The following is a 56,650-nucleotide window of genomic DNA, read 5'->3' as shown; positions in this document are numbered from 1 at the left end:
GGTGACCACGAGGATCTTCGTGCCGACCCGCGGCGCGAGCACCCCTCCGATGATCGAGGCGACCGCGATCGCCCCCGCGACGGGAAGGATGCGCGCCCCCGTCGAGAGCGGCCCGTAGTCGCGGATCACCTGGAAGTACTGGGTGATCAGGAAGATGAAGCCGGACAGCGCGAAGAACACGATGGTCACGGCGCCGGCCGCAGCGCTGAACCGGCGGTCGGCGAAGAGCGTGACGTCGAGCATCGGGTGCTCCACGGAACGCTCCACGGCGACGAAGGTGGCGACGAGGACCGCCGCACCGGCGAACCCGAGCAGCGTCGCGGTGCTTCCCCATCCCCGCTCGGGCGCCTCGATCACCGTGTGCACCAACAGGGCGAGCATCGCGACGGAGACCGTCAGCCCCCGCAGATCCAGCCCGGGCACGGCGGGATCGCGCGACTCCGGGACCAGCAGGTAGGCGAGCGCGGCGGCGAACAGCGCGAGCGGCACGAGCGCCCAGAAGATGCTGCCCCAGTAGAAGTGCTCTAGGAACGCGCCACCGGTCACCGGCCCGGCCGCGACACCGACGCCGACGACGGCACCCCACCCGCCCAGCGCCGCGGAGCGCTGCCTGCGGTCGGTGAAGGTGTTGGAGATGATCGACAGCGTCGTCGGGAAGATCAGCGCCGCGAAGGCACCCATCCCGAACCGCGCGGCGATCAGCGCCCCCGTGGTGTCGACCATGGCGCCGATCGCGTTCATGGCGGCGAAGCCGAGCAGCCCGATGATCAGCGCCGGACGCCGCCCGAACCGGTCCGACAGGCTTCCGGCGGCGAGGACCAACGCCGCGAACGTGAGGTTGTAGGCGTCGACGACCCATTGCAGTCCACGCGTGCTGGCGTCGAGCTCGGCCGCGATGCTGGGCAGTCCGACGTTGACGATGGTGATGTCGAGGTTGATCGCGAGCGCGGCGACGTACACCGCGATCAACGTCCCGATCTTGCGGCCCATGGACATGCCTCCAGCTGGTGTGGACAGTGTCAACATCGCCCAAGACTCGGAGACGATGTGGACGCTGTCAACACCCTTGCGGCTAGCGTGCGGCCATGAGCAGCTACCACCACGGCAATCTGCGAGCTGCCCTCGTCGAGACCGCGGTGGACCTGGCACGCAGCCGAGGCCCCGACGGGATCGCGCTGCGCGAGGTCGCCCGCCGTGCGGGGGTGTCCCACAACGCGGCGTACCGCCACTTCGCCGACCGCGACGAGCTGCTGCGCGAGGTCGCGGACGTCGGCATGGCCGAGCTCAGCGTGCGGATGGCCGAACAGATGCGACGGGTGCGCGAGGCCGACCCGCGGCAGCGCGCCGTACGCCGGCTGCGCGCGGTGGGCACGGGGTACGTCGAGTACGCGCTGGCCGAGCCGGGGCTGTTCTCGGTGAGCTTCGCGCGCGCCTCCCTCGACCGGCTGCTGGCACCCTACGAGCTGCTGTCCGGGGCTCTCGACGAGTGCGAGGCGACCGGCTTCCTCGGTGCGGCGAAGCGCGAGGGCGCCGAGCTGGTGTGCTGGTCGGCCGTGCACGGGTTCGCGATGCTGCACAGCTCGGGCCCCCTCGCCGAGAGCGCGCCCCAGGACCGCGATGCGGAGCTCACGCGGCTCCTCGACCGGCTCGAGGACGCCCTGCGCACCTGAGCCGGCCGGCGTCTCAGCACGGCAGCCAAGAACGACCTGCCCGGTTAGACTCGCCAGACGCGCCCTGTCCCTGGTGAAGGAGAGGCGCATGGCCGTCCTCCTCGACACCGCCGGCCTCGATCGACGGGACCGTCACGAGGTCTTCCGCGTCGCCATGGCCGAGGCGTCCGGCGCCACCAGCGTCGAGCTCGAGCCCGGCCCGGACGGCGTCGTGGGTCGGATGGAGCTCGCCGAGCTGGGCGAGACCCGCGTCTTCACCGCCCGCAGCACCGGCATCGCGATGCGCCGCGACCGGCGTACCGCCGAGGCCGCCTCGCCCGACGCGGTCGCCGTCGCCGTCCACGGTGACGGGGTCGGCCGCCACCAGCTGGGGGAGCGTCAGCGCCTGGTCCGCACCGGTGACCTGATGGTGGTCGACGTGACCCGGCCCTTCGAGTTCGCCTGGTCGGGCTGGGGGTCCTCGGTCTCCCTGCAGGTGCCGATCGCCCGCCTGGGGCTGCCACTGGACCTGGTCCAGCGCGCCGCGTCGCGGTTGCCGAGCAGCCCGCTGCACGGCGTCGTCAGCCGCTACCTCGTCGAGCTCACCCGCGACGCCGAGCGGCTCAGCGCCTCCGCCGCCGCGCCGCAGCTGGGGGAGGCGAGCATCCAGCTGCTCCGGGCGATGCTCAGCGGCGCCGCCGACGACGGACGCGGCGACCCGGACGTCCTCGACCAGACCCTGGCCACCCAGGTCCGCGCCTACGTCCACCAGCACCTGCGCGACCCCGGGCTCAACCCCGACCAGGTCGCCGCGGCGTTGGCGGTGTCTCGGCGTCAGCTGTTCCGGGCCTGCACCGCCCAGGGGTTCAGCCTGGAGCAGTACATCATCGCGCAGCGGCTCTCCGGGGCAAGGGCCGAGCTGGCCAGCGCGCCCGCGCAGCGGCCGATCGCGGCGGTGGCTCACGCCTGGGGCTTCAAGGACCCCACGCACTTCGTGCGCAGGTTCCGCGCGGCGTACGGCGTGCTGCCGCGCGACTGGCGGGTGGAGGCCGCCGCCGAGCGCGCGGTCCGGTGAGCCACGCCCGGGTCATCCGTGCTCGGCGAGGCGCGCGAAGGTCTGCGCCTCGACCTCGACCATGCCCTGGGACTTGCGCCCGAGGAGCCGCTCGATGACCGGGGCCAGGCGCCCGGTCCACTCCAGCGACAGGTCCAGCCTCGCTCCGTCGGCTTCCGCGCGCACCGTGTGCACGGCCGTGCTGCGGATCCCCGGGCTGCTCGACGCCCAGGTGAACGAGCGCCCCTCCTGCCAGTCGGTCACCTCCCAGATCGCCTTGGGCAGGCCGGGCTGGCGGACCTCGAAGCGTGACCCGACCCCGGTCGCGCCGGTGCCCAGCGGCCGCACCGCATCCACCGTCGGCAGGCGCTCGGCCCAGCGCTCCACGTCGCTGGCCAGCGACCACAGCCGGGCGGGGTTGCCCGCGGACCGGGCCGACGCACGGATCATCTGGCCATGATGCTCGCCTCGTGCGGGTCTGGCCAGGCCTCGCCTAGGGTCGCGTCATGGAGACCGAGACGCCGGACGAAACCCCCGCCCTTAGGGCGCTGGCCGAGTCCGGGATCGCGCACACCGTCACCCGGCACGGCCGGGTCCGGTCCCTGGCGGAGGCGGCCGAGATCCGAGGCGTGCCCGCCCGGGCGATCGTCAAGACGATGGTGGTACGCCGCGGAGCCGGCGACCACCTGTTCGTGCTGGTGCCCGGCGACCGGGAGATCTCCTGGCCCAAGCTCCGGGCGCTGCTGGGGGTGAACCGCATCTCGATGCCCGATGCGGAGGTCGCGCGCGAGGTGACCGGCTACGAGCGCGGCACGATCACGCCGTTCGGCTCGGCGACCAGGCTGCCGGTGATCGCCGACGAGCGGGTCCGCGGCACGATCTCGATCGGAGCCGGCGCCCACGGCGTCGCGGCGACGCTGGCCGCCGAGGACGTGATCGCGCACCTCGCCGCGCAGGTGGCGGACGTGACCGACCCGGCTTGAGCCGGCCTCAGTACTCGCTGATCCCCGGGCGCTGCTCCTCGTTGCGCTCACACCCGGGCGGCCCGTGCTCGTCCCACTGCGCCACGGTGCAGTCGGCCGGGAGCGCCTCGATCACGCCGCGCAGCAGCCAGGGCGCGACGAGCGAGGCGAGCAGCAGGGGGAGCAGCGCGGCCAGGCGCCGGGCCCGGACCCAGCTGACCAGCGCGGCGAGCGCGAGCACCACCGGGACCGCGAACGGCCCGAACAGCACCAGCCCGCTCTCGGTGATCTCTCCGCTCGCCGAGACCCGGCACAGCAGCATGCCCTGGTAGGACCTCGGGGCCACGATGGTGTCCTCGCTGTAGTCCGCCTGGCAGGCCGGGGAGGGCATCGTCGTGACGTAGATGACCATGGCGAGACCGCCCAACGCGGTGAGGGTCACGAGCAGGCCGGCGAGCACGTGCGCGCCGCGGGTACGCCGCGGCTTGCGCTTCGTGCGGGGCCGGGTGGTGCTCACAGGCTGATCCAATAGCGGCGCTTCCCGGTCACGCTGCTCTCGAACGCCCCGCCCTGGCTCTCGATGGTGCGGGCCGAGGCGGCGTTGGCCTCATCGCAGGTGAGCAGGACCCGGTTCAGGCCGAGCTGGCGCGCCCGGTCGAGGGCCAGGCCGAGCGCACGCGAGGCGTGGCCGCGCCGTCGCTGCGAGGGGCAGATGCTGTAGCCGATGTGGCCACCCTGGGTGCGCAGGAACTCGGTGTCGATCGAGTGGCGCAGCGCCAGGAACCCGATCATCTCCTCGTCCTGCGTCACCCAGTAGTAGTCGCCGTGCACGTGGCCCGCGGGCAGCACCCAGGTCGGGTCGGACTCCCGTGCGATCACCTCGAGCAGGGCCGCGAACGACGCCGCGTCCGGGCCGAGACCCGGCACCTGCCAGTCCCCCGAGCCGTCGCGGGGGCCGTCGGCGAAGTCGCGGACGCAGTCCAGCCACGCGTCGTACAGGTCGGGCGAGGGGAGGGTCAGCGTGGTCATGGGCCCTATGGGATCACCCGAGCGCGGATACCGGGATTTCCCTACCGCCGACGCGCCGTCGCTCCTAGATTGAGCCGACGAGAATCGAGGAGCCCCATGACGATGAACCCGAGCGCGGCACACACCGGTGGCTGGCGCGGCATCCTGGCCCGGTTGGCGCCTCTGGCGCTGGTGGCCGGCGGCCTGGCCGGGCTGCCGGCGGGAGCGGCCCAGGCCGCCGAGCCGGTGGACGGCGCGCAGACCTCCGGGGACGCGATCTTCCCCGGCGTCGGCAACGGCGGCTACGACGCCCAGCACTACGACCTCGATCTGCGCTGGTCGCCGACCGGCGGAGTCGCGGGGACCGACGGCGGCGTCTTCGACGAGGCCAGCCTCCGGATGGTCGCGCGGACCACCGGCGAGGACCTGCGCTCCTTCTCCCTGGACTTCGAGGGGCTCGACGTCGACTCCGTGCTGGTCGACGGGAAGTCGGCCGCGTTCACCCGCGTCAGCGACCCGTCCCCGACGACGCCCAAGCACAAGCTGGTGGTCACCCCCGCGTCGCCGGTGAGCGGCGAGTTCACCGTCGAGGTCGACTACCACGGCCGCCCGGTCACCCACGTCGACGCCGACGACGCCTGGGAGGGATGGGTCGGCACCGCGGACGGCGCGACGTTCCTCGGCCAGCCGATCGGCGCGATGGCCGGGTACCCGCACAACAACACCCCCGGGGACAAGGCCACCTACACCATCGACGTCAACATCCCGAGCACCCTCACCAACGCCGCCGGCGAGGGTGCGGCGGCCGCCGCCAGCAACGGTGAGCTGGTCGCCCGGGTGCCCGACGCCTCCGGCGCCCGGACCACGTGGCGCTGGCGCCAGCGCGAGCAGATGGCCAGCGAGCTCGTGGTCATCTCGATCGGCAAGTACGACGTGCAGACCGGCGAGGTCCAGCTCAGCGACGGGCGCACCATCCCCGAGTGGTCCTTCGTGGACTCCGCGCTGAGCGAGGCCCAGAAGACCACGTTCACCAACCGACGCGCGGCGATCCCCACCATCACCCGCAACCTCGAGTCGATCTTCGGTCCCTACCCGGGCAACAGCACCGGCGCGATCGTGGACGTCGTCCCCGCCGGCATCAACTACGCCCTGGAGACCCAGGACCGGTCCTTCTTCCCGTCGGTGAACTCCTTCAACGGCAACACCCTGATCCACGAGTTGGCCCACCAGTGGTACGGCGACCACGTCGCGCCCGCGGTGTGGACCGACATCTGGATCAACGAGGGCATGGCCTCGTGGTCCCCGACCTGGCACAACCAGGTGCTGGCCCCGGCCACGCCCAACCCGGCGGCCGTCGAGACGACCTACTTCAACTCCTGGAACAACAAGGCGGCCAGCAGCGCCGACTGGGCGACCCCGCCGGGCGCCCAGACCGACTCGGCGAACCTCTACGGCTACCAGACCTACACCCGCGGCGCCCAGTTCTGGGAGGCGCTGCGCACGGCCCTGCGCGACGAGGACTTCTTCGAGGTCGTCGAGCAGTGGCAGGTCCGCTACGGCGGGACGAGCGTGCGCGGGGACCGGCTGCGCGAGCTCGCCGAGGAGATCTCCGGGCGCGACCTGGCCGGCTTCTGGCAGGACTGGATCTACGACGCCGACAAGCCGGCCTGGCCCGAGAAGCTCGACCTGACGCTGTCCGCCGTGCCCGCCTCGGGCGACGTCGAGCCGGGTGACACGGTGACCTACCGGCTCTCCGCGGCCAACGTGGGCAAGGTCGAGCTGACCGGCGGGCGCGCGGAGGTCGACCTCGCCGACGTGCTGGGCGACGCCAGCCTGGGGGCCCTGCCCGCCGGGCTCACCCTCGACGGGACCACGCTGACCTGGACGGTGCCACAGACGCCCCTCGCGGCGACGGCGACCACCTCGTTCGACGTGGTCCTCGACGACGACGCCGAGAGCGGCGCCCTGCGCGCCACGGCCGCAGCGACGTCGCTGGGTGGCCTGTGCGTCGAGTGCGACACCGAGGTGCCGGTGGCCGCCCAGACGCTGACCCCGACCCCGACCATCGCGGGGCCGGCCCGGTACGGCGCGACGCTGAAGGTCGTCACCGGCACCTGGGACGAGGACGTCGTGCTCACCACCCAGTGGCTGCGCGACGGGACCCCGGTCGCGGGTGCCACCGGCCCGACGTACGAGCTGGGGCGCCGCGACGTCGGACGCGCCATCTCGGTGCGGGTGACCGGCACCCGGCCGGGCTACACGCCGGTCGAGCGGGTCAGCCGTCCCACCGCGCCGGTGACCTGGCGGGCGTTCCCAGCGAAGGCCCGGGTCACCGTGCGCGGCGCCGCGGTCGTCGGCCGCAGCCTCGTCGCCGACCTGCGCGGATGGGGCCCGGGGGTCCGGGTCACCCACACCTGGCGCGCCGGCGGTGAGCAGGTGGGCCGCAAGGCGCGGCTGCGGCTGACCCGCGCCATGGTGGGGGAGCGGGTCACGCTCACCGTGACCGTCACCAAGCCGGGCTTCGCGAAGCGCACGGTGACGACCAGGCCCACGGCGAAGGTGCGTCCGCGGGGGTAGCGGCGCCGGCGGCCTAGCCGTTGCCTGGCCGTTCCCGCGCGGGGCCCTCAAGAAGCCGCCGGGGCCCGCCGAAGGTGCTGGTGATCCGCCCGTGGTCGCTCTGGAGACCGGCCGCGGGGGGATCGCTCACACTGGGGTGGGCGGGCCCTGACCAGAGCCCGACAGGACGGAGACGCGTGGCGGGTGTGACGATCGGCGAGGACGGCGTCGCGCGGTGCCCCTGGGCAGGCGGCGCGGGACCGATGCGCGCCTACCACGACGAGGAGTGGGGCCGTCGGGTCGCCGGAGAGGCGGCCCATCTCGAGCGGCTCACCCTCGAGGCGTTCCAGTCCGGGCTGTCCTGGTCGACGATCCTCGCCAAGCGCCCGGCCTTCCGTGAGGCCTTCGCCGGCTTCGACGCCGACGTCGTCGCGACGTACGACGAGCACGACGTCGCCCGTCTCCTCGGCGAACCCCGCATCGTGCGCAACCGCCGCAAGATCGAGGCCGCCATCGCCAACGCCCGCGCCACCGTCGCCCTGCGCGAGGACGGGGGGCTCCAGGCGCTGATCGAGTCGTTCGCCCCCGACTTCGCGCCGGCCCCGGCCACCACCGAGGAGCTCGCCACCACCTCCCCGGAGTCGCTCGCCTTGTCCAAGGAGCTGAAGCGCCGCGGGTTCGCGTTCGTCGGGCCGACCACCATGTACGCGCTGATGGAGGCGATCGGGATCTTCGACCCGCACCTGGTCGGCTGCCACCGCCGGGGACAGGCGCCCACCGTCGCCGGGCGCGGATGAAGACCCAGCTCGCGGCCGTCGGCGTCGCCGTCCTGCTCGCCCTGTTCGGCAACTGGACCACGTCCGAGGACAACCCCGGCGCCGCCCGCCCCGGTGCCCGGGAGCCGCGCGCGCAGGGACCTGCCCCCGCGACGATGCCTACCCCGATGCCGCTGGCCGGGAGTGACAGCGCCGACGGTGACCACGCTCAGGGCGGCCCGGTCGGTGCGCTCCCCGGACGCAGCGGCGCCACCCTGGGGGCGGGCGACGCGGTGCTGGCCGTCGACCCGGTGCCGCCGGCCGGCACGCACCCCGCCTGGGACGGCGAGACGCCGCTGAGCGCGGCTCCGCCCGGGAGCTGGGACGTCGCACCGCCGCCCGAGGCGCCGACCGAGACGCCGACCGAGACGCCATCGGAGACGCCGCCGGTCGAGCCGGCCCTGCCCTGCGAGACGCTGCCCGACCCGCTGGTCCCCGGGCCCGAGCTCATCCCCGCCCCGGTCCCGGAGGCGGCTCCCACCGACGCGACCGGCACGCCGGTCGAGCTCGACCCCGTCACCGGCGAGCCGCTGCCCTCCGGCTGCCCGACCGCCGTACCGGCCGACGCGAGCGCGGCCACCTCCTGATGTAGTTGGGGCCCCACCCCGCTTCCCACGGAGGACACGCATGCGCACGACCCTGACCGCCCTGGCGCTCGCTGCCGGGCTGGCCCTGACCGGCTGCTCCGAGAGCGACGACTCCGCAGCCGAGGGAGGCGATCCCGCCGCCGAGGCGTCGCAGAGTGACGAGCGAGAGCCGGTCGAGGTGGTCCACGACGCGGTCGACGCCTCGCTCGCCGCGTCGTCGTTCAGCATCGACAACCGCGCCGACCTCGAGGTCGGCTCCGACCGCCTGATGCTCGACATCGACGGGGCGGTGGACTACGAGGAGCTGATCACCGACGTCACGATCGGCATCGACCAGTCCGGCACCACCGGCGAGATGGAGATGCTCTCCGACGGCGAGCTGCTCTGGGTGCGCAGTGAGGGACAGGGCGTCTCCGGGTTCCCCGAGGGCGCGACCTGGATCGAGGGCGACGCCGAGCGACTGCCCGAGAGTGGGAGCTTCGAGCAGGCCGGGCTGATGGGCGTGGTGATCGTGCTGCGCGGTGCCGAGGACGTCGAGGAGGGTGACACCAAGGAGCTGGACGGCGTCACCGTGCGCCAGTTCACCACGACCATCCCCTACCAGGACGCGGTCGACGCCGCCGGCGCCGACGCCGACGCGCTGGCCAGCTCCTTCAGCCTCACCGGGGGAGCCACCGTCGCCGACCTGGACGTCGAGGTGTGGATCGGCGAGGACGACGTGGTCCGCAGCTTCGACATGGAGATCGACGGCGGCGACCTGCCCGTCGGCGGGACCTACGCCTTCACCCTGGAGAACGTCGGCGGCGACGTCACGCCGCCCGAGGCCCCGGCCGACGAGGACGTCCTGCGGGGCCCGGAGGCCGACACGTTGCTCGACCAGCTGATGCCGCAGGCCTGACCGGTCAGGCTCAGTGGGCCGTCTCGGCGACCACCACGCGGGCGCCGGTGCGCTCGGTGATCTCCTCGACGCTGACCCCGGGCGCCCGCTCCACGAGCCGGAACGCACCGGCGTCGACGTCGAGGACGCCCAGGTCGGTGATCACGCGCTGCACGACCGCCTTGCCGGTCAGCGGCAGGTCGCAGTGCGCCAGCAGCTTGTGGCCGCCGGTCTTGGTGGTGTGGTCCATCAGCACCACCACCTTGCGGGCGCCGTGCACCAGGTCCATCGCACCGCCCATCCCCTTGACCATCTTGCCGGGGATCATCCAGTTGGCCAGGTCGCCGGTCGCCGAGACCTGCATCCCGCCGAGCACCGCGACGTCGAGGTGCGCGCCGCGGATCATCGCGAAGCTGGTCGGGGAGTCGAAGTACGACGCGCCCGGCAGCACCGTGACGGTCTCCTTGCCGGCGTTGATCAGGTCCGGGTCGACCTCGTCGTCGTAGGGGTAGGGCCCCACACCGAGGATGCCGTTCTCGGCGTGCAGGACCACCGAGTGGCCCTCGGGCAGGAAGCCGGGGATCAGCGTGGGCAGGCCGATGCCGAGGTTGACGTACTGGCCGTCGCGGAGCTCCGCGGCCGCGCGGGCCGCCGTCTCCTCATGGGTCCAGGCCATGTCAGCTCCCTTCCGGGGAGGAGTCGGGGCGCGGGCGGGTGGTGCGCTTCTCGATGCTCTTCTCCGCGACCTGCTCGGGGGTGAGCGCGACCACGCGCTGCACGAAGACCCCGGGCAGATGCACGTCCTCAGGAGCGATCTCGCCGGCCTCGACGACCCGCTCGGCCTCGACGATCGTCAGCCGGCCGGCCATCGCGGCCGCCGGGTTGAAGTTGCGCGTGGAGGCGCCGAAGACGCAGTTGCCGTGCGTGTCGGCGACGCTCGCGCGGACCAGGGCGACGTCGGTGACGATCGACTCCTCCAGGACCATCTCGCGGCCGTGGAAGGTGCGGACCTCCTTGGGCTGGGAGGCGACCAGCACCGTGCCGCTCTCGTCGTAGCGCCAGGGCAGCCCGCCCTCGGCGACCATCGTGCCCACGCCGGTCGGGGTGAAGAAGGCGCCGATGCCGGCGCCGCCGGCGCGCAGCCGCTCGGCGAGGGTGCCCTGCGGGGTGAGCTCGACCTGCAACTCGCCGGCGAGGTACTGGCGGGCGAACTCCTTGTTCTCCCCGACGTAGGAGGCGATGACCCGCGAGATCCGGCGCTGCTCCAGCAGCAGGCCCAGGCCGGCGCCGTCCACGCCGCAGTTGTTCGACACCACCGTCAGGTCGTCGGCGCCCTGCTCGAGCAGGGCGGCGATCAGCGTCCAGGGGATGCCGACCAGCCCGAAGCCGCCGACGGCGATGCTGGCCCCGGACCTGATGTCGGCGACCGCCTCGGCGGCGGAGGCGACGCGCTTGTCCAGCCCGGCGCTCATCGGACGGCCTCGAACACCGCGGCCAGGCCCTGGCCGCCGCCGATGCACATCGTCTCCAGGGCGTAACGGCCCTCGCGGCGCGCCAGCTCGTGCGCCATCGTGGCGAGGATCCGGGCGCCGGTGGCGCCGACCGGGTGGCCCAGCGAGATGCCGGAGCCGTTGGGGTTGAGCCGCTCGTCGGCTGCGTCGAGCTTCCACTCCTGCAGGCAGGCCAGCACCTGCGAGGCGAACGCCTCGTTGAGCTCGATCAGGTCCAGGTCGGCCAGGCTCAGGCCGGCCCGCTCCAGCGCGGCGGCGGTGGCCGGGACCGGGCCGATGCCCATCACCTCCGGGCCGACGCCGGCGAGCGCCCAGGAGCGCAGCGCGAGCAGCGGGCGCAGGCCGCGGCGCTCGGCCTCGGCGCGGGTGGTCACCACGCACATCGCCGCACCGTCGTTCTGGCCGCTGGCGTTGCCCGCGGTGACGGTGGACTCGGGGTCCAGCTTGGCCCGGATCGGGCGCAGCGCGGCGAGGCTCTCCGCGGTGGTGCCGGGGCGGGGGTGCTCGTCGCGGTCGACGACCAGGTCGGGCTTGCCGCGGCGCCCGGGCACGGTGACCGCGACCAGCTCGGCGGCGAAGCGGCCCTCCTCATGGGCCGCCACGGCGCGCTGCTGGGAGCGGGCGGCGAGCTCGTCCTGCTCCTCGCGGCCGATGCCGTAGTCGCGGCGCAGGTTCTCGGCGGTCTCGAGCATCCCGCCCGGCACCGGGTGGAACCGGCCGCCGGCGGTCTCGCGGGCCCGGTCGAGGCGGTCCATCAGCTGCACGCCGCCGCCGCGCACGCCGGTGCGCAGCGTGGCGTAGTGCTCGACCTGCGACATCGACTCCGCGCCTCCGGCGACGACGAGACGGGCGGCACCGGTGGAGATCATCCCCGCGGCGTAGAGCACCGCCTGCAGGCCGGAGCCGCAGCGGCGGTCGATCTGGAGACCGGGGACACCGGTGCCCAGGCCGGCGTCGAGCGCCGCGATCCGACCGAGGGCGGGGTTCTCGCCGCTGGGGTAGCAGTTGCCGAGGATGACGTCGTCGACGTCCCCCTCGCCGAGCCCGGTGCGGCGGACCAGCTCGGCCAGCAGGCCCGAGGCCAGGTCGACGGAGGTCAGCGACGCGAGCGCGCCGCCCTGGCGGCCGACCGGGGTGCGGATCGGCTCGCAGACCACGATGTCGGAGGAGTTGTCGCTCATGGCTCCACGGTAGGTGCGCCCGGTGATATCGGGAAGTATCCATTCGGCGCCCTGTTCAGACGTGGGAGATATCAATCCCCGTGTCACCATGACGGCATGGAGCTTCGTCACCTGCGCTACTTCGTCGCGGTCGCCGAGGAGCGGCACTTCGGTCGCGCCGCCGAGCGGCTGCACATGGCCCAGCCGCCGCTCTCGCAGCAGATCCGCCAGCTCGAGGGTGAGCTGGGGGTCACCCTGCTGCGCCGTACGACGCGGCGCGTGGACCTCACCGACGCCGGGCAGGCCTACCTGACCCGGGCGCGCGAGATCCTGGCCGGCGTCGAGGAGGCGGGCCTGGAGGCCCAGCGGGTGGCCGCGGGGCTCACCGGCCGGCTCGCCATCGGCTGCGTCGGCTCCGCGACGTACAGCCTGCTGCCGGCGCTGGCCCGGCGCCTGCGCGAGGAGCTGCCCGGCATCGACTTCGCGTTCCGCGGGGAGATGCTGGTGCCCGACCAGGTGCGCGCGCTGCTCGACGGCGAGATCGACCTCGCGCTGCTGCGCCCGCCGGTGGAGGACCCCCTGCTCCGGGTGGCCACGCTGCGCCGCGAGCGCCTGGTGGCCGTGCTGCCCGACGGGCACCGGCTGGCGGCCCGCAAGCGGCTGCGGGTGCGCGACCTGCGCGACGAGGACTTCATCGTGCACACCGCGCGACGTCGCTCGGTGATGCACGCCACCGTGCTCGAGGTGTGCCGCGAGGCCGGCTTCGAGGCGCGGGTGCGCCACGAGGTCGCGGAGACCTCGACGATGGTGACGCTGGTCGCCGGCGGCCTCGGGGTGGCGCTGGTCCCGGAGCCGGTGGCGCGGCTGGGCATCGCCGGCGCGACGTACCGCCCGCTGACGGGGCTTGCCGCGCGCGTGGAGCTCGCGGTGGCCACCCGCGCCGACGACGACGCGCCGCACCTGGCCCGCGCCCTCGACGTGGTCGCGCGGCTCGCCCGAGCCCGCGAGGTCCCCACCGGGCGCTGAGCGGGAGCGATGGCATCGTTCTCCCGGGCACGCGAGGTGCCCGCGGACGCAAGGAGGGGCGCGTGCTGGTCGGACTGACCTGGTTGCTGGCGTGCCAGCTGGCCGGCGAGCTCGTGGTCCGGCTCACCGGGCTCCCGGTCCCGGGGTCGGTGCTGGGCATGGTGCTGCTGTTCGTGGTCCTGCAGGTCCACGCGCCGCGCCCCGAGCACCCGGTCTTCGCCGCTTCCGACCGGCTGCTGCGCCACCTGCAGCTGCTGTTCGTGCCCGCCGGCGTCGGCGTCGTCACCGTGCTGTCGGTGCTCGCCGAGGACGCGCTGCCGATCACCGCCGGGCTCGTCGGCTCGTGGCTGCTCGGCCTGGTCGTCGTCGGCGGCACCGTGCAGCTGTTGCTGCGCCTGCGCTCCGGACGCGACCCCGGCGCCGACCCGGCCGGCGCCGAGGGCGGGGGAGCGGTGTGAGCGAGACCCTCGACTGGCTGCGCTCCTCCCCGCTGGCCTTCCTGGTGCTGACCCTGCTCGCCTACCGGGTGGGCCTGTGGGCGCGCGAGCGGACCGGGGGCCACGCCCTGGCGCAGCCCTCGCTGATCGCGATCGCGCTCGTCGCCGCCGTGCTCCTGGCCGTCGACGTGGACTACGCCGACTACTTCTCCGGCACCGCGCTGATCACGTTCCTGCTGGGCCCCGCCACGGTCGCGCTCGCCGTACCCCTGCATCGCCACGCGGGCCGCCTGCGCGGCCTGCTCGGCCCGATGCTCGTCGCGATCCCGCTCGGCGCCGTGGTGTCGGTCAGCAGCGCCCTGCTGCTGGTGCGGGCCCTCGGCGGCGACGAGACCCTGGCGCTGACGATGTCGCCGCGCGCGGCGACCACCCCGGTGGCGATCGCGCTGGCCGAGGAGGCCGGTGGCGTCGCCTCGCTGACCGCGGTCCTGGTCATCGTCAGCGGCGTGCTCGGCGCCATCGCCGGCCCGGCGCTGCTCAGCCTGCTGCGGGTCCGCGACCCGCGCGCCCGCGGGCTGGCGATGGGCGCCTCGGCGCACGGCATCGGCACCTCCCGCTCGCTCGCCGACGACGAGACCGAGGGCGCCTTCGCCGGCCTCTCGATGGGGCTCACCGCGCTCGCGCTCAGCGCCCTGCTCCCCGTCATCGTGCTCGTCCTCACCTGAGGCGCCCGGCGAGTCGGTAGCGTGCCGACATGTCCCACTCCCGCCGCGTCCACGCCTTCACCGACGACGCCCTCGGCAAGCTCGACGCGGTCGGTGTCGCCGACGCGCTGCGCGCGCGCCAGGTCTCACCGCGTGAGGTCGTCGACGCCGCCATCGCCCGCGCCCGCCGCGTCGAGCCCGAGCTCAACGCGCTCGCCTTCACCGACTTCGAGCGCGCCCGGGCCCGGGCGGCCCTGGGGTTGGCCGAGAACGCCCCCTTCCTCACCGGGGTGCCGAGCTTCGTCAAGGACAACGTCGACGTGGCCGGGATGCCCTCGCTGCACGGCACCGACGCCTTCGTGGGCACGCCGCGGCGCCGCGACGGCGACCTCGCGCGGATGTGGCGCGGCACCGGCCTGAGCGTGCTGGGCAAGACCCAGCTCAGCGAGTTCGGGTTCAGCGCCGCCGCCGAGCACCCCCGGCTCGGTGCCGTGCGCAACCCCTGGGACACCGACCGTACGGCGGGAGCGTCGTCGGCGGGCTCCGCGGCGATGGTGGCCGCGGGCGTCGTCCCGATCGCCCACGCCAACGACGGCGGCGGCTCGATCCGCATCCCCGCCTCCGCCACCGGGCTGGTCGGGCTCAAGCCGACCCGGGGGCGGCTGGCCCAGGACGCGATGATGCGCCAGATGCCGATCCGGATCGTCTCCGACGGTGCGCTGACCCGCTCGGTGCGCGACACCGCCACGTTCCTGCGCGAGGCCGAGCTCGTCTACCGGGCGCTGGAGCTGCCGCCGATCGGGGACGTGACCCGGCCCGGGCGCCAGCGGCTGCGCGTCGCGGTCGCCGTACACGCCCCGAACCGGCCGGCGAGCCCGGAGGTGGAGCGGCTCACCCGAGCCACCGCCGAGCTCCTCGCGGGCCTGGGGCACCACGTCGAGGAGGTGCAGCTGCCGATCGCGGACGGGTTCGCCGCCGACTTCGTCCGGTACTGGGCGCTGCTGGCCACCGCCAGCATGCGCACCGGCCGGCTGTCCTTCGGGCGCACCTGGGACCGCAGCCGGCTCGACGAGCTGACCCTGGGACTGGACCGGCACAGCCTGCGCAGCCTGCACCGGCTGCCGGGCACCCTGCGCCGGCTGCGCGCGGCCCAGGCCCGCAGCGAGGAGCTCTACCGCCACCACGACGTGCTGCTGACCCCGACGGTCGCCCACGAGACGCCGCTGGTCGGGCACTTCGCGCCCGCCCAGGGCTACGACGAGCTGATCGAGCTGCTGCAGGACTGGGTCGCCTTCACCCCGGTGCAGAACGTCACCGGGGAGCCGGCCGTCTCCCTGCCGCTGGCGCACACCGCGCAGGGCCTGCCGCAGGGGATGATGTTCGCGGCCGGAGCCGGCCGCGAGGCGCTGCTGCTGGGACTGGCCTACGAGCTCGAGCAGGCCCACCCGTGGCCGCTGCTGTCCGCGCCCGACGAGCTCGCGCCGACGCGGTCTGGCGAGGGTGCGAAGTAGCGCCGACCCGGCGTGGCAGGGGGATGTGGGGGACCCGATTTCTCTTTCTCGGGGAGGGCTGTGTAGCCTTCCTTCGTCGCTGGCCCCTTTAGCTCAGTCGGCAGAGCGTCTCCATGGTAAGGAGAAGGTCTACGGTTCGATTCCGTAAAGGGGCTCTGGGTTGGGGTTTCGTCGGCCGGTATTCTGGTCGGCGAAGCACCTCGTCCCGGTGGCGGGGTAGCTCAGGTGGTTAGAGCACACGACTCATAATCGTGGTGTCGCGGGTTCAAGTCCCGCTCCCGCTACTACTCAGACCTGACGCACACAGCATCACCAATCATCGAAGGACATCCCGTGGCCAGCAAGAGCTCTGACGTTCGCCCGAAGATCACGCTCGCGTGCGTCGAATGCAAGGAGCGCAACTACATCACCAAGAAGAACCGGCGCAACGACCCCGACCGGCTCGAGCTGGCGAAGTTCTGCCCCCGCTGCCGCAAGCACACCACTCACCGCGAGACCCGCTGAGCGCAGCGCACACGCCTCACGAGGGCGGCCTCCCGTCATAGGGAGGCCGCCCTCGTTGCGTTCGTGGCCCCCGGCGAGCCCGGCGGGCGCACCCGTTAGTTTGGACGCCATGCCAGTCGATGCCTCCTTGCTCGGGCGGACCTATCCGCCGACCAGGCCGTACGCCGTCTCCGAGGAGAAGGTCCGCGAGTTCGTCGCCGCGACCGGCGACACCTACGACGGGGGCCCCGCCCCGGCCACCTTCCCGATCGTGCTGGCCTTCGAGGCGATGAACGCCTTCCTCGCCAGCGAGCAGATCGACCTCTCGCGCATCGTGCACGGCGAGCAGCGCTTCGCCTACCGCCGCCCGGTGCTGCCCGGGGACGTGCTGAGTACCAGCCTGACGATCGCGTCCCTGCGCCAGATCGGGGGCAACGACATCATCGGCACCCGCAGCGACATCACCGACGCCGCCGGCGAGGTCGTCTGCTCCACCTCCGCCACCCTGGTCCACCGGGGCGCGCCGGAGCACGAGACGACCGAGCAGAGCGAGGAGGCGCGCGGATGAACGTCGGAGACGCCCTCGAGCCGCAGCGCTACGTCGTACGCCGCGCGGACCTGGTCCGCTATGCCGGCGCCAGCGGAGACTTCAACCCGATCCACTGGTCCGACCGGGTGGCGAGCGCGGTCGGCCTGCCCGGGGTGATCGCGCACGGCATGTACACGATGGCGCTGACCGCGCGCGCGGTGCGCACCTGGACCGACGGCGCCGAGGTCGTCGAGCTCGGCTGCAAGTTCTCCAAGCCGGTGATCGTCCCCGACGACGACGAGGGCGTCGAGATCGTGGTCGCGGGCACGGTCAAGGCCAGTGCGGACGGGCTCACCACGCTCGCCCTCGAGGTGACCAGCGGCGCCCAGAAGGTCCTCGCGATGCCCAAGGCCGTCGTCCGTGCCTGAGCTCCCCGACCAGCTGCTGAGCGCACACACCACCCTGCGCCTGGGCGGCCCGGCCGGCCGCTTCGTCCAGGCCGAGACCGAGGACGAGCTGCTCGACGCGATCCGGGAGGCCGACGGCGCCGGGACCCCGCTGCTGCTGCTCTCCGGAGGCAGCAACCTCGTGGTCGCCGACGACGGGTTCGCCGGCACGGTCGTGCACGTGGCGACCCGCGGCGTGCTGCCCGACGTCGAGGACGGCGTCTCGTGCGGCGGTGTCGTGGTCCGGGTCGCGGCGGGCGAGGACTGGGACCGGTTCGTCGCGCGCGCGGTGGCCTCGGGCTGGGTCGGTGTGGAGGCGCTCTCCGGCATCCCCGGCGCGGTCGGTGCCACCCCGGTGCAGAACGTCGGCGCCTACGGCCAGGAGGTCGCCGACACGATCGCCTCGGTGCGGACCTGGGACCGCGTCGAGCAGCGCGTGCGGACCTTCGCCGCCGGCGACTGCGGCTTCGGCTACCGCAGCAGCCGCTTCAAGGCCGAGCCCGGCCGCTACGTCGTGCTCGAGGTGTCCTTCCAGCTGCGCCAGGGCGACCTCGGCGCGCCCGTGGCCTACGCCGAGCTGGCCCGCCGCCTCGGCGTCGAGCAGGGCGCTCGCGCGCCGTTGAGCCAGGTGCGCGAGACCGTGCTCGCGCTGCGCGCCGGCAAGGGGATGGTGCTCGACCCCGGCGACCACGACACCTGGAGCGCCGGCTCGTTCTTCACCAACCCGCTGCTCAGCGCCGAGGAGTCCGCGGCACTGCCCGCCGAGGCGCCGCGCTGGCCGCAGCCCGACGGCCGGGTGAAGACCAGCGCGGCCTGGCTGATCGAGCGCGCCGGCTTCACCAAGGGCTACGGCGCGGGCCGGGTGAGTCTGTCCACCAAGCACACGCTGGCCCTGACCAACCGTGGCGGTGCGGCCACCGAGGAGCTGCTTGCGCTCGCCCGTGAGGTCCGCGACGGCGTGCAGCGCGCGTTCGGGGTGCGCCTGGTCAACGAGCCGGTGCTGGTCGGCTGCGCGCTGTGAGCCCACGCGCGCAGCCGACGGCCCGAGGTCAGTAGCCGGCGGCGTTGGTGCTGGTGTCCACGCTGAGGCCGATGACGAGAGCCACGATCAGCAGCAGGACCATGAGCACCAGCAGCACGGTGCCGACGATGCCCAGGATCATCCCGACCTTGGCCTGGTCACGCCCGCCGAGCTGGCCGCCACTGGCGTCGATCGAGCGGACGGTGCGCGCACCCAGCACCCAGGCCACCGGGCTGGCCAGGATCGGCAGGCCGCAGAACAGCCCGCCGACCAGACCGACGATCCCCAGCACCATCGCGAGGGTGGCGTTGGGGGCGTTGGGGGCCGGCGCGCCGTAGCCGTAACCCGGCGCCTGCCCGTAGCCGGGCTGGCCGTAGCCCGGCGCCTGCCCGTAGCCGGGCTGGCCGTAGCCCGGCGCCTGCCCGTAGCCGGGCTGCCCGTAACCCGGCGCCTGTCCGTAGCCGGGCTGGTCGTAGCCGGGGGCCTGTCCGTAGCCGGGCTGGCCGTAGCCCGGCTGGTCCCCGGACTGCGGCGGGGAGGGCTGGTCGCCGCCCTTGCGCAGGTAGTCGTCGGGAAGTCGGTTCGGGTCCTCGTCGCTCATGGCTCCATCCTCTCAGGCGCCCTCACCTCAGTGGCTGGACCACTCGGTCGGGGCCGGCTCGGCCAGCCAGGCGTCGATGTCGCGCAGCGCGGCGTCGCGCAGGTCGGTGGGGGCACGCGAGGCGCGCAGCGACATCCGCGCCAGCTCCGCGAGCGTGGCGTCGTCGAGGTCGTGTGCGGCGCGCATCGTGGCGTACTGCGCGGCCAGGCGCGAGCCGAACAGCAGCGGGTCGTCGGCTCCGAGCGCGACGGTCGCGCCGGCGTCGAGGAGCTGGGGGAGGGGGACCGAGGTGAGGTCGGAGTAGACGCCCAGCGCCACGTTCGAGACCGGGCAGACCTCCAGCGCGATCCCGGCGTCGACCACCCGCGCCAGCAGGTCCGGGTGCTCGACGCTGCGCACGCCGTGGCCGAGCCGGCCCGGGTGCAGGTGGTCCAGGCAGGTGCGCACGTGCTCGGGCCCGCGCAGCTCCCCGCCGTGCGGCACGAGCAGCAGCCCGGCGCGCTCGGCGATCGCGAAGGCCGGCGCGAACTCCGCGGTGCTGCCGCGGCGCTCGTCGTTGGACAGCCCGAACCCGACGACGCCGCGGTCGACGTACTGCGCGGCGAGGCGGGCCAGGGTGCGCGCGTCCAGCGGGTGGCGGGTGCGGTTCGCGGCGATCACCACCGCGATGCCCAGGCCGGTCTCCGCCGACGCGACCCGCGTCGCGTCCAGGACGAGGTCGGTGAACGCGGTGATCCCGCCGAAGCGTGCGCCGTAGCCGCTGGGGTCCACCTGGATCTCCAGCCAGCGCCCACCGTCGCGCACGTCGTCCTCGGCGGCCTCGAGCACCAGGCGCCGTACGTCGTCCTCGGTGCGCAGGACCGAGCGCGCCACGTCGTAGAGCCGCTGGAAGCGGAACCAGCCCTTCTCGTCGGCGGCCGAGAGCCGCGGCGGCCAGTCCTCGACCAGCGAGTCGGGCAGCACGATGCCGTCACGCGCGGCGAGCTCCTGCAGCGTCCGGTGGCGCATCGACCCCGTGAAGTGCAGGTGCAGGTGCGCCTTCGGCAGCAGGCGCAGGTCCCGCGCCGCCCCCGCCTGCCCGGACACCGCAGCGTCCGTGCTCAGCCGAAGAGCCTCTGCAGGCGGCTGACGCCCTCGACGAGGTCGTCGTCACCCAGGGCGTAGGACAGTCGCAGGTAGCCCGGCGAGCCGAACGCCTCGCCGGGGACCACGGCCACCTCGGCGCGCTCGAGGATCAGCTCCGCCAGCTCGGCGGAGGTGTGGGCCACCGGGCCGTCCGGCCCGCCGATCGGCTTGCCCAGCAGGCCCTTCACCGACGGGTAGGCGTAGAAGGCGCCGTAGGGCATCGGGCAGAGCACCCCGGGGATTTCGTTGAGCATCGAGACGATCAGCCGGCGCCGGCGGTCGAAGGCGACCTTCATCTCGTCGACCGCGGCGAGGTCTCCCGAGACCGCCGCGAGCGCGGCGCGCTGGGCGACGTTCGAGACGTTCGACGTCGCGTGCGACTGCAGGTTGGTGGCGGCCTTGACGATGTCGGTGGGGCCGATCACCCAGCCGACCCGCCAGCCGGTCATCGCGTAGGTCTTGGCCACGCCGTTGACCACGACGCAGCGGTCGGCCAGACCCGGGCAGAGCACCGGGAGGGAGCCGGTCTCCACGCCGTCGTAGACCAGGTGCTCGTAGATCTCGTCGGTGAGCACCCACAGCCCGTGATCCTGGGCCCAGGCGCCGATCGCGCGGATCTCGTCGGCGGTGTAAACCGCGCCGGTGGGGTTGGACGGGGACACGAACAGCAGCACCTTGGTCTGCTCGGTCAGCGCGCCCTCGAGCTGGGAGACGGTGACCTTGTAGTCCTGGGTCTCGTCGGCGAGGACCTCGACGGGTACGCCGCCGGCCAGCTTGATCGACTCCGGGTAGGTCGTCCAGTAGGGCGCCGGGACGATGACCTCGTCGCCCGGGTCGATCATCGCGGCGAAGGCCTCGTAGATCGCCTGCTTGCCGCCGTTGGTGACCAGTACCTGGCTCGGCTCGACCGACCAGCCGCTGTCGCGCAGCGTCTTCTCGGCGATGGCCTGCTTCAGCTCGGGGAGCCCGCCTGCGGGGGTGTAGCGGTGGTTCGCGGGCTGGCTGCACGCCTCGATCGCGGCCTGCACGATGTAGTCGGGGGTGGGGAAGTCCGGCTCGCCGGCGCCGAAGCCGATGACCGAGTGGCCCTGCGCCTTGAGCGCCTTGGCCTTGGCGTCGACCTTGAGCGTCGCGGACTCGGCGATGGAGCCGACCCGCAGCGACACGCGCCGCTCACGCGGGCGGACGGGGCGAGGGGACGAGCTGTCGGGCGTCGTAGCGGTCATAGGGCCATCGTAGGCGCGGCCGGCCGACGACCTCGTGCCCGTTCCACGTCCAGCCCACCGGGGCGCGTTTGGACGCGGCATCGGTTCTCCCCGTACACTTCCCCGATGTGGTTCTCCACCTGCTGAGGCGTGCCCTCGGCGCCCGGTCAGACCGGGTGGTGGGAAGCGACTGAAGGGCACTAGCTCAACTGGCAGAGCATCGGTCTCCAAAACCGAAGGTTGGGGGTTCAAGTCCCTCGTGCCCTGCAAGGACAACTGGTCGATCGACGACGACAAGGTGGAAGAACGTGTCGGACAGCAGCGCGGTTCGCAACCAGCGCGGCAGTACGCCCGGCGATGAGGGCGGCAAGCGCACCAGCCCCCTCACGTTCTACCGCCAGGTCGTCGCCGAGCTTCGCAAGGTCGTCTGGCCGACACGGCCCCAGCTGGTCACGTACTTCATCGTGGTGCTGGTGTTCGTGCTGGTGATGATCGCGATCGTCTCGCTGCTCGACCTCGGGTTCGGAAAACTCGCCTTCGAGGTCTTCGGCGGCAGCGGCACCCAGTGACCGCCGGCCGGCGATCACGAGTCGCTCGGCCCTCAGTCCTGACCGTCCGGCACAAGCCGGGCGCGTAACGCACATCGAAGTGACGGAGCATCACGTGTCGGAGCAGTACGAGCCGGTCGAGGCCGAGGAGACGCAGGCCGTCGCCGGCGACTCCCTCGAGGAGACCGCCGCGTCCGCAGAGGACGCCGTCGAGGACGCCACCGAGCCCGTTGAGGCCGAGTCCGCGTCCCCCGAAGAGGACGACGACGCCGAGGACGACGACGCCGCCAGCGACGAGACCGAGGGCGACGACCCGCTCGAGGACTTCCGCCGCGAGCTCTGGGCCAAGCCCGGTGACTGGTTCGTCATCCACACCTACTCCGGCATGGAGAACAGGGTGAAGGCGAACCTCGAGAACCGCATCATCTCGTTGAACATGGAGGACTACATCCACGAGATCGTGGTCCCCACCGAGGAGGTCGCGGAAATCAAGAACGGCCAGCGCAAGCTGGTGCGCCGCACCGTGCTCCCCGGCTACGTCCTGGTCCGGATGGACCTGACCGACGAGTCCTGGGCGGCCGTGCGCCACACCCCCTCGGTCACCGGCTTCGTCGGCCACAGCCACCAGCCGGTGCCGCTGAGCATGACGGAGGTCGAGAACATGCTGGCCCCGGCCATCGTCGCCAAGGCGGCGGCCGACGCGCAGGCGTCCGGCCAGCCGGCCCCCGCGGGCGCTCCGGCCAAGAAGCAGATCGAGGTCGCCGACTTCGACGTCACCGACTCGGTGATGGTCGTCGACGGGCCGTTCGCGACGCTGCACGCCACGATCACCGAGATCAACGCGGAGTCCCAGAGGGTCAAGGCCCTCGTCGAGATCTTCGGCCGGGAGACCCCGGTCGAGCTGAGCTTCAGCCAGATCCAGAAGGTCTAGCTCAGCACGGTGGCCGGGGAGGTCGGCTGACGCCCTCCCCGCCATCACGCAACAACCAGGTGGCAGAGCCCCACCGGTCCGCACCGGCACCGGGCTCGTCGAGACCACGACGCACAAGCAAAAGGACCCGAAGTCATGCCTCCCAAGAAGAAGAAGATCGCTGCCCTGGTCAAGGTGCAGCTCCAGGCCGGGGCGGCTACTCCTGCTCCGCCGGTCGGTACCGCTCTCGGTCCGCACGGCGTGAACATCATGGAGTTCTGCAAGGCGTACAACGCGCAGACCGAGTCGATGCGCGGCAACGTCATCCCGGTCGAGATCACGGTCTACGAGGACCGCTCGTTCACCTTCGTCACCAAGACCCCGCCGGCCTCCGAGCTGATCAAGAAGGCTGCCGGCCTGCAGAAGGGCTCGGGCGTCCCGCACAAGGAGAAGGTCGGCAAGCTGACCAAGGACCAGGTGCGCGAGATCGCCACGACGAAGCTCCCCGACCTCAACGCCAACGACGTCGAGGCCGCCATGAAGATCGTCGAGGGCACCGCCCGCTCGATGGGCGTCACGACCGACTGATCTGAGTCCGGGGCCTCGCGCCCCTGACCGCCAGCACACTGAATCTGTGGCAGGGCCGCGCTGGCCCACCAGACCACGACTGGAAGAGAAGAGAACCAGACATGCAGCGCAGCAAGACCTACCGCGCGGCGGCGGAGCAGTTCGACCAGGACGAGCTCTACGCCCCGCTGACGGCGATCAAGATCGCCAAGAGCGCCAGCAAGAAGAAGTTCGACGAGACCCTGGACGTGGTGATGCGTCTCGGCGTCGACCCCCGCAAGGCCGACCAGATGGTCCGCGGCACCGTCAACCTCCCGCACGGCACCGGCAAGACCGCTCGGGTCCTGGTCTTCGCCAACGCCGAGAAGGCTGACGCCGCCCGTGAGGCCGGCGCCGACGTCGTCGGTGGCGACGAGCTCATCGAGAAGGTGGCCGGCGGCTGGCTCGACTTCGACGCCGTCGTCGCGACCCCCGACATGATGGGCAAGGTCGGTCGCCTCGGTCGCGTGCTCGGCCCCCGTGGCCTGATGCCGAACCCGAAGACCGGCACCGTCACCCCCGACGTGGCCAAGGCCGTCTCGGACATCAAGGGCGGCAAGATCGAGTTCCGCGTGGACCGTCACGCGAACCTGCACTTCATCATCGGCAAGGCCTCGTTCTCCGAGGAGCAGCTGGTGGAGAACTACGCCGCCGCCCTCGAGGAGGTGCTGCGCCTCAAGCCCAACAGCTCCAAGGGCCGCTACATCAAGAAGGTGACCGTCTCGACGACCATGGGCCCCGGCATCCAGGTCGACCCGAACCGCACCAAGAACGTCACCGTGGAGGACGAGGGTCAGGCCTGAGCCGACACTCGCCGTACCCCGGCAGCCACCGGCTCGTCGTCCTCGGACGACGGGCCGGTGTCGTCTTCGGCGGCGATTTGGTCCGGGCGCCGGATGCGCCTACAGTTCACGACTGAAGCCAGAGACCGCCGGTTGTCGCCCCCCTGGGGTGACCGAAGGTTCGCAGACGCGGATGCCAGCGCAGGTGACACAGAGCAAGAGTTCCGCCTCGTGCGGCCTCCCACGCCCCGTGCGCCTCGCGCCGGGGCGTTCGTCGTCTCCGCGCCAGGACCGGCATCTCGACAAGAGAAGTCCGGAAGGAGACCCATGGCGCGGCCAGAGAAGACAGCAGCCGTGGCGGAGATCGTTGAGTCCTTCAACGGTGCCGCTGGCGCTGTGCTGACCGAGTACCGCGGTCTCACCGTGAAGCAGCTGCAGGACCTGCGGCGCTCCCTCGGCGAGAACGCCAACTACGCCGTGGTCAAGAACACGCTGGCCAAGATCGCCGCCACCGAGGTGGGGATCGACGGCTTTGAGGACCTGCTGACCGGCCCGACCGCCATCGCCTTCATCAGCGGTGACGTCGTCGAGGCGGCCAAGGGTCTGCGTGACTTTGCCAAGGCCAACCCCGCCCTTGTCATCAAGGGTGGCGTGCTCGACGGCAAGCCCCTCGACGCCTCGGAGATCGCCAAGCTGGCGGACCTCGAGTCGCGCGAGGTGCTCCTGGGCAAGATGGCGGGCGCGATGCTCGCCTCGCTGAGCCAGGCCGTCTACCTCCTCAACGCCCCGCTCGCTCAGGCTGCCCGGCTCGCCGGCGCCCTGCAGGCGAAGGCGGAGGAGGACCCCTCGATCCTCGCAGGTGGTGCCGGCGTGCCGGCCGCTGCCGAGGAAGCCCCGGCCTCGGCCGAGGGCGCCCCGGAGGCCGACGAGGCCGCCGAAGCCGCCGACGCCTGATCCAAGGCTGACGCACACACCACCTGAAACCCCGGTCCGCCCGCGAAGCGGCGCGGACCACGAATGGAAGGAACCGCCACCATGGCGAAGCTCACCACCGACGAGCTGCTCGACGCGTTCAAGGAAATGACCCTCATCGAGCTCTCCGAGTTCGTGAAGCAGTTCGAGGACACCTTCGGCGTGACCGCTGCCGCTCCGGTCGCCGTCGCCGCTGCCCCCGCCGCCGGCGGTGGCGCTGCCGAGGCCGCTGCCGAGCAGGACGAGTTCGACGTCGTCCTCGAGTCGGCCGGCGAAAAGAAGATCAACGTCATCAAGGAGGTGCGCGCCCTCACCTCGCTCGGCCTCAAGGAGGCCAAGGAGCTGGTGGAGTCCGCCCCCAAGGCGATCCTGGAGAAGGTTGCCAAGGACGCCGCGGAGAAGGCCAAGGAGGCCCTCGAGGGCGCCGGGGCCACCGTCACCCTCAAGTGATCCCCGGCGCGGACACTCTCCGCGCCTGATCGCTGCACGACCCGCAAGGAGGCATCGCCTCCTCGCCGCCCAGGGCGGCCACCGATACCGGTGGCCGCCCTTCGTCGTTTGTCCACGACCAGGATGCGGCTCTTGTCACAGTAGGTGTACCTATGAGTAACATTCCGTGTCCGGTTTGGACGGATCGTCGGCGGGGGAGTGTCGAGGGCCGATCCGGCGTAACCTCCCGCATCGCTCGCCGTTGAATGTGGCAGCGATCACGTCGGGGGGCCGGGTCGAACAACACGAGGGTGGTCGAGGCGTGCCACGACCCAAGAGGGAGAGTGCCAGATGGGTGTCGAGATCCAGGTCGATGGTCTGACCAAGTCGTTCGGCAAGCAGCTCATCTGGGGCGACGTGACCCTGACCATCCCCGCGGGCGAGATCTGCGTGATGCTCGGCCCCTCCGGCACCGGCAAGTCGGTCTTCCTGAAGACCCTGATCGGGCTGCTCAAGCCCGACAAGGGCTCGATCATGATCGAGGGCACCGACATCGCCTCCTGCTCGGAGAAGGAGCTCTACGAGATCCGCAAGCTCTTCGGGGTGCTCTTCCAGGACGGCGCGATGTTCGGTTCGATGACCCTCTACGACAACGTCGCCTTCCCGCTGCGCGAGCACACCAAGAAGTCGGAGTCGGAGATCCGTCAGATCGTGATGGAGAAGATGGACCTCGTCGGCCTGGTCGGCACCGAGGACAAGCTCCCCGGCGAGATCTCCGGCGGTATGCGCAAGCGCGCGGGCATCGCGCGCGGGCTGGTCCTGGACCCCGAGATCATCCTCTTCGACGAGCCCGACTCCGGTCTCGACCCGGTGCGCACGGCCTTCCTCAACCAGCTCATCGTCGACCTGAACGCGCAGATCGACGCGACGTTCCTGATCGTCACCCACGACGTCAACACCGCGCGCACCGTGCCCGACAACATCGGTCTGCTCTACCACAAGCACCTGGCCATGTTCGGTCCCCGGGAGATGCTGCTCAGCTCCGAGGAGCCGGTGGTGCGCCAGTTCCTGAACGCCCAGCGGGTCGGCCCGATCGGCATGTCCGAGGAGAAGGACGCCGACGAGCTGGCCGCCGAGGAGGACCAGGAGCTGCCCCCGCTGCCGCCGATCCCGCTGCAGCAGGAGCCCTCGAACGGCGTCCCGCGGCGCAGCCAGCGCGCGCCGGGGGAGTGGTGCCGCCTCAACGGCGTGACGCCGCCGCCTGGGTCGTTCCAGGACCAGTACGCCGGCATCGTCACGGGGGCCTGATCCTCGGTGGCAGGCATCACCGCATCGCGAGCACTGGCTCCGATCGGGACCGCTGGAAAGCTCTTCGCGTTCGGTCTCGACGTCGGCCGCGGACTGTTCCGCCGGCCGTTCCAGTTCCGCGAGTTCATCCAGCAGGCCTGGTTCGTCGCCTCGGTCACGATCATCCCCACCGCGCTGGTGGCCATCCCCTTCGGCGCGGTCATCGCGCTGCAGGTCGGCGGCCTGGTCAAGCAGCTCGGCGCACAGTCCTTCACCGGCTCGGCCGCGGTGCTGGCCGTCGTGCGTGAGGCGGGACCGATCGCCACGTCGTTGCTGATCGCGGGCGCCGGCGGGTCGGCCATCGCGGCCGACCTGGGCGCGCGGAAGATCCGCGAGGAGCTCGACGCGATGATGGTGCTGGGCATCGACCCCATCCAGCGCCTGGTGGTTCCCCGGGTCCTGGCCTGCATGCTGGTCGCCGTCTTCCTCAACGGCCTGGTCAGCGTGGTGGGGGTGAGCGGCGGCTACGTCTTCAACGTCATCCTCCAAGAGGGCACACCAGGGGCCTATTTAGCGAGCTTCACCGCGTTGGCACAGCTACCGGACCTCTGGCAGGGGATGGCCAAGGCCCTGATCTTCGGCCTGATCGCCGCGATCGTCGCCTGCTACAAGGGCATGAACGCCGGCGGTGGCCCCAAGGGCGTCGGGGACGCGGTGAACGAGTCCGTGGTGATCACCTTCATGTTGCTGTTCATCGTCAACTTCGTGATGAGCGCGATCTACCTGCAGCTCGTCCCGCCGAAGACAGGCTGACGCCCATGTCCTCCATCAAGGCCGTCTACGAGCGGCCCATGAAGATGCTCGACAAGCTCGGTGAGGAGCTTGCCTTCTACGTGCGCGCCCTCTCCTGGGCCCCGCGCACCGTGCGCCGCTACAAGAAGGAGATCCTGCGCATCCTGGCCGAGATCACCCTCGGCTCCGGAGCGCTCGCCGTGATCGGCGGCACCGTCGGGGTGATCGCCGCGATGTCCTTCTTCACCGGCACCGAGGTGGGGCTCCAGGGCTACGCGGCGCTCAACCAGATCGGCACCGCGGCCCTGTCCGGGTTCGTCTCCGCCTACTTCAACACCCGCGAGATCGCGCCCCTGGTGGCCGGCATCGCGCTCGCCGCGACGGTCGGCTGCGGCTTCACCGCGCAGCTCGGCGCGATGAGGATCTCCGAGGAGATCGACGCCCTGGAGGTGATGGCGATCCCGTCGCTGCCCTTCCTGGTGACGACCCGGATCATCGCCGGGCTGATCGCGATCGTGCCGCTCTACGTCGTGGGCCTGTTCTCGTCGTACTTCGCGACCCGGCTGACCGTGACCGCGTTCTACGGGCAGAGCACCGGCACCTACGACCACTACTTCAACCTGTTCCTGCCACCGGGAGACGTGCTGTGGTCCTTCGGCAAGGTGCTGGTCTTCGCGGTCGTGGTGATCCTGATCCACTGCTACCACGGCTACAACGCCTCGGGCGGTCCGGCCGGGGTGGGCGTGGCCGTGGGGCGTGCGGTGCGTACCAGCATCGTGGCGATCAACGTCATCGACCTCTTCCTCTCGATGGCCATCTGGGGCGCCTCGACGACCGTGAGATTGGCGGGGTGAGGCGGCGATGAAGACGCTGAAGCTCAAGACCCTCGGCGTGGTCTTCCTGTGCCTGCTGCTCACCGGCGTCTGGCTGACCTACGCGGTGTTCACCAAGAAGTTCACCGACTACGACAAGGTCACCCTGCAGACCAGCAGCATCGGCCTGCAGCTGCCCACCCGCGCGGACGTGAAGATCCGCGGCGTCATCGTCGGCGAGGTGCTGGCGTTCGAGTCGGTGAGCGACGGCGCCGAGATCACCCTGGGCCTCTACCCCGACCAGGTCGAGACCATCCCGGCCAACGTGACCGGCTCGATCGTCCCCAAGACCCTGTTCGGGGAGAAGTACGTCTCGCTCGAGGTGCCGCCGGAGCCGGCCGCGAAGGCGATCAGCGCCGGCGACACGATCACCCGCACCGAGGTGTCGATCGAGGTCGAGAAGGTGCTCTCCGACCTGAACCCGCTGCTGCGCACCGTGCAGCCGGCGGACCTGAACAAGACCCTCAACGCGCTGGCCACCGCGCTCGGCGGCCGCGGCGAGCAGATCGGCGAGAGCCTCGAGACCCTCGACGGCTACCTCACCAAGATCAACCCGGAGATCCCGGCCCTGGTCGAGGACCTGCGGCTCACCGCCCAGGTCTCCGACCTCTACGCCGGCGTGGTGCCGGAGATCGCCGAGATCCTGCGCAACACGATCAAGACCACCGGGACGCTGGAGGACCGTGAGAAGGAGGTGCAGACGCTGTTCGCCGACGTCTCCTCCTTCGCCGACACCGCCGACGCGTTCCTCGAGGAGAACGGCGACAACCTGATCCGCCTCGGCGAGGTGGGTGCGCCGGTGACCCGGGTGCTGGCCAAGTACGCGCCGCAGTACCCGTGCCTCACCGAGGGCATCGTCGGCGCCGGCAAGCGCCAGGCGGAGGCGTTCCGCGGCTTCACCCTGCACATCAACCTCGAGCTGCTCCCCAACCAGCCCCGGGGGTACAACATGAACGACAAGCCTCGCTTCGGCGCCAAGAACGGGCCCTACTGCGGCCAGCTGCCCGAGCCGTCGTACTCGCAGGCGAACCCCTTCAACGACATCCCCAACTTCGACGATGGGGTCGACGAGCCCACCGGCAAGGGCACGATGCGCACCCAGCCCGGCTTCGGGAGCCAGGGCACGCCGGGCGTGTACGCCGGCAGCCCGGCCGAGGCGGGCCTGCTCAAGTCGCTGCTCGCACCGGCGCTCGGCACCGGGGTGCGCGACGTCCCGGACCTCGGTGTGCTGCTGCTCGGCCCGATGGCCCGCGGGAAGCAGGTGAGTCTGCGATGAAGATGCTCGACCGGACCACCGCCTCGGCCGGCGCCAAGCTGCTGGTGTTCATGGTGATCACCACGCTCGCCACCGGCCTGTTGGCCATCGTGATCGGCAACATCAGCTTCGGGGACAAGCGTGAGTACAAGGCCGTCTTCGTCGACGCCACCGGCGTCGTCAAGGGCGACGACGTGCGGGTCGCCGGCGTGAAGGTCGGCACCGTCGACGACATCGACATCGTCGACCGCACCCGGGCCCGGGTCACCTTCAGCGTGGACGCGGGCAGCCCGGTCACCGACGCCACCAACGTCGCCATCCGCTACCGCAACCTGGTCGGCCAGCGCTACCTCGCCCTGACCACCGAGGTCGGCGACACCGAGCCGCTCGAGGAGGGCGCGACCATCCCGGCCGCCAAGACCACCCCGGCGCTCGATCTCACCGTCCTCTTCAACGGCTTCAAGCCGCTGTTCCAGGCGCTCTCGCCCTCGGACATCAACAAGCTCTCCTACGAGATCGTCCAGGTCTTCCAGGGCGAGGGCGGCACGCTCGAGAGCCTGCTGGGGCACACCGCCTCGGTCACCTCGACCATCGCCGGACGCGACGAGCTGATCGGGGACCTCATCGACAACCTCAACACGGTGCTGGTCACGGTCGGCGACCGCGACGACCAGCTCTCCAAGCTGATCGTCAACTTCCGCCAGCTCGTGCGCGGGCTCAAGAACGACAGGAAGGCGATCCTCGGGTCGCTGGAGGGCATCTCGGACCTGTCGGTGGAGACCGCCGACCTGGTGTCGGGGATCCGCAAGCCCTTCGTCGACGACGTCCGCGGCCTGCGCCGCCTGGCCGGCAACCTCGACCGGGGCAAGGGCGAGATCGACCGGGCCCTGCAGGTCCTGCCGCTCAAGCTCGAGAAGGTGGGGCGCACCGCGACGTACGGCTCCTGGTTCAACTTCTACCTGTGCTCCTTCAAGGCGCGAGTGAACCTCCCGCTGAACGTGAGCCTTCCGGTCAACTACGACGTCGGGTCCTCAAGGTGTGATCTCGGATGATCCCGTTTCGCGAGCGCAACCCCGTCATCGTCGGCGCGATCAGCCTGGCGATGCTGGTGGCCATCCTGGTCGCGGCCTTCCGGGCCGGTGACCTGCCGATCGTGGGCGGCGGCGACATCTACCACGCGTCCTTCGCCGAGTCCGGCGGGCTCAAGGCCGACGACGAGGTCCGCATCGCCGGGGTCCGGGTCGGCAAGGTCGAGAAGGTCGAGCTGGTCGACGACCGCGTGCGGGTGCGGTTCCGCGTCGAGAAGGGCGCCGACTTCGGCACCGAGACCCGGGCGGCGATCAAGGTCAAGACCCTGCTCGGGGCGATGTACCTGTCCCTCGAGCCGGCCGGTGGCGGCCAGCTCGACACCGACCACGAGATCCCGTTGGCGCGCACCAGCTCGCCCTACGACGTGATCGACGCGTTCGAGGGGCTCGGCGAGACCACGGGCGACATCGACACCGGCCAGCTGGCCGCGTCGCTGACCACGCTCTCGGAGCTGACCCGCAACACCCCGCAGGAGTTCCAGGCCGCGCTCAAGGGCGTCTCCGCGCTGTCGTCGAACATCGCGGCGCGCGACCGGCAGATCAACACGCTGCTGAAGAACCTGGAGAAGGTCAGCACCACCCTCGACGAGCGCGACCAGGACATCGTCTCGCTGATGCGCGACTCCGAGGTGCTCTTCCGTGCCGTGGTGCGCCGACGTGCCGCGGTGCACCGGCTGCTGGTCTCCACCAGCACCCTCTCGCGCGAGCTGACCGCGATCGTCCGGGAGAGCCGGGCCGACCTGAAGCCCGCCCTGACCAGTCTCGAGAGCGTCGTGAAGGTGCTGAACAAGAACGAGGACAACCTCGACAACAGCCTGCGGCTGATGGCGCCGTTCTACCGCGTCTTCGCGAACACGCTGGGCTCCGGCCCGTGGTTCGACACCTACATCCAGAACATCCCGCCGCTCCCGGAGGTGGGCTGAGATGAACCAGGTCAAGAAGCTGCTCGTCCCGGGGATCGTGCTGATCCTGGTCGTCGCCGCCGGCATCGCCATGTTCGGCGGCAAGGAGCGCAAGTACCTCACCGCGCACTTCCCGCGCACGGTGTCGGTCTACGAGGGCAGCGACGTGCGGGTGCTCGGCGTGCCGGTCGGCGAGGTGGAGTCGGTGACGCCCTCGGGCACCGACGTCGAGGTGCGGATCGCCTACGACGCCGACGTCAAGGTGCCGGTGGACGCCAAGGCCCTGATCGTGGCGCCGGCGATCGTGGGGGACCGCTACATCCAGCTGGCCCCGGTCTACAAGAAGGGCGAGGTGCTCGCCGACGACGCGGAGCTGAGCACCGAGCAGACGAGCATGCCGCTCGAGCTCGACCAGATCTACCAGAGCATCGACGACCTGACCGTCGCCCTGGGGCCGACCGGAGCCAACAAGGACGGCGCCCTCTCGGACCTGCTCACCACGACCGCGGCGAACTTCGGGGGCCAGGGCGCTGCGCTCAACCAGACGATCAAGGACTTCGGGAAGTTCAGCGGCACGCTGGACGACAACAAGGAGGAGCTCTTCGGCGCCGCCGAGAAGCTCGAGTCGTTCCTCAAGACCCTGGCCGACAACGACGAGACGGTCCGCGACTTCAACACCTCGGTCGCCGACGTCTCCGAGCTGCTCTCCGGCGAGCGACGCGAGCTCTCCTCCGCCCTGCGCAACCTCTCGGTGGCGATGGAGACGGTCTCCACGTTCGTCAAGGACAACCGCCAGCTGCTGGGGCGCAACATCAAGGGGCTGAACCGGGTCTCCAAGGTGCTGGTCAAGCAGCGCGGCGCGCTGGAGCAGATCCTCGACGTCGCCCCGCTCGCGCTCAACAACCTCGCGCTGACCTACAACCCGCAGTCGGGCACGCTCGACACCCGGGCCAACCTGGGCGAGATCCTCAACCAGGTGCGCAACGACCCCGGTGTCCTGCTGTGCGGGCTGGTCAACCAGATCGACACGAAGGGCCGCATCTGCGACCTGATCAGCACGATCCTGCCGCGCTCCGCGGCGTTCGGACAGGGCGGTGTGGCGAGCTCCGCGGAGCGCTTCGACGCCACGCTCGCAGGCTTGGTGGAGGGACGCCGATGACCCGCACGACTCTCCCACGACGCGCACGCCTCTCCGCGCTGCGCTCGGCGGTGCTGGTGCTGTTCACCACCCTGCTGCTCTCCGCCTGCGACTTCAGCATCTACCAGATGCCGCTGCCCGGTGGCGCCGACACCGGCGACGACCCGATGACGCTGAGCGTGGAGTTCCACGACGTGCTCGACCTGGTGCCGCAGTCGACGGTGAAGGTCAACGACGTCAACGTCGGCATGGTGAAGCAGATCGACCTCGACGGCCAGACCGCCGTGGTGGAGCTCGAGATCCGTGGCGACACCGAGCTGCCCGCCAACGCGGTGGCCGAGATCCGCCAGACCAGCCTGCTGGGCGAGAAGTTCGTCCAGCTGGCCGCGCCCGAGGAGGGGGGCAGCGACGAGCCCCTCGCGGAGGGGGCCCGGATCCCGCTGGAGCGCTCCGGTCGCAACCCGGAGGTCGAGGAGGTGCTCTCCGCGCTCAGCCTCGTCCTCAACGGTGGCGGCATCGCCCAGGTGAAGACCATCGCGAACGAGCTGAACCTCGCGCTGGAGGGCCGGGAGGGCACGGCCCGGTCGGTGCTGCGCCAGGCCAACACCCTGGTCACCACCCTGGACGAGAACCGCGACGACATCGTCGACGCGATCGACTCCCTCAACGACCTCTCCAAGTCGGTGAACGCCCAGGAGCGCACGATCGAGCGGACGCTCGACGAGCTGCCCTCGGCCGTGGCCTCACTGGACACCCAGCGCGACGACCTGATCAAGGCGCTGCGTGCGCTGAACCGCCTCAGCAGCACCGGCGTCCGGGTGATCAAGGCGTCCAAGAACGCCACGATCACCACGCTGCGCCAGCTCACCCCGGTGATCAACAAGCTCGCCGAGAGCGGCGACCACCTGGTCAACTCCGTCCAGGTCATCCTGACCTACCCGTTCGTGGACGAGGTCATCGGCCGTGACCCGCAGGTGGCCCGCAACCTGCACATGGGCGACTACACCAACCTCTCGCTCCAGCTGGACCTCAACCTCGACGGCTCGCCCGTCACGGTCCCCGGTCTGCCCGAGGAGGTCTGCGTGCCGTTCCACCTGATCGACGACAACCTGGCCGACCTCGACCTCACCGAGCTCTGCAACGGTGCGCGCGAGCGGCTCAGCGCCTGCCTCAACGACCTCGTCGACGGCACGCCCGACCTAGCCGGCTGCGGCCGGTTCCTGACCGGCACGCTCAAGGACCTCACGAACGTCGTGTGCGCCACCCCGCTGGGGCTGCTGGCCGGCGCGCTGTGCCCCAAGCGCCCCCGTGGCGGCGCTGCCGGCGCCGGCGGTGGAAGCAGCGGGGAGGGCGGCAGCGGCAGCGGCCTGCTCGGCGGCCTCGGCGCGCTGCTCGGCCTCAACCGGGCGCCGCTGGGGCAGAGCCCCCAGCCGCCCACCAGCGGAACTGGAGCCACGATGGGTGAGCTGATGCAGACCTACGACCCGGACCTCGTCTCGCTGATGGTGCGCGGGACGGTGATCCGATGATCACCCGTCGCACCAAGGTGCAGCTGGTCATCTTCGTGGTGATCACGCTCGTCGGGGTGAGCTTCGTCGGAGCGCGCTACGCCCGCCTGGACCGGCTGCTCTTCGACGACGCCTACACGGTCGTCGCGCACTTCGGCGAGTCCGGCGGCATCTTCGCCGGCGCCGAGGTCTCCTACCGCGGTGTGCGCATCGGCGAGGTCGAGAAGATGGTGCTCACCGAGGACGGCGTCGACGTCCACCTGGGCATCGACAACGACCACGACGAGATCCCGGCCGAGACGCTGGCCGTGGTCGGCAACCGCTCCGCGGTCGGTGAGCAGTACGTCGAGCTCCAGCCGGAGGTCGACGACGGGCCGTTCCTCGAGAACGACTCCGAGATCCCGGCCGAGATGACGCGCACCCCGATCGCCACGCAGACCCTGCTGACCGACCTGTCCAACACGGTCAACTCCGTGGACCGCGACGACCTGCAGACCGTGGTGCGCGAGCTCGGCGTCGCCTTCGACGGCACCGGCGAGGACCTGCAGCAGATCATCGACACCAGCACCTCCTTCATCGACACCGCCGACGCCAACTTCGAGCTCACCACGGACCTGATCCGCGACAGCAACACGGTGCTGAGCACCCAGCTCGACTCCGCCGACTCGATCCGCTCGTTCGCCCGGGACCTGAGCCTGTTCACCGGCGCGCTGGCCGGCTCCGACGAGGACCTGCGCTCGGTGATCGACAACGGCAGCGCCACGGCCAACCAGCTGCGCCGGTTCCTCGAGGACAACGAGGTCGACCTGGCGTCGCTGATCAACAACCTGGTCACCACCGGCGACATCGTCCTCCAGCGCCTCGACGGCATCGAGCAGCTCCTGGCGATCTACCCCTACGTGGTGGAGGGCGGCTTCACGGTCGTCGCCAAGGACCCGCGCACCCAGCTCTACGACGCCCACTTCGGGCTGGTGCTGACGACCACGCCCGAGGTCTGCCACGAGGGCTACGAGGTCACCGACACCCGGCCTCCGCAGAACCTCGAGAACCGGCCGATGGTGATGAACGCCCAGTGCACCGAGCCCCCCTCGAAGACCAACGCCCGCGGCGCCTCGCAGGTCCCGCGCGCGGGGGCCGACTACGGCGCACCGATCGTGGCCGAGGTCGACGCCGCGACGGGTCGGGTCCGCTGGCAGGACGCTGCCGAGACGGCGGAGGAGGGCACTGCCACCAGCCCCGGTACGTTGGCCCCCCGAAGTCTTGGAGAGGAGTCGTGGAAGTGGTTGCTGCTTCGCCCGCTGACGCAGACGCGGAAGTGACCGACACCCGACCCGACCCCGATCCCGCGGGTGAGGAGGCGTCCCCCGAGACGCCGCTCGCGCCCCGGCCCGGCCGACTGCGGCGGGCCCTGCTCCCGGTCCTCGCGCTGGCCGTGCTGCTCGCCGGTGCGGCGCTGGCGTGGACGCTGGTGCGCGCCGACGGCGAGGGCGGCGTGCAGCGCACCCGCGACGAGGTGATGGCCCAAGCCGAGCAGTTCGTGCTCCGCGTCAACAATTTCGGCCCCGAGGACCTCGACGAGCAGGGCAAGCTGAGCGAGTACCAGGCGCTGGTCGAGGAGGTGATCACGCCGAAGCTCCAGGAGTCCTTCGCCGAGGGCGTCCCGATGAACGAGACGCGCGTGGCCCAGCTCGGCGAGACCAACATCGGCGACGTCTACGCGACGGGCGTCTCCAAGCTCGACGACGACTCCGCGACCGTGCTGGTCGCCGGGGGAGTGCGGGTCACCTACGACCCGCCGGCCGGCACCAAGCGCAAGGGGGTGCCGACGTCCTTCCAGTTCCGGATCCAGGCCGAGCTGGTCAAGGTCGACGGCACGTGGCTCGTCGACGAGTACACCCCCCTGGCCCAGGAGTCGTGATGCGAGCCAACTGGTACGACCTCCTCGACGTCGACCCGGGCGCGTCCCCGGCCGAGGTCAAGGCGGCCTGGAAGGCCGCGATCGCCGACCTCGACCCCACCGACCGCCGGTTCCGGGTGTTCAACCAGGCCGCCGAGGTGCTGCTCGACGACGAGCGTCGCGCGACGTACGACGCCGAGCTGGCCGCCGAGGCGGCCGAGGCTGAGGAGCCCGAGACCACGCCGGAGCAGGACGAGGCCGAGCCGGGGGAGGACTCCGAGAAGGTCTCCCTGGACAAGCCGGTCAGCGACGACGCGAGCGCCGCCACGGACCCGTCGACCCGCCGTCCCGCACCCGTGCTGCTGCTGGTCGCGCTCGGCGTGCTTGCCGTCGCGCTGGCCGCCGGCGCGGTCGCCGTGCACCTGTTCCGCCCGTCCACCGACGCGGTGGAGAAGGCGGCCGAGGAGGCCGAGCGGGCTGCTCAGCAGGCTGCCACCATCGTCTTCGCCTACGACCACACCCGGATGGCCGCGGACCGGGAGGCGGCCTCGGCGCTGCTGACCGGGGACTACCGCAAGGACTACCAGGAGCTGTTCTCGCTGCTCGAGGAGAACGCTCCGCGGCTGGGGATCAAGGTCGATGTGGAGTTCATCTCATCGGGCGTGGTGCGCAACGGCTCCGGGGACGAGGCCGACGACCGGGTGCAGGTCTTCGTCGCCTTCGACCAGCTGACCACCGACAAGCAGCGCACCGAGCCGGCCCGCACCGCGGCGTACGCCACGTTGACGATGGAGAAGGTCGACGGCGACTGGCTCGTCGCCGACGTCCAGGGCCCGCCGGTCGAGGAGGCGCCCGAGGCGGACTCCCCGGCGGCGCCGAGCGACGCTGGCGGCGACACGCCCGAGCAGGACTAGGCGCGAGCGGGCGCGACTGACCCGGCCTGTCCCCAACACGGGACGGTTGCGCTTGACCTTGGCCGCTGCGACGTCCAAGATGATCGCCATGGTCGCGACGCTCGTCGTCGCTTGACCCCCGCGATGGGTTGTCGCGCGCCCGCGGCTGCGCTAGTCTTCTTCTTTGCGCCCGCTCTCAAATACTCTTCGGCCTGCCCGGTGGCCGGTTTGTGGTGGGCCGGCGCCACACAACCTTCAGCGATCCCTTCGAAGGAAATCTCTTGGCCGCGCGCACCAACGCTGGTAACTCCCGTCGAATCTCTTTCGCAAAGATCAGCGAGCCTCTCGAGGTTCCACAGCTCCTCTCCCTGCAGACCGACAGCTTCGACTGGCTGGTCGGCAACGACAAGTGGCAGGCCGTCGTCGAGCGTCGCCTCGCCGCCGGGGAGGACGTGTCCCGCAAGTCGGGGCTGACCGAGATCTTCGAGGAGATCTCGCCGATCGAGGACTTCTCCGAGACGATGTCCCTGTCGTTCGAGAACCCGGTCTTCTATGACCCGAAGTACACCGTCGACGAGTGCAAGGAGAAGGACTTCACCTACTCCGCTCCGCTGTACGTCTCGGCGGAGTTCACCAACAACGACACCGGTGAGATCAAGGGCCAGACGGTCTTCATGGGCGACTTCCCCCTGATGACCGACAAGGGCACCTTCGTCATCAACGGCACCGAGCGCGTCGTGGTCTCCCAGCTGGTGCGCTCCCCGGGCGTCTACTTCGAGCGCTCGGCCGACAAGACGTCCGACAAGGACATCTACACCGCCAAGCTGATCCCCTCGCGTGGCGCGTGGCTGGAGTTCGAGATCGACAAGCGCGACCTCGTCGGCGTCCGTCTCGACCGCAAGCGCAAGCAGAACGTCACGGTGCTGCTCAAGGCCCTCGGCTGGACCAACGAGCAGATCCGCGAGGAGTTCGGCGAGTACGAGTCGATGATGCTGACCCTGGAGAAGGACCACACCCAGGGCCAGGACGACGCGCTGCTCGACATCTACCGCAAGCTGCGCCCGGGCGAACCGCCCACGCGTGAGGCGGCGCAGACGCTGCTGAACAACTACTACTTCAACCCCAAGCGCTACGACCTCGCCAAGGTCGGTCGCTACAAGATCAACAAGAAGCTCGGGCTGACCGAGGCCTTCGACCAGCAGACGCTGACCGTCGACGACATCGTCGCCGCGATCAAGTACATCGTCGCGCTGCACGACGGCCGCGAGCAGATGGACTCGCCCCAGGGCGAGCTCAGCGTCTCCTCCGACGACATCGACCACTTCGGCAACCGTCGCATGCGCACGGTCGGCGAGCTGATCCAGAACCAGCTCCGCACCGGCCTGGCCCGGATGGAGCGGGTGGTCCGCGAGCGGATGACGACCCAGGACGTCGAGGCGATCACGCCGCAGTCGCTGATCAACATCCGACCCGTGGTGGCGGCGCTGAAGGAGTTCTTCGGCACCTCCCAGCTGTCGCAGTTCATGGACCAGACCAACCCCATCGCGGGCCTGACGCACAAGCGTCGCCTCTCCGCGCTGGGTCCGGGTGGTCTCTCCCGTGACCGCGCCGGCATGGAGGTCCGCGACGTCCACCCGTCGCACTACGGCCGGATGTGCCCGATCGAGACGCCGGAAGGCCCGAACATCGGCCTGATCGGCTCGCTGGCCTCCTACGGCCGGATCAACCCGTTCGGCTTCGTGGAGACGCCGTACCGCAAGGTCGTCGACGGTCAGGTCACCGACCAGATCGACTACCTCACCGCCGACGACGAGGACCGCTACGTCATCGCGCAGGCCAACGCCGTCCTCGACGACGACCTGCGCTTCGTCGAGGAGCGGGTGCTGGTGCGCCAGCGCGACGGCGAGGTCTCGGAGATCCTGGCCGGCGAGGTCGACTACATGGACGTCTCGCCGCGCCAGATGGTGTCGGTCGCGACCGCGCTGATCCCCTTCCTCGAGCACGACGACGCGAACCGCGCGCTGATGGGCGCCAACATGCAGCGTCAGGCCGTGCCGCTGGTGGTCAGCGACTCGCCGATCGTCGGCACCGGCATGGAGTTCCGTGCCGCCGTCGACGCCGGTGACGTGGTCACCGCGGAGAAGGCCGGCGTCGTCAAGGACGTCTCGGCCGACGCGGTCGAGACCATGAACGACGACGGGACCTACCAGACCTACCGGCTGGCCAAGTTCCGCCGCTCCAACCAGGGCACCTGCATCAACCAGCGTCCGCTGGTCAGCGAGGGCGACCGGCTCGAGGTCGGTACGCCGATCGCCGACGGTCCCTGCACCGACCAGGGCGAGATGGCGCTGGGCACCAACCTGCTGGTCGCCTTCATGCCGTGGAACGGTCACAACTACGAGGACGCGATCATCCTCAGCCAGCGCCTGGTGCAGGAGGACGTCCTCACCTCGATCCACATCGAGGAGCACGAGGTCGACGCCCGCGACACCAAGCTCGGCCCCGAGGAGATCACCCGGGACATCCCGAACGTCTCCGAGGAGATGCTGGCCGACCTCGACGAGCGCGGCATCATCCGCATCGGCGCCGAGGTCACCACCGGTGACATCCTGGTCGGCAAGGTGACGCCCAAGGGCGAGACCGAGCTGACGCCGGAGGAGCGGCTGCTGCGCGCGATCTTCGGTGAGAAGGCGCGCGAGGTGCGCGACACCTCGATGAAGGTGCCGCACGGTGAGTCCGGCACGGTCATCGGCGTGCGGGTCTTCGACCGCGAGGACGGCGACGAGCTGCCCCCGGGCGTCAACCAGCTGGTCCGCGTCTACGTCGCGCAGAAGCGCAAGATCTCGGTGGGCGACAAGCTCGCCGGTCGCCACGGCAACAAGGGCGTCATCGCCAAGATCCTGCCGATCGAGGACATGCCGTTCATGGAGGACGGCACCCCGGTCGACGTGATCCTGAACCCGCTGGGCGTCCCGCGACGGATGAACATCGGCCAGATCCTCGAGCTGCACCTCGGCTGGCTGGCCAAGCAGGGCTGGGACCTCAACCTGCACGCCGACCCGGCCGACGCCGAGTGGAAGCAGCGCCTGATCAAGATCCACGCCGAGTCCGCGGAGCCCAACTCCAAGGTCGCGACGCCGGTCTTCGACGGTGCCCGCGAGGACGAGATCACCGGCCTGCTCGGCTCCACGCTGCCCAACCGTGACGGCGTGCGGATGATCGGCGAGAAGGGCAAGGCCGACCTGTTCGACGGCCGGTCCGGCGAGCCGTTCCCCGAGCCCGTCTCGGTCGGCTACATGTACATCCTGAAGCTGCACCACCTGGTGGACGACAAGATCCACGCCCGCAGCACCGGCCCCTACTCGATGATCACGCAGCAGCCCCTGGGCGGTAAGGCCCAGTTCGGTGGCCAGCGGTTCGGCGAGATGGAGGTCTGGGCGATGGAGGCGTACGGCGCCGCCTACGCCCTGCAGGAGCTGCTGACGATCAAGTCCGACGACGTCCCCGGACGCGTCAAGGTGTACGAGGCGATCGTCAAGGGCGAGAACATCCCCGACTCGGGCATCCCCGAGTCGTTCAAGGTGCTCGTCAAGGAGATGCAGTCGCTGTGCCTCAACGTGGAGGTGCTGTCCCAGGACGGCACCGCCATCGAGATGCGCGACGCGGAGGAAGACGTCTTCCGCGCCGCCGAGGAGCTCGGGATCGACCTGTCGCGTCGCGAGCCCAGCTCGGTTGAAGAAGTCTGAGTGACGCGGGAGGCGCACCCACCGGTGCGCCTCCCGGCCCTCGGTCCACACATTTTTCAAGAATCAAACGAAGGACAGCAGCCACCGTGCTCGATGTGAACTTCTTCGACCAGCTTCAGATCGGCCTGGCCACCGCGGACGACATCCGCACGTGGAGCCACGGCGAGGTCAAGAAGCCGGAAACCATCAACTACCGCACGCTGAAGCCCGAGCGTGACGGCCTCTTCTGCGAGAAGATCTTCGGTCCCACCCGGGACTGGGAGTGCTACTGCGGCAAGTACAAGCGCGTGCGCTTCAAGGGCATCATCTGCGAGCGCTGCGGCGTCGAGGTGACCCGCTCCAAGGTGCGCCGTGAGCGGATGGGCCACATCGAGCTCGCCGCCCCGGTCACCCACATCTGGTACTTCAAGGGTGTCCCGAGCCGGCTGGGCTACCTGCTCGACCTGGCGCCGAAGGACCTCGAGAAGGTCATCTACTTCGCGGCCTACATGATCACCTCGGTCGACGAGGACGCGCGTCACCGCGACCTGTCCTCGCTCGAGGGCAAGGTGCAGCTGGAGCGCGAGCGTCTCGAGAAGCGTCGCGACACCTCCATCGAGGACCGCGCCCGCAAGCTCGAGGAGGACCTCGCCACCCTCGAGGCCGAGGGTGCCAAGGCCGACGCGCGCCGCAAGGTCAAGGACGGCGCCGAGCGGGAGATGAAGCAGCTGCGCGACCGCGCCCAGCGCGAGATCGACCGCCTCGACGAGGTGTGGAGCCAGTTCAAGTCGCTCAAGGTCCAGGACCTGATGGGCGACGAGATGCTCTACCGCGAGATGAAGACCTGGTTCGGCAAGTACTTCGAGGGCCACATGGGCGCGATGGCGATCCAGAAGCGCCTGCAGGACTTCGACGTCGAGGCCGAGGTCGAGTCGCTGCGCGAGACCATCGCCACCGGCAAGGGCCAGAAGAAGGTCCGCGCCCTCAAGCGCCTCAAGGTCGTAGACGCGTTCCGCAAGACCGGCAACCAGCCGCAGGGCATGGTCCTCGACGCCGTCCCGGTGATCCCGCCGGACCTGCGCCCGATGGTCCAGCTCGACGGTGGCCGCTTCGCCACCTCGGACCTCAACGACCTCTACCGTCGCGTGATCAACCGGAACAACCGCCTCAAGCGGCTGCTCGACCTGGGCGCTCCGGAGATCATCGTCAACAACGAGAAGCGGATGCTGCAGGAGGCCGTCGACTCGCTGTTCGACAACGGCCGCCGTGGCCGTCCCGTCACCGGCCCGGGCAACCGGCCGCTGAAGTCGCTGTCCGACATGCTCAAGGGCAAGCAGGGTCGCTTCCGCCAGAACCTGCTCGGCAAGCGCGTGGACTACTCCGGTCGCTCGGTGATCGTGTCGGGTCCGCAGCTGAAGCTGCACCAGTGCGGTCTGCCCAAGCAGATGGCGCTGGAGCTCTTCAAGCCGTTCGTGATGAAGCGGCTCGTCGACCTGTCGCACGCGCAGAACATCAAGTCCGCCAAGCGGATGGTCGAGCGCGCCCGCCCGGTCGTGTGGGACGTCCTCGAAGAGGTCATCACCGAGCACCCGGTGCTGCTCAACCGTGCGCCCACCCTGCACCGTCTCGGCATCCAGGCCTTCGAGCCCCAGCTGATCGAGGGCAAGGCCATCCAGATCCACCCGCTCGTCTGCTCGGCGTTCAACGCCGACTTCGACGGCGACCAGATGGCGGTGCACCTGCCGCTGTCCGCCGAGGCCCAGGCCGAGGCGCGGATCCTGATGCTGTCGACGAACAACATCCTCAAGCCGTCCGACGGCCGCCCCGTGACCATGCCCACCCAGGACATGATCATCGGCCTGTTCTTCCTCACCACCGACCGGACCGGCGAGCCGGGCGAGGGCCGCGGCTTCTCGACCCCCGCCGAGGCGATCATGGCCTTCGACCGCGGCGAGATCTCGCTGCAGAGCAAGGTCAAGATCCGCCTCGACGACGTCGTCCCGCCGCTGGGCCAGGGCGGCGACTGGGAGACCGGTCGCTCGTTCACCCTGGAGACCACGCTGGGCCGGGTCATCTTCAACGACACCCTGCCGGCCGACTACCCCTTCGTGAACTACGAGGTGGGCAAGAAGGCCCTGGGCGCGATCGTGAACGACCTCGCCGAGCGCTACACCAAGGTCGAGGTCGCGGCCTCGCTGGACGCGCTCAAGGACACCGGCTTCACCTGGGCCACCCGCTCCGGTGTGACGGTCTCGATCGACGACGTCACCACGCCCGACGACAAGAAGGCGATCCTGTCGGGCTACGAGGCGCAGGCCGCCAAGGTGCAGAAGCAGTTCGAGCGCGGTCTGGTCACCGACGAGGAGCGCCGCCAGGAGCTCATCGAGATCTGGACCCAGGCCTCGGCCGAGGTCGGTAAGGCGATGGAGGCGAACTTCGACCGCGCCAACCCGATCTACATGATGGTCGACTCGGGTGCCTCCGGAAACATGAACCAGATCCGGCAGGTCGCGGCCATGCGTGGTCTGGTGGCCAACCCGAAGGGCGAGATCATCCCGCGCCCGATCAAGTCGAACTTCCGTGAGGGCCTGACCGTCCTCGAGTACTTCATCGCCACCCACGGTGCCCGTAAGGGCCTCGCCGACACCGCGCTGCGCACCGCCGACTCGGGCTACCTGACCCGTCGTCTGGTGGACGTCTCGCAGGACGTCATCATCCGTGAGGACGACTGTGGCACCGAGCGCGGTCTGCCCAAGCGGATCGGCGAGCGCACCGCGGACGGCAACGTGGTCAAGGCGGAGAACGCCGAGACCGCTGCCTACGCACGCTCGGCGGCCGTGGAGGTCGTCCACCCGGTGACCGGCGACGTGCTCGCCGCCGCCGGCGAGGACCTCGGCGACGTCAAGATCGGCGAGCTGATCGCCGCCGGCATCGAGATCGTCAAGGTCCGCTCGGTGCTGACCTGCTCGGCTCGCACCGGCACCTGCGCGAAGTGCTACGGCCGCTCGCTGGCCACCGGCAAGCTGGTCGACATCGGCGAGGCCGTCGGCATCATCGCGGCCCAGTCGATCGGTGAGCCCGGCACGCAGCTGACGATGCGTACCTTCCACACCGGTGGTGTGGCCTCGGCCGACGACATCACGCAGGGTCTGCCCCGCGTGGTCGAGCTCTTCGAGGCCCGCTCGCCCAAGGGTCGCTCGCCGATCGCCGAGGCCGCCGGCCGCGTGGAGATCGAGGAGACCGACAAGGCCCGCAAGGTCCTGGTCACCCCCGACGACGGCTCCGAGGTCCAGGAGTACCCGGTCTCGAAGCGCTCGCGCCTGATGGTCGAGGACGGCCAGCACATCGAGGTCGGCCAGATGCTCACGAACGGCACGCCCGACCCGCAGGACGTCCTGCGGATCCTCGGTGTGCGCCGTGCGCAGGAGCACCTGGTGGACGAGGTGCAGACCGTGTACCGCAGCCAGGGCGTGGCGATCCACGACAAGCACATCGAGATCATCGTGCGCCAGATGCTGCGTCGGGTCACGGTCATCGAGTCGGGCGACACGAACCTGCTGCCCTCCGACCTCGTCGACCGGGTGCGCTTCGAGGAGGAGAACCGCCGCGTGGTCTCCGAGGGCGGTCAGCCCGCCTCGGGTCGTCCGGTGCTGATGGGCATCACCAAGGCCTCGCTGGCGACCGAGTCGTGGCTGTCCGCGGCCTCCTTCCAGGAGACCACCCGCGTCCTCACCGACGCGGCGATCCACGGCCGCTCCGACTCGCTGCTGGGTCTGAAGGAGAACGTGATCATCGGAAAGCTGATCCCGGCGGGTACCGGTCTCGAGCGGTACAAGAACATCCGGGTGGAGCCCACCGAGGAGGCCCGCGCCGCGGCGTACTCCGTCACCGGCTACGACTCCTACGACTACGAGTTCGGCAACACCGCAGGCGGTGCTGCTGTCGCTCTGGACGACTTCGACTTCGGGTCCTACCAGAACTGACGCTCGTCGTCGGCACAGACGGCCTCGTCTCCCACGGGAGGCGGGGCCGTCTCGCATTTGCCGCGCTGAGCGGCTCACGGGCGGTCCTCGGCCGGGCCGGATTGCGGGGCTGATGGTGGCGCCTGTCAGAATTGGCCGGTGAGCACACTCCCCGCCCAGACTGATCTGCTGGTCGTCGGCGCCGGCCCGGCGGGCTCGGCGGCGGCCGCCTGGGCCGCCCGCAGCGGCCTCGACGTCCTGCTGGTGGACGCCGCGGTCTTCCCCCGTGACAAGACCTGCGGAGACGGGCTCACCCCCCGCGCGATCAGCGAGCTGGTCAAGCTCGGCCTGGAGGACTGGCTGCGCGCGCACACCGTGAACCAGGGCCTGCGCGCACACGGCTTCGGCCAGACGCTGCACCTGCCCTGGCCCGGCGGCACGCTGCCGGACTGGGGCTCCGCGGTGGCGCGCACCGAGCTCGACGACCACCTGCGCACGACCGCCATCAAGTCCGGCGCCGCAGCCGTCGACGGCGCCCGCGCGGTGGACGTGCGGATGGACGGCGACCGGGTGGCCGCGGTCGTGCTCGAGCACGAGGGCGAGCGCGTCGAGGTGGCCTGCCGGCGCCTGGTCGTGGCCGACGGCGTGCGCTCGCCGCTGGGCAAGATGCTGGGCCGGGTGTGGCACCGCGACACCGTGTACGGCGTGGCCGGGCGCTCCTACATCGCCTCGGCGCGCTCCGACGACCCGTGGATCAGCAGCCACCTCGAGTTGCGTGGCGAGGAGGGCGAGATCCTCTCCGGCTACGGCTGGATCTTCCCGCTCGGCACCGGTGAGGTGAACCTCGGCGTCGGCACGCTGGCGACCTCCAAGCGCCCGGCCAACGTGGCGCTGCGCCCGCTGATGAAGCACTACGCCGAGCAGCGCCGTGAGGAGTTCGAGCTCTCCGGCGACCTGCGCGCCCCGACCTCGGCGCTGCTGCCGATGGGCGGCGCCGTCTCGCACGTGGCCGGTCGCAACTGGGCGCTGATCGGCGACGCGGCGGGCTGCGTGAACCCGCTCAACGGCGAGGGCATCGACTACGGCCTGGAGAGCGGCCGGCTCCTGGTGGAGCTGCTCGACGGCGGCGTGGAGGACCTCTCCGTCGCCTGGCCTGCCCTCCTGCGCGAGCACTACGGTGAGGCGTTCTCGATCGCCCGCCGGCTTGCCGGCCTGGTCACCGTGCCGCGGCTGCTGCCCGCCCTCGGGCCGATCGGGATGCGCTCGGACGCGCTGATGACGCTGGCGCTGCGCTGGATGGGCAACCTGGTCACCGAGGAGGACCGGGACCGGGCCGCGCGGGTGTGGACGTGGGCTGGACGCCGCTCGCTGGCGCGCGACGCGCGCCCGCCGTTCACGTGAGCCGGCTCCGCGCCGGACTCGTCGCGGGCGCTGTGCCCGGGTGAGCACCGGTGCCTACCGGCTGACCGCCGCGCTGGGCCACACCCTGGTGCGTGGACTGGGGGTCCGGACCCGCTGGCAGGGGCTCGAGCACGTCGCGGCCTCCGGGCCGGTGCTGCTGGCGGCCACCCACGTGTCCTACCCCGACTTCGTGTTCATCGGCCAGGCGGCGCTGCAGCGTCGGCGCCACGTCCGGTTCATGGCCCGCCACGATGCCTGGGGCCACCCGGTGGCCGGGCGGGCGCTCTCCGCGATGCAGCACATCCCCGTGGACCGGCAGGCCCCCGCCGCGGCGTACCTGCGGGCACGCCGGATGCTGGGCGAGGGGGAGGCGGTCTGCGTCTTCCCCGAGGCGGGGATCTCCTACTCCTACACCGTCCGGCCGCTGATGCGCGGGGTGGCGTCGCTGGGCCGTGAGACCGGGGTGCCGGTGGTGCCCGTGGCGCTGTGGGGCAGCCAGCGCATCTACAGCGTCGGCCGCCCGGTCGCCGGCCGCGAGCCCGGCCCCGACTGGACGCGCGGCCGCCTGGTCGACGTGCGCTTCGGGGCGCCGATGGCCGTGGCGCCCACCCAGGACCTGACCGAGTTCACCCACCGGCTGGGGGTCCGGCTGACCGAGATGCTCGAGGATCTGCAGCGCCTGCCCGAGCACCGCCCGCGGCCCGGTGAGCACGCCCCGTGGCACCCCCACCACCTGGGCGGTCAGGCGCCGGATCGCCGCGAGGCGCTCGGCCTCGACGAGGTGCCCCGCTCGGCGGTGCTGCCGTCCTGGGGGCCGTCGCCGGAGGTCTTCTCCGAGGTCGCGGGACCGTCGCCGGCCCTGTCCTCGGTAGCTGAGGAGGCGTCCGCCGGGTGAGCGCGGCGCCGGCGGACCGCGCGCGCGAGGGTGTTCACCGGGTCGACGAGGGGGGTCAGCACCCGCGCGACCGGTTCCCAGGCGATCAGGCAGGCCAGCGCGATGCCGAGCACGATGGTGATCAGCACCTGGGCGAGCGGGTCGGCGGGCAGCCACTCGTCGTAGCCGGCGTAGGTCGCCCCCTTCACCGCGAACCCGTGCAGCAGGTAGACCACCATGCTGTAGCGGCCGGCGTCTGTCAGCCAGAAGCGTCCGTGCGGGATCAGCGTGAGCACGCCGAAGGCGCTGACGATGCCGATCAGCAGGAGCAGGCCCCGGTCGGCGAAGGCGCCGGGCAGCGTCGCGCCCAGGTCGTCGTACGACGAGCGCTGGTAGAGCCACTCCGTGCTGATCCAGTCGTCGGTGCGCCCCGCCAGCCACCACAGGCCGAGCACCGTGAGCCCGCCCACCACCCAGGCCCCGCGGCGGCGTACCTGCTTGAGCTCCCAGCCGGTCAGGTGCAGCCCGAGCACGTAGAACGGGAGCAGGGCCAGCGCCCGGTTCAGGTCGAGGACGTCGAGCGAGAACAAGGGGGCGAGCAGGCTGATCACCAGTGAGATCGGGATCGCCACCCAGTGCCGCTTGAGCAGCGGGGTGGCCAGGCGCCAGACCATCAGCACCGCCAGGTACCACATCGGCCAGTGCGGATCGAGCCAGAGCCGCTCCAGCGGCTCCTCGCCTCCCGCCTCCCGGCGGAACAGCGCGAAGAGTCCCTCGAAGACCAGGTAGGGCACCAACAGCGTGGTCACCAGGGAGCGGAAGTGCCGGCGGGTCCACTCGAAGCTGCGGGAGAGGTACCCGGTGATCAGCACGAACGCCGGGATGTGCACGTAGTAGATCGCGTCGTAGACGCGACCGGACAGGTCGCTGGTCGGGATCAGGACCAGGGCGTGACCGACCACGACGGCGGTCACCAAGAGCATCTTGGCGTTGTCGAGCCAGGGGTCACGAGGCTTGACGGGCACGGCCCCAAGGTACCCAGGAGATAGGTTGGGACACATGGGGAACCTTCCACGCCGGCAGCGCGTCGCGGCCTACGCCGTCATCGTGCGCCGTGGTCGGATCCTGCTCTCGCGTCTCGCGCCGCACATCTCCGCCGACGAGCTCTGGACGCTGCCCGGCGGTGGCATCGACCACGGCGAGGACCCGCGCGACGCGGTGGTGCGCGAGATCTACGAGGAGACCGGGCTGGACGCCCGCGTCGGCGACCAGGCGCGGGTCTACTCGGCCCACCTGCCCGGCGCCTGGCGGGACGGCAGGCGCGTCGACGCCCATGCGCTGCGGATCGTCTACGAGGGGTGGGTGCCGGTGGACGCCCCCGCGCCGCGGGTGGTGGAGGTCGACGGTTCCACCGTGGAGGCGGCCTGGCAGCCGGTGGCCGGGGTGCTCGACGGGACCGTGCCGGTGGTGCCGATGGTGCTCGAGGCGCTCGCCGACCACAGTCCCTCGCGCCACCAGCGGGTCGCGGCGTACGCGCTGGTGCGCCGCGCCGAGCCGGTGCCGGCCGTGCTGCTGACGCGGCTCTCCGCGCGGGCCGCCCACCCCGGCGCCTGGACCCTGCCCGGCGGTGGCATCGAGCACGGCGAGCCGCCGGCGAAGGCGTTGGCTCGCGAGGTGAGCGAGGAGTGCGGCGTGGAGTGCACGGTCGGCGCGCTGCTCGACGTGCACGACGTGCACTTCACCGGCACCGCGCCCTCGGGGCGTACGGAGGACTTCCACGGGGTGCACCTGATCTACACCGCGACGGTGCCCGAGGGGGAGGAGCCGCGGGTGAGCGAGGTCGACGGCACCACCGACCAGGTGGCCTGGGTGCCGCTGAGCGAGCTCGGGCGTCCGGGCTGGCCGGTGCTCGACGTCGTCGTGCACGCCCTCGAGGCCGCGGCGAGCCAGCAGGGCTGAGCGCACAACGCTCGAGCCCGCGCGAGACGCCCGCTCCGGCCTCGCCGCCAACGGGCGCCGCCATGGCTATCGTGACGCCATGCGCGAGACGGTGTTCACCTATGCGGCGCCCGCCCTGAAGTTCGGCCCCGGCGCCTCCAGCGAGATCGGCTACGACCTGACCCAGTACGGCGCGCGGCGCGCGCTGCTGGTCACCGACGCGGGGGTGGCCGCCACCGGCCACCCGGCCCGGATCGCCGAGGAGATCACCGGCTTCGGCGTGGAGGTGACCACCTACGACCGGGCCCACGTCGAGCCCACCGACGAGTCGCTGGACGAGGCCATCGCGTTTGCCCGCGACGCCGGTCCCTTCGACGCGATCGTCGCGGTCGGTGGCGGCAGCGCCATCGACACCGCCAAGGCGGTGAACCTGCTGACCACCAACCCCGGCGAGCTGATGGACTACATCAACGCGCCCGTCGGCAAGGCCCGCGCGCCCGAGCACCCGCTGCTGCCCCTGGTCGCGGTGCCCACCACGACCGGAACCGGCAGCGAGAGCACCACGATCTGCGTGCTCGACGTGCTCGCCCTGCACGTGAAGACCGGCATCAGCCACCCCCGGCTGCGCCCGACGCTGGCGGTCGTCGACCCGCGGCTGACGATGTCGCAGCCCACGATGGTGACGGCCGCCTCGGGGATGGACATCCTGTGCCACGCCCTGGAGAGCTGGACGGCGCAGTGGTACGCCGACTTCGACGCCAAGCGGCCCGAGCAGCGGGTGCCCTACTGCGGCGCCAACCCGGTGGCCGACATGTGGGCCGAGAAGTCGCTGCGCCTGCTGGCCGGGGCGTTCCGCACCGCCGTGCGCGACGGCGACGACGGGCCCGCGCGCGAGCAGATGGCGCTGGCGGCGACGTTCGCGGGCCTCGGCTTCGGCAACGCCGGCGTGCACATCCCGCACGCCAACGCCTACCCGATCGCCGGGCGGGTGCGCGACTACCGCCCCGCTGGCTACCCGCAGGACGAGGCGATGGTGCCGCACGGGATGGCGGTCTCGCTGACGGCTCCCGCCGCGTTCGCGTTCACCTTCGAGGCGGACCCGGCCCGGCACCTGGCCGCGGCCCGGCTGCTGGACCCCGACGTCGCCGAGGACGGCGCCGACACCCTGCCCGGGGTGCTGCGTGCGCTGATGCGCGACATCGGCATCCCCAACGGGCTCACCGAGGTCGGCTACTGCGAGAGCGACGTCGACGCGCTGGTGGAGGGCGCCCTCAAGCAGCAGCGGCTGCTGGCCACCGCGCCCCGACCCGTCACCGGCGAGGACCTGGCCGGCGTCTTCCGGGGCTCGATGCAGCACTGGTGAGCCCGCGGGCGTGGACGTGGCCGCCCTCCCGGGCGTGGGAGGATGGGCGCGGCCGATCCGGGCCGCGAGAGGAGACGTGACGACGGTGACTGGCGCGAGCCCCGGCAGCACGATCCCAGGCGGCGCGGCCCCGGGCGGCACGGGCCTGACCGGCGCGGACCTGACCGCCGAGCTGCGCCGGCGCGACGTGCTCGACGTGGACGACTCCACCCTCTCGCGGGCGCTGTACTCCTCGGACGCCTCGCTGTACCGGATCGTCCCGCAGGCCGTCGTGCGGCCCCGCCACACCGACGAGCTGCTCGCCGTGCTCGACGTCGCCCGCAGCCTGGGCACGTCGGTCACCATGCGTGGGGCCGGCACCTCGATCGCCGGCAACGCGATCGGGCCCGGCATCGTCGTGGACACCCTGCGCCACCTGAACAAGGTCGTCTCCCTCGACGTCGAGAGCGCCACCGCGCGGGTCCAGCCGGGCACCGTGCACGCCACCCTGCAGCGCGCCGCCACCGCGCACGGGCTGCGCTTCGGTCCCGACCCCTCGACCCACACCCGCTGCACCGTCGGCGGGATGATCGGCAACAACGCCTGCGGCTCCCGGGCCCTGGGCTACGGCCGCAGCTCCGACAACGTGGCCGGCCTCCAGGTCGCCTTCGGCAACGGCGAGCAGGCCGCGCTGGGCTCCTTCGCGGGAGCGGGCGTCGGCGACGGGGCCACCGCGGAGCGGCTCCGTGCGCTGGCCGGGGACCACCTCGGCCACGTGCGCACCCAGTTCGGGCGCTTCACCCGGCAGGTCAGCGGCTACTCCCTCGAGCAGCTGCTGCCCGAGCACGGCGGGCGCGTGGACCGGTTCCTGGCGGGCTCGGAGGGCACCCTGGGCCTGATCCTCGAGGCGGACGTCCGGCTGGTCCGCGACGCCCCGGTGCGCACGCTGGTGGTGCTGGGCTACCCCGACATGTTCGAGGCCGCGGACGCGGTGCCGGCGCTGCTCGACCAGCCGCTGGTGGCCTGCGAGGGCCTCGACGCGCGGATCGTCGACATCGTCCGCGCCACCGGGGGAGCGGTCCCCGACCTGCCGCGCGGCGCCGGCTGGCTCTTCGCCGAGGTGACCGCGGAGACCTCCGCCGAGGCCGACGCGCTGGCCAGGCGGGTGGTGGCCGCCGCCGGCGCCCTGGAGCACCGCGTCGTCGCCGACCCGGCCGAGGCCGCCGCGCTGTGGCGCATCCGCGAGGACGGCGCCGGTCTGGCCGCGCGCAGCCTCAGCCGCCCGGCGTACTCCGGCTGGGAGGACGCCGCCGTGCCGCCGCAGCACCTCGGCGCGTGGCTGCGCGACTTCGATGCGCTGCTCAAGGACCACGACCTCGACGGCGTCCCCTACGGCCACTTCGGGGACGGTTGCGTGCACGTGCGCATCGACTTCCGCTTCGAGGACCAGGGACGCGGCTTCCGGGCGTTCCTGCTCGACTCGGCGCGGGCCCTGCAGAAGTACGGCGGGTCGCTCTCGGGTGAGCACGGCGACGGGCGGGCCCGCTCCGAGCTGCTGCCGCTGATGTACGACGAGGACTCGATGCGGCTGTTCGGGGCCGTCAAGGCGATCTGCGACCCCGACGACCTGCTCAACCCGGGCGTGCTCGTCGACCCCGACCCGCTGGACGGGGCCCTGCGCCCCGGGCGCCCGCGCCACGAGCCGCTGCCGATGCTGCGGCTGACCCACGACTCCGGGTCGCTGGCGAACGGCGCGCACCGCTGCACCGGCGTCGGCAAGTGCATCGCCGGGCCGGGCGGCGGCGTGATGTGCCCGTCGTACGACGCGACGCGTGAGGAGAAGGACTCGACCCGCGGTCGCGCCCGGGTCCTGCAGGAGGCGCTCGACGGCGAGCTGGTCCACGGCCTGGACGACCCGGCGGTCCACGAGGCGCTCGACCTGTGCCTGGCCTGCAAGGGCTGCGGACGCGACTGCCCGACCGGTGTCGACATGGCGACCTACAAGTCCGAGGTCCTCCACCAGCAGTACCGGGGCAAGCGCCGGCCCCGCACCCACTACACCCTCGGCCGGCTGCCGACCTGGGCCCGGCTGGCCCAGCCGGTGAGCCCGCTGGCCAACCGCGCGCTCAAGCTCGGCCCGCTGGCCCGCGCGGCCAAGGCGACCGCCGGGCTGGACCAGCGTCGCTCGATCCCGACGTTCGCGCCCAAGTCGCTCAAGCAGCAGGCGAAGGCGCGCGCGAAGGCTCGGACGAAGGCCGGTGCACCGGGCCCCACGCAGACCCCGGACGTGTGGATCTGGGCGGACTCCTTCACCAACCACTTCCTGCCCGGTGGCGCGATGGCCGCGATCGAGGTGCTCGAGGCGGCCGGTCTGCGGGTCTCGGTGATCTCGGAGCCGGCGTGCTGCGCGCTGACCTGGATCACCACCGGCCAGCTGGACAAGGCCCGCTCGATCATGGCGCGCACCGTCGCCACCCTGGCGCCGTACGTGGCGAGCGGCGTGCCGATCATCGGCCTCGAGCCGTCGTGCCTGGCCACCCTGCGCAGCGACGCCGTCGAGCTGCTCGACGACCCGCGCGCGGTGGAGGTGTCGCGTGGCGTGCTCACCTTCGCCGAGCTGCTCGAGCGTCAGGGCTGGACCCCGCCGGACCTCACCGGCGTGGAGATCGTCGCCCAGCCGCACTGCCACCACTCCTCGGTGCTTGGCTGGGAGGCCGACGAGCGGCTGCTGCGCCGGGCGGGCGCCAGCGTCACGAAGGTCGGCGGCTGCTGCGGGCTGGCCGGCAACTTCGGGGTCGAGAAGGGGCACTACGAGGTGTCGGTGGCGGTCGCGGAGACCCAGCTGCTCCCGGCCGTGCGCTCCCACCCGGACGCGATCGTGCTCGCCGACGGGATGTCGTGCCGCATCCAGCTCGACGACCTCGCGGACGTCCCGGCGATGCACTTGGCCGAGCTGCTCGCGTCTAGGATCGAAGGGTGAACCCCCGCCATCGCAGACTCGTGATCCCCCTCGCGCTGGCGGCGCTGATCGTCATCGTCGTCATCGCCTCGTTCCTCTAGACCGTCACCCGGAGCACCGTGTCCGAGCCTCTTCTCCGCGTCCTGGCCCGCATGCGCGGGCATCTGCTCGACCCCGAGGGGCTGGTCCGCGCCGTGGCGACCGGCCGCCAGAAGGGCCAGCAGCCACGCTGGAAGCGTGTCGAGCTGCGCTACGTCGACCTCAAGGCCGGACGGCACCTGCAGGTCACCGCGTACGACGACACCCAGGCGCACACCAGCAACCACCTCGCCGGTGACGCCGCCCGCGACGCCGTCGACGACCTGCTCGACGAGCCCTTCGCCAACTGGCACGTCGAGACCACCACCCAGACCCACCAGGTCCGGGTCACCAAGAAGCTCGAGGCGCTCGTGCACACCGCGGACCGGGCCGCCGAGGTCGAGATCGACCGCGGGCACGACCGCGACAAGCCACGGCTGCTGGCCGAGGACGACCCGGTCCTCCGGGCACTGGGGATCTCCGACGCCCAGGGCCGGATCAAACCCACCCGGCAGGCCAAGTACCGCCAGGTCGAGGAGTTCCTCCGGCTGCTCGACAGCTCGCTGACCGAGGCCCTGGACGGCGGCCACCTGCGCAAGCCGACCGCCGAGGAGCCGCTGCGCATCGTCGACCTCGGCTGCGGCAACGCCTACCTGACCTTCGCCGCGCAGCACTACCTCTCCGCCGTCCGCGGGCTGCCCGTCGCGCTCACCGGAGTCGACGTCAAGGAGCAGTCGCGCGAGCACAACAGCTCGGTCGCCGCGGACCTCGGCGTGGACGCGACGTTCGTGGTCGGCACCATCGCCGGCGCACAGCTCCCGGAGCCGCCCGAGGTGGTGCTGGCGCTGCACGCGTGCGACACCGCGACCGACGAGGCGCTGGCCCGCGCGGTCGGCTGGGGGGCGTCGCTGGTGCTGGCCGCCCCCTGCTGCCACCACGACATCGCCGCGCAGCTGCGTCGCAACCCCACCCCCGCGCCGTACTCGCTGCTGACCCGGCACGGCATCCTGCGCGAGCGGTTCGCCGACACCCTCACCGACGCGCTGCGGGCCTCGTTGCTGCGGCTGCAGGGCTACCGCGTCGACGTCGTGGAGTTCGTCGGCAGCGAGCACACCCCGCGCAACACGATGTTGCGGGCGATCCGCACCGGCAGCCCGGTCAAGGGCGGCGGCGTGCGCAAGGAGTACGACGAGCTGGTCGCCACCTGGGCCGTCCAGCCGAAGCTGGCGCTGCTGCTCGAGGAGCATGTGGACGCGTGAGGCGGCGGGGGCTCTGCTCCTGGCCGTCCCCTTCGTCGTCGGGCTGAGCGCCGAGAGCGGGTCCGGTGCGCCGCCGGACGTGCTGTTCTCCTTCGCCGATCCCGAGATCGTCGAGTCCAGCGGCCTGGTCGCAGGCGACGGGCTGGTCGTGACCGTCAACGACTCCGGTGACGCGGCCCGTGTCTTCACCGTCGACGCGAGCACGGGGGAGACGGTGGGAGTGACCCGGTGGGACCCGGGGACCGACGACGGGGAGCCCGAGGACATCGAGGCGCTCGCCCCCGGACCCGGCGGCGACGGCGAGCGCACGGTGTGGGTGGGCGACATCGGCGACAACGGCTCGTCGCGCGAGGTGGTCCGGGTGGTGCAGGTGCCGCTCGGTGCAGGCGAGCTGCAGGGCTCGCAGCCGACGATCGACCTGGTCTACCCCGACGGCGCGCGCGACGCGGAGACGCTGCTGGCGCACCCCGGGACGGGGCGGCTGTTCGTGGTCAGCAAGTCGGTCTTCGGGGGGACGCTCTACGCCGCGCCGGAGGAGCTCGACGCCTCGGGGACCAACCAGCTGGAGGCGATGGGGCCGGTGCTCGGGGTCGCCACCGACGGCGCCTTCTTCCCCGACGGGCGGCACGTGATCGTGCGCAGCTACACCCGGGCGGTGGTCTACACGTTTCCCCAGCTGGCGGAGGTGGCGTCGATGGACCTGCCCGAGCAGCAGCAGGGCGAGGGCATCGCCGTCGACGAGCGCGGGCGCGTGCTGCTGAGCTCGGAGGGGCTGAAGGCCCCGGTCCTGGAGCTGAAGCTGCCCGCGGACGTGCGCGACCTGGTCAAGGCGAGGCCGGCGCCCGGGGGTGCCGATGACGCCGAGGCGGGAACGCCGTCCGGGGGAGCGGACACGAGCGGTGCGCCCTCCTCGGACATCGCCGGGCTGCCTCGGGAGGCCTGGGGATGGCTGGCCGGGGCCGGAGCGCTCGCGTTGCTCGCCCTCGTCGTCGGGAGAGCCAGGCGGCGCGGACGCGGATGGTGACGGACTACGAGCCGATCGCCTCGGCCGCCCGGATGACGTAGCGCAGTCGCGTCACGGACATGGAGTCGACCAGCAGGACGAGCTCGTACTCGGAGGACACCTCGCCCGTGGTCAGTTGAGGTCTATTCGCGGCGTGGTCGGTGGCGGGTCCAGTCGGGTGGCGGCGGGTCCGGACAATCGGCGCGGTGACCGTCCTGGTACTGGCCGTGGCTGTGGTGGGGGTTTCTGCGGCCCGGGGGTGGCAGGAACTCCGGTAGTCGATCGCGGGGGTTGAGCCGCACCCGCCACGGGCTGTGGTGCAGGGTGCGGTGGTGGTGGCCACAGAGAAGGACCAGGTTGTCGAGTGATGTGGTGCCGCCGTCGGCCCAGTGGGTGAGGTGGTGGGCGTGGCACATCACCGGGGGTCGGGTGCAGGCCGGGAAGGCGCAGTGCCGGTCGCGAACGACGAGGGCGCGCCACAGGGCGGGGGTGACCAGGCGGTGGGCGCGGCCCACGTCGAGTTGTTCGCCGGGCCCACCCAGCGCGACGGGGATCAGGTCCGCGTCGCAGGCCAGCCGGCGTGCGGTGGCCGCGGACAGGGTCAGACCCTCGTCGGTGACCCCCAGTCCGGCGGCCAGGTCGTCGGGTAGCGCGGTCCCGAGCAGCGACCAGTCGATGTCGCCCTCCGAAGCGGCGAAGTTGCCCTCAGCAGTGTTGGGCGCCTTGCAGTCCAGGTGACGGGTCAGGGCCGTGTAGTCGATAGTGACCGTGACCCGCGGCCGAGCGCCATGCGACTCCGGTGCCTGATCGGTGTCCAGCGCGTGCTGCGCGGTCTGGATCAGCGCATCCCACAACCGCGCCCCATGATCACGGGGATCCAGCACCTCCCCGCCACACCCCTCGTCGGGATCCTCGCTCAACGCGGGTTGAGGCTTGGTCAACGGCAACAGCGCCGCCTTGAGG

At 71.5% G+C, this 56,650-nt stretch carries 52 protein-coding genes, 3 tRNA genes and 1 pseudogene (2 of these 56 only partly in view); 44 read left to right on the top strand and 12 right to left on the bottom strand.

Features of this window, described 5'->3' with window-relative positions; genetic code table 11:
- Window positions 1-990: the 5' portion of an MFS transporter gene (locus AC6EI4_RS17400; RefSeq protein WP_498452233.1), read on the bottom strand. 543 nt of this gene lie to the left of the window's left edge; only the first 990 of its 1,533 coding nucleotides appear in the window; the start codon lies at window positions 988-990; its stop codon lies beyond the left edge, outside the window.
- A 95-nt stretch (window positions 991-1,085) separates the two neighbouring features.
- Here AC6EI4_RS17400 and AC6EI4_RS17395 point away from each other — a divergent pair, with 95 nt between their 5' ends.
- Entirely contained in the window at window positions 1,086-1,670 is a 585-nt protein-coding gene (locus AC6EI4_RS17395; RefSeq protein WP_498420695.1) for a TetR/AcrR family transcriptional regulator, read from the top strand.
- 88 nt (window positions 1,671-1,758) lie between these two features.
- A complete protein-coding gene (locus AC6EI4_RS17390) occupies window positions 1,759-2,724 on the top strand; it encodes a helix-turn-helix domain-containing protein (protein ID WP_498420697.1) in 966 nt (321 codons plus the stop codon).
- Window positions 2,725-2,736: 12 nt separating this feature from the next.
- Here the strand turns inward: AC6EI4_RS17390 and AC6EI4_RS17385 are convergent, their stop codons facing one another.
- The gene (locus tag AC6EI4_RS17385; protein WP_498452232.1) at window positions 2,737-3,153 is read right to left on the bottom strand and encodes an SRPBCC family protein; all 417 of its coding nucleotides are present in this window, start codon (window positions 3,151-3,153) and stop codon (window positions 2,737-2,739) included.
- A 56-nt stretch (window positions 3,154-3,209) separates the two neighbouring features.
- Here AC6EI4_RS17385 and AC6EI4_RS17380 point away from each other — a divergent pair, with 56 nt between their 5' ends.
- A complete protein-coding gene (locus AC6EI4_RS17380) occupies window positions 3,210-3,686 on the top strand; it encodes an aminoacyl-tRNA deacylase (RefSeq protein WP_498452231.1) in 477 nt (158 codons plus the stop codon).
- Between the two features lie 7 nt (window positions 3,687-3,693).
- On the opposite strand, the gene AC6EI4_RS17375 is transcribed toward AC6EI4_RS17380, so the two are convergent.
- Together AC6EI4_RS17375 and AC6EI4_RS17370 are read right to left on the bottom strand one after the other, a co-directional pair.
- Complete coding sequence (locus AC6EI4_RS17375) at window positions 3,694-4,182, bottom strand: hypothetical protein (RefSeq protein ID WP_498452230.1); 489 nt, start codon at window positions 4,180-4,182, stop codon at window positions 3,694-3,696.
- Window positions 4,179-4,694: a GNAT family N-acetyltransferase gene (locus AC6EI4_RS17370; protein ID WP_498420707.1), complete on the bottom strand. Its 516-nt coding sequence runs from the start codon at window positions 4,692-4,694 to the stop codon at window positions 4,179-4,181. Before AC6EI4_RS17370 ends, AC6EI4_RS17375 begins: the two co-directional genes overlap by 4 nt.
- Before the next feature lie 96 nt (window positions 4,695-4,790).
- Here AC6EI4_RS17370 and AC6EI4_RS17365 point away from each other — a divergent pair, with 96 nt between their 5' ends.
- From AC6EI4_RS17365 to AC6EI4_RS17350, 4 genes are all read left to right on the top strand, one after another.
- Window positions 4,791-7,250: a M1 family metallopeptidase gene (locus AC6EI4_RS17365; protein WP_498452229.1), complete on the top strand. Its 2,460-nt coding sequence runs from the start codon at window positions 4,791-4,793 to the stop codon at window positions 7,248-7,250.
- Between the two features lie 176 nt (window positions 7,251-7,426).
- Window positions 7,427-8,026: a DNA-3-methyladenine glycosylase I gene (locus AC6EI4_RS17360; protein WP_498452228.1), complete on the top strand. Its 600-nt coding sequence runs from the start codon at window positions 7,427-7,429 to the stop codon at window positions 8,024-8,026.
- Window positions 8,023-8,631, top strand: a complete 609-nt coding sequence (locus tag AC6EI4_RS17355; protein WP_498452227.1) for a hypothetical protein — start codon at window positions 8,023-8,025, stop codon at window positions 8,629-8,631. Before AC6EI4_RS17360 ends, AC6EI4_RS17355 begins: the two co-directional genes overlap by 4 nt.
- Window positions 8,632-8,671: 40 nt before the next feature.
- Complete coding sequence (locus AC6EI4_RS17350) at window positions 8,672-9,529, top strand: SCO4651 family lipoprotein (RefSeq protein ID WP_498452226.1); 858 nt, start codon at window positions 8,672-8,674, stop codon at window positions 9,527-9,529.
- Between the two features lie 10 nt (window positions 9,530-9,539).
- Here the strand turns inward: AC6EI4_RS17350 and AC6EI4_RS17345 are convergent, their stop codons facing one another.
- Genes AC6EI4_RS17345 through AC6EI4_RS17335 form a run of 3 tightly spaced genes read right to left on the bottom strand, consistent with a single transcriptional unit; the run spans window position 9,540 to window position 12,200 of the window.
- Window positions 9,540-10,184, bottom strand: a complete 645-nt coding sequence (locus AC6EI4_RS17345; RefSeq protein WP_498452225.1) for a 3-oxoacid CoA-transferase subunit B — start codon at window positions 10,182-10,184, stop codon at window positions 9,540-9,542.
- Window position 10,185: 1 nt separating this feature from the next.
- Window positions 10,186-10,980 carry a CoA transferase subunit A gene (locus tag AC6EI4_RS17340; protein ID WP_498420719.1) on the bottom strand — a complete coding sequence of 265 codons (795 nt, stop codon included), beginning with the start codon at window positions 10,978-10,980 and terminating at the stop codon, window positions 10,186-10,188.
- Window positions 10,977-12,200, bottom strand: a complete 1,224-nt coding sequence (locus AC6EI4_RS17335) for an acetyl-CoA C-acetyltransferase (RefSeq protein ID WP_498452224.1) — start codon at window positions 12,198-12,200, stop codon at window positions 10,977-10,979. Before AC6EI4_RS17335 ends, AC6EI4_RS17340 begins: the two co-directional genes overlap by 4 nt.
- Window positions 12,201-12,296: 96 nt before the next feature.
- Between AC6EI4_RS17335 and AC6EI4_RS17330 the strand changes: the two genes are divergently transcribed.
- From AC6EI4_RS17330 to AC6EI4_RS17285, 10 genes are all read left to right on the top strand, one after another.
- Entirely contained in the window at window positions 12,297-13,205 is a 909-nt protein-coding gene (locus tag AC6EI4_RS17330; protein WP_498420723.1) for a LysR substrate-binding domain-containing protein, read from the top strand.
- Between the two features lie 62 nt (window positions 13,206-13,267).
- A complete protein-coding gene (locus AC6EI4_RS17325; protein WP_498452223.1) occupies window positions 13,268-13,663 on the top strand; it encodes a CidA/LrgA family protein in 396 nt (131 codons plus the stop codon).
- Entirely contained in the window at window positions 13,660-14,367 is a 708-nt protein-coding gene (locus AC6EI4_RS17320) for an LrgB family protein (RefSeq protein WP_498420727.1), read from the top strand. The genes AC6EI4_RS17325 and AC6EI4_RS17320 overlap by 4 nt, the downstream gene beginning before the upstream one ends.
- 29 nt (window positions 14,368-14,396) lie before the next feature.
- A complete protein-coding gene (locus tag AC6EI4_RS17315; RefSeq protein WP_498452222.1) occupies window positions 14,397-15,857 on the top strand; it encodes an amidase in 1,461 nt (486 codons plus the stop codon).
- Window positions 15,858-15,939: 82 nt separating this feature from the next.
- Window positions 15,940-16,012 (top strand) — tRNA-Thr (locus AC6EI4_RS17310).
- Window positions 16,013-16,067: 55 nt separating this feature from the next.
- Window positions 16,068-16,141 (top strand) — tRNA-Met (locus AC6EI4_RS17305).
- Between the two features lie 49 nt (window positions 16,142-16,190).
- Window positions 16,191-16,361 carry a 50S ribosomal protein L33 gene (gene rpmG, locus AC6EI4_RS17300; protein ID WP_498452221.1) on the top strand — a complete coding sequence of 57 codons (171 nt, stop codon included), beginning with the start codon at window positions 16,191-16,193 and terminating at the stop codon, window positions 16,359-16,361.
- Between the two features lie 109 nt (window positions 16,362-16,470).
- Window positions 16,471-16,908 carry an FAS1-like dehydratase domain-containing protein gene (locus AC6EI4_RS17295; protein WP_498420731.1) on the top strand — a complete coding sequence of 146 codons (438 nt, stop codon included), beginning with the start codon at window positions 16,471-16,473 and terminating at the stop codon, window positions 16,906-16,908.
- The gene (locus tag AC6EI4_RS17290; protein WP_498420733.1) at window positions 16,905-17,297 is read left to right on the top strand and encodes a MaoC/PaaZ C-terminal domain-containing protein; all 393 of its coding nucleotides are present in this window, start codon (window positions 16,905-16,907) and stop codon (window positions 17,295-17,297) included. Before AC6EI4_RS17295 ends, AC6EI4_RS17290 begins: the two co-directional genes overlap by 4 nt.
- Entirely contained in the window at window positions 17,290-18,336 is a 1,047-nt protein-coding gene (locus tag AC6EI4_RS17285) for a UDP-N-acetylmuramate dehydrogenase (protein ID WP_498420735.1), read from the top strand. The genes AC6EI4_RS17290 and AC6EI4_RS17285 overlap by 8 nt, the downstream gene beginning before the upstream one ends.
- A 28-nt stretch (window positions 18,337-18,364) precedes the next feature.
- Here AC6EI4_RS17285 and AC6EI4_RS17280 read toward each other — a convergent pair whose 3' ends face one another.
- From AC6EI4_RS17280 to AC6EI4_RS17270, 3 genes are read right to left on the bottom strand one after another with little or no spacing between them, the layout of a single operon-like run.
- Entirely contained in the window at window positions 18,365-18,937 is a 573-nt protein-coding gene (locus tag AC6EI4_RS17280; protein WP_498452220.1) for a DUF4190 domain-containing protein, read from the bottom strand.
- A gap of 27 nt (window positions 18,938-18,964) precedes the next feature.
- Window positions 18,965-20,023: an adenosine deaminase gene (locus AC6EI4_RS17275; protein ID WP_498452219.1), complete on the bottom strand. Its 1,059-nt coding sequence runs from the start codon at window positions 20,021-20,023 to the stop codon at window positions 18,965-18,967.
- Window positions 20,024-20,037: 14 nt separating this feature from the next.
- Window positions 20,038-21,288: a pyridoxal phosphate-dependent aminotransferase gene (locus AC6EI4_RS17270; protein ID WP_498420741.1), complete on the bottom strand. Its 1,251-nt coding sequence runs from the start codon at window positions 21,286-21,288 to the stop codon at window positions 20,038-20,040.
- A 173-nt stretch (window positions 21,289-21,461) separates the two neighbouring features.
- Between AC6EI4_RS17270 and AC6EI4_RS17265 the strand changes: the two genes are divergently transcribed.
- The 22 genes from AC6EI4_RS17265 (at window position 21,462) to AC6EI4_RS17160 (ending at window position 47,129) form a co-directional block, all read left to right on the top strand.
- Window positions 21,462-21,534: transfer RNA gene (locus AC6EI4_RS17265), tRNA-Trp, on the top strand.
- 41 nt (window positions 21,535-21,575) lie between these two features.
- Window positions 21,576-21,836, top strand: coding sequence for a preprotein translocase subunit SecE (gene secE, locus AC6EI4_RS17260; protein WP_498420743.1), 261 nt, complete (start codon window positions 21,576-21,578; stop codon window positions 21,834-21,836).
- Window positions 21,837-21,930: 94 nt separating this feature from the next.
- Window positions 21,931-22,746: a transcription termination/antitermination protein NusG gene (gene nusG, locus AC6EI4_RS17255; protein WP_498452218.1), complete on the top strand. Its 816-nt coding sequence runs from the start codon at window positions 21,931-21,933 to the stop codon at window positions 22,744-22,746.
- A 135-nt stretch (window positions 22,747-22,881) separates the two neighbouring features.
- Window positions 22,882-23,313, top strand: a complete 432-nt coding sequence (gene rplK, locus AC6EI4_RS17250) for a 50S ribosomal protein L11 (RefSeq protein WP_498420747.1) — start codon at window positions 22,882-22,884, stop codon at window positions 23,311-23,313.
- 101 nt (window positions 23,314-23,414) lie between these two features.
- Complete coding sequence (gene rplA / locus AC6EI4_RS17245) at window positions 23,415-24,134, top strand: 50S ribosomal protein L1 (protein WP_498420749.1); 720 nt, start codon at window positions 23,415-23,417, stop codon at window positions 24,132-24,134.
- Window positions 24,135-24,440: 306 nt separating this feature from the next.
- Entirely contained in the window at window positions 24,441-25,067 is a 627-nt protein-coding gene (rplJ, locus tag AC6EI4_RS17240; protein WP_498420751.1) for a 50S ribosomal protein L10, read from the top strand.
- An 81-nt stretch (window positions 25,068-25,148) separates the two neighbouring features.
- Window positions 25,149-25,535, top strand: coding sequence for a 50S ribosomal protein L7/L12 (gene rplL, locus AC6EI4_RS17235; protein WP_498420753.1), 387 nt, complete (start codon window positions 25,149-25,151; stop codon window positions 25,533-25,535).
- A 330-nt stretch (window positions 25,536-25,865) separates the two neighbouring features.
- Window positions 25,866-26,822, top strand: a complete 957-nt coding sequence (locus tag AC6EI4_RS17230) for an ABC transporter ATP-binding protein (RefSeq protein ID WP_498420756.1) — start codon at window positions 25,866-25,868, stop codon at window positions 26,820-26,822.
- A 15-nt stretch (window positions 26,823-26,837) separates the two neighbouring features.
- Window positions 26,838-27,614 (top strand): MlaE family ABC transporter permease, encoded by a 777-nt coding sequence (locus tag AC6EI4_RS17225; protein ID WP_498421681.1) that lies wholly within the window; start codon window positions 26,838-26,840, stop codon window positions 27,612-27,614.
- A gap of 5 nt (window positions 27,615-27,619) precedes the next feature.
- Window positions 27,620-28,447 (top strand): MlaE family ABC transporter permease, encoded by an 828-nt coding sequence (locus AC6EI4_RS17220; RefSeq protein WP_498420758.1) that lies wholly within the window; start codon window positions 27,620-27,622, stop codon window positions 28,445-28,447.
- Between the two features lie 7 nt (window positions 28,448-28,454).
- The gene (locus AC6EI4_RS17215; protein WP_498420761.1) at window positions 28,455-29,741 is read left to right on the top strand and encodes an MCE family protein; all 1,287 of its coding nucleotides are present in this window, start codon (window positions 28,455-28,457) and stop codon (window positions 29,739-29,741) included.
- Window positions 29,738-30,772 (top strand): MCE family protein, encoded by a 1,035-nt coding sequence (locus AC6EI4_RS17210; RefSeq protein ID WP_498452217.1) that lies wholly within the window; start codon window positions 29,738-29,740, stop codon window positions 30,770-30,772. Before AC6EI4_RS17215 ends, AC6EI4_RS17210 begins: the two co-directional genes overlap by 4 nt.
- The gene (locus AC6EI4_RS17205; RefSeq protein ID WP_498452216.1) at window positions 30,769-31,731 is read left to right on the top strand and encodes an MCE family protein; all 963 of its coding nucleotides are present in this window, start codon (window positions 30,769-30,771) and stop codon (window positions 31,729-31,731) included. The genes AC6EI4_RS17210 and AC6EI4_RS17205 overlap by 4 nt, the downstream gene beginning before the upstream one ends.
- Window position 31,732: 1 nt before the next feature.
- A complete protein-coding gene (locus AC6EI4_RS17200) occupies window positions 31,733-32,869 on the top strand; it encodes an MCE family protein (RefSeq protein ID WP_498452215.1) in 1,137 nt (378 codons plus the stop codon).
- Entirely contained in the window at window positions 32,866-34,377 is a 1,512-nt protein-coding gene (locus AC6EI4_RS17195) for an MCE family protein (RefSeq protein ID WP_498452214.1), read from the top strand. The genes AC6EI4_RS17200 and AC6EI4_RS17195 overlap by 4 nt, the downstream gene beginning before the upstream one ends.
- Entirely contained in the window at window positions 34,374-35,675 is a 1,302-nt protein-coding gene (locus AC6EI4_RS17190) for an MCE family protein (RefSeq protein WP_498452213.1), read from the top strand. Before AC6EI4_RS17195 ends, AC6EI4_RS17190 begins: the two co-directional genes overlap by 4 nt.
- Entirely contained in the window at window positions 35,672-36,274 is a 603-nt protein-coding gene (locus AC6EI4_RS17185) for a hypothetical protein (protein ID WP_498452212.1), read from the top strand. Before AC6EI4_RS17190 ends, AC6EI4_RS17185 begins: the two co-directional genes overlap by 4 nt.
- On the top strand, window positions 36,274-37,167 hold the full coding sequence (locus tag AC6EI4_RS17180) for a J domain-containing protein (RefSeq protein ID WP_498452211.1): 894 nt from the start codon (window positions 36,274-36,276) through the stop codon (window positions 37,165-37,167). Before AC6EI4_RS17185 ends, AC6EI4_RS17180 begins: the two co-directional genes overlap by 1 nt.
- A gap of 260 nt (window positions 37,168-37,427) precedes the next feature.
- Window positions 37,428-40,892: a DNA-directed RNA polymerase subunit beta gene (rpoB, locus tag AC6EI4_RS17175; RefSeq protein ID WP_498420779.1), complete on the top strand. Its 3,465-nt coding sequence runs from the start codon at window positions 37,428-37,430 to the stop codon at window positions 40,890-40,892.
- An 86-nt stretch (window positions 40,893-40,978) separates the two neighbouring features.
- The gene (locus AC6EI4_RS17170) at window positions 40,979-44,854 is read left to right on the top strand and encodes a DNA-directed RNA polymerase subunit beta' (RefSeq protein ID WP_498420781.1); all 3,876 of its coding nucleotides are present in this window, start codon (window positions 40,979-40,981) and stop codon (window positions 44,852-44,854) included.
- Window positions 44,855-44,992: 138 nt separating this feature from the next.
- A complete protein-coding gene (locus AC6EI4_RS17165) occupies window positions 44,993-46,234 on the top strand; it encodes a geranylgeranyl reductase family protein (protein ID WP_498452210.1) in 1,242 nt (413 codons plus the stop codon).
- Between the two features lie 40 nt (window positions 46,235-46,274).
- Entirely contained in the window at window positions 46,275-47,129 is an 855-nt protein-coding gene (locus AC6EI4_RS17160; protein WP_498452209.1) for a lysophospholipid acyltransferase family protein, read from the top strand.
- 89 nt (window positions 47,130-47,218) lie between these two features.
- Here the strand turns inward: AC6EI4_RS17160 and AC6EI4_RS17155 are convergent.
- Window positions 47,219-48,169 (bottom strand): annotated as a pseudogene (locus AC6EI4_RS17155) (acyltransferase family protein); the annotation flags it as partial.
- Here AC6EI4_RS17155 and AC6EI4_RS17150 point away from each other — a divergent pair.
- The 5 genes from AC6EI4_RS17150 to AC6EI4_RS17130 all read left to right on the top strand — a co-directional run bounded on the left by AC6EI4_RS17150 (window position 48,168) and on the right by AC6EI4_RS17130 (window position 55,708).
- Window positions 48,168-49,067 carry an NUDIX hydrolase gene (locus AC6EI4_RS17150; protein ID WP_498452208.1) on the top strand — a complete coding sequence of 300 codons (900 nt, stop codon included), beginning with the start codon at window positions 48,168-48,170 and terminating at the stop codon, window positions 49,065-49,067. The pseudogene AC6EI4_RS17155 and the gene AC6EI4_RS17150 overlap by 2 nt on opposite strands.
- A gap of 79 nt (window positions 49,068-49,146) precedes the next feature.
- On the top strand, window positions 49,147-50,409 hold the full coding sequence (locus AC6EI4_RS17145; protein WP_498452207.1) for a hydroxyacid-oxoacid transhydrogenase: 1,263 nt from the start codon (window positions 49,147-49,149) through the stop codon (window positions 50,407-50,409).
- Window positions 50,410-50,485: 76 nt separating this feature from the next.
- The gene (locus AC6EI4_RS17140; protein ID WP_498452206.1) at window positions 50,486-53,368 is read left to right on the top strand and encodes an FAD-binding and (Fe-S)-binding domain-containing protein; all 2,883 of its coding nucleotides are present in this window, start codon (window positions 50,486-50,488) and stop codon (window positions 53,366-53,368) included.
- A gap of 131 nt (window positions 53,369-53,499) precedes the next feature.
- Window positions 53,500-54,684, top strand: coding sequence for a class I SAM-dependent methyltransferase (locus AC6EI4_RS17135; RefSeq protein ID WP_498420794.1), 1,185 nt, complete (start codon window positions 53,500-53,502; stop codon window positions 54,682-54,684).
- A complete protein-coding gene (locus AC6EI4_RS17130) occupies window positions 54,671-55,708 on the top strand; it encodes a hypothetical protein (RefSeq protein ID WP_498452205.1) in 1,038 nt (345 codons plus the stop codon). The genes AC6EI4_RS17135 and AC6EI4_RS17130 overlap by 14 nt, the downstream gene beginning before the upstream one ends.
- Before the next feature lie 122 nt (window positions 55,709-55,830).
- On the opposite strand, the gene AC6EI4_RS17125 is transcribed toward AC6EI4_RS17130, so the two are convergent.
- Window positions 55,831-56,650, bottom strand: partial view of an HNH endonuclease signature motif containing protein gene (locus AC6EI4_RS17125; protein ID WP_498452204.1) — the 3' portion only. The gene runs 677 nt beyond the window's last position; the window shows 820 of its 1,497 coding nt (coding positions 678-1,497); its start codon lies off the right edge, out of view — the gene reads right to left on this strand; it ends in the stop codon at window positions 55,831-55,833.

This window comes from Nocardioides sp. Z43_10 (assembly GCF_059766615.1).
This window is presented reverse-complemented; position numbering and strand designations above follow the sequence as displayed.

Coding starts and splice junctions, on each gene's coding strand:
- AC6EI4_RS17395 (WP_498420695.1), top strand. CDS start 1,086: ATGAGCAGCTACCACCACGGCAATCTGCGAGCTGCCCTCGTCGAGACC.
- AC6EI4_RS17390 (WP_498420697.1), top strand. CDS start 1,759: ATGGCCGTCCTCCTCGACACCGCCGGCCTCGATCGACGGGACCGTCAC.
- AC6EI4_RS17385 (WP_498452232.1), bottom strand. CDS start 3,153: ATGATCCGTGCGTCGGCCCGGTCCGCGGGCAACCCCGCCCGGCTGTGG.
- AC6EI4_RS17380 (WP_498452231.1), top strand. CDS start 3,210: ATGGAGACCGAGACGCCGGACGAAACCCCCGCCCTTAGGGCGCTGGCC.
- AC6EI4_RS17370 (WP_498420707.1), bottom strand. CDS start 4,694: ATGACCACGCTGACCCTCCCCTCGCCCGACCTGTACGACGCGTGGCTG.
- AC6EI4_RS17365 (WP_498452229.1), top strand. CDS start 4,791: ATGACGATGAACCCGAGCGCGGCACACACCGGTGGCTGGCGCGGCATC.
- AC6EI4_RS17355 (WP_498452227.1), top strand. CDS start 8,023: ATGAAGACCCAGCTCGCGGCCGTCGGCGTCGCCGTCCTGCTCGCCCTG.
- AC6EI4_RS17350 (WP_498452226.1), top strand. CDS start 8,672: ATGCGCACGACCCTGACCGCCCTGGCGCTCGCTGCCGGGCTGGCCCTG.
- AC6EI4_RS17345 (WP_498452225.1), bottom strand. CDS start 10,184: ATGGCCTGGACCCATGAGGAGACGGCGGCCCGCGCGGCCGCGGAGCTC.
- AC6EI4_RS17340 (WP_498420719.1), bottom strand. CDS start 10,980: ATGAGCGCCGGGCTGGACAAGCGCGTCGCCTCCGCCGCCGAGGCGGTC.
- AC6EI4_RS17335 (WP_498452224.1), bottom strand. CDS start 12,200: ATGAGCGACAACTCCTCCGACATCGTGGTCTGCGAGCCGATCCGCACC.
- AC6EI4_RS17330 (WP_498420723.1), top strand. CDS start 12,297: ATGGAGCTTCGTCACCTGCGCTACTTCGTCGCGGTCGCCGAGGAGCGG.
- AC6EI4_RS17315 (WP_498452222.1), top strand. CDS start 14,397: ATGTCCCACTCCCGCCGCGTCCACGCCTTCACCGACGACGCCCTCGGC.
- AC6EI4_RS17295 (WP_498420731.1), top strand. CDS start 16,471: ATGCCAGTCGATGCCTCCTTGCTCGGGCGGACCTATCCGCCGACCAGG.
- AC6EI4_RS17290 (WP_498420733.1), top strand. CDS start 16,905: ATGAACGTCGGAGACGCCCTCGAGCCGCAGCGCTACGTCGTACGCCGC.
- AC6EI4_RS17280 (WP_498452220.1), bottom strand. CDS start 18,937: ATGAGCGACGAGGACCCGAACCGACTTCCCGACGACTACCTGCGCAAG.
- AC6EI4_RS17270 (WP_498420741.1), bottom strand. CDS start 21,288: ATGACCGCTACGACGCCCGACAGCTCGTCCCCTCGCCCCGTCCGCCCG.
- rplK (WP_498420747.1), top strand. CDS start 22,882: ATGCCTCCCAAGAAGAAGAAGATCGCTGCCCTGGTCAAGGTGCAGCTC.
- rplA (WP_498420749.1), top strand. CDS start 23,415: ATGCAGCGCAGCAAGACCTACCGCGCGGCGGCGGAGCAGTTCGACCAG.
- rplJ (WP_498420751.1), top strand. CDS start 24,441: ATGGCGCGGCCAGAGAAGACAGCAGCCGTGGCGGAGATCGTTGAGTCC.
- rplL (WP_498420753.1), top strand. CDS start 25,149: ATGGCGAAGCTCACCACCGACGAGCTGCTCGACGCGTTCAAGGAAATG.
- AC6EI4_RS17230 (WP_498420756.1), top strand. CDS start 25,866: ATGGGTGTCGAGATCCAGGTCGATGGTCTGACCAAGTCGTTCGGCAAG.
- AC6EI4_RS17220 (WP_498420758.1), top strand. CDS start 27,620: ATGTCCTCCATCAAGGCCGTCTACGAGCGGCCCATGAAGATGCTCGAC.
- AC6EI4_RS17215 (WP_498420761.1), top strand. CDS start 28,455: ATGAAGACGCTGAAGCTCAAGACCCTCGGCGTGGTCTTCCTGTGCCTG.
- AC6EI4_RS17210 (WP_498452217.1), top strand. CDS start 29,738: ATGAAGATGCTCGACCGGACCACCGCCTCGGCCGGCGCCAAGCTGCTG.
- AC6EI4_RS17205 (WP_498452216.1), top strand. CDS start 30,769: ATGATCCCGTTTCGCGAGCGCAACCCCGTCATCGTCGGCGCGATCAGC.
- AC6EI4_RS17200 (WP_498452215.1), top strand. CDS start 31,733: ATGAACCAGGTCAAGAAGCTGCTCGTCCCGGGGATCGTGCTGATCCTG.
- AC6EI4_RS17195 (WP_498452214.1), top strand. CDS start 32,866: ATGACCCGCACGACTCTCCCACGACGCGCACGCCTCTCCGCGCTGCGC.
- AC6EI4_RS17190 (WP_498452213.1), top strand. CDS start 34,374: ATGATCACCCGTCGCACCAAGGTGCAGCTGGTCATCTTCGTGGTGATC.
- AC6EI4_RS17180 (WP_498452211.1), top strand. CDS start 36,274: ATGCGAGCCAACTGGTACGACCTCCTCGACGTCGACCCGGGCGCGTCC.
- AC6EI4_RS17150 (WP_498452208.1), top strand. CDS start 48,168: ATGGGGAACCTTCCACGCCGGCAGCGCGTCGCGGCCTACGCCGTCATC.
- AC6EI4_RS17145 (WP_498452207.1), top strand. CDS start 49,147: ATGCGCGAGACGGTGTTCACCTATGCGGCGCCCGCCCTGAAGTTCGGC.
- AC6EI4_RS17135 (WP_498420794.1), top strand. CDS start 53,500: ATGCGCGGGCATCTGCTCGACCCCGAGGGGCTGGTCCGCGCCGTGGCG.
- AC6EI4_RS17130 (WP_498452205.1), top strand. CDS start 54,671: ATGTGGACGCGTGAGGCGGCGGGGGCTCTGCTCCTGGCCGTCCCCTTC.